Genomic DNA, 54,120 nt, shown 5'->3' with positions numbered 1-54,120 from the left:
ATCAACGTGATCTGCAGCCGCCCGGTCTGGGAGTCCCAGCGCCGCACCGCGCTCGACCGGGCCGGCCTGCTGGTCCACGGCCACATCGAGCGCGACCGCGGCGCCACCAACCTGGTCGCCACCCGGCTCAGCCCGCTGCGGCTGGGGATCTGAGGACGGTTCGGCCGCGGCCCCTGACGGCCGAGGGGGGCCGGCGCGGTGCAGTCGTGGGGGTGCCTGCGCCGCGCCGGGCCTCTCGGGTATTGCATCATTCGCGCCAGAACCCTGCATATCGCCGGAAGGAGTGGTTTGGGCTGCCGGCGTGCAGATATGACGAACAGTCAGTCAATCGGACGAGTGGGTCCGGCCCCTACGGGCGGGGCCGGCGGGGCTCCGCTCCGGTCACTGCCCGCCGCCCGCCTTCCGCCCCCGGCCGGGCGCGCCCGCGAAGGCCTGCGCGATCGGCAGCCAGGCCGTCGCCGTCCCGCCGGTGGCGGTCAGGGCGAGGTCGTCCCGGTGCCGGCGCTGCGTCACCAGCAGGCAGAAGTCCAGCGCCGGGCCGGTCACCCGGTCCGCGGCGTCGGCCGGCCCCCAGGTCCACAACTCGCCGTCCGGGGCGGTCAGTTCCACCCGGATCGGGTCGGTCGGGGCCGGCCGGCCGTGCAGCGAGAAGGCGAACCCCGCCGTCCGCACCCCCAGGTGCGCGACGTGCCGGAGCCGGGCGGTCGGCTCCCTGACCACGCCCAGCGCGTCCGCGACGTCCTGCCCGTGCGCCCAGGTCTCCATCAGCCGCGCGGTGGCCATCGACGGGGCCTTCATCGGCGGCCCGAACCAGGGCAGCCGGGCGTCGCCCGGGGCCGCGGCCAGCGCGGCGGCCAGCCGTTCCCGTCCGGCCCGCCACCGGTCCAGCAGCTTCGCCGGCTCCTCGGCCGCGCCGCGCGCCGCCCCGTCCTCCACCGGGTCGGCGCCCGCGGCCACCAGCTCCCCGAAGACGCGGCCGGACTCCGCGGTGAAGGCCCCGGGGTCGCGGGCGGAGAGCTCCGCCCAGTCGTCGGTCCAGGCCAGGTGGGCGATCTGGTGCGCGATCGTCCACCCGTGGGCGGGGGTGTCCGCGGCCCATCCGGCCGGTTCCAGCCCCGCCACCAGGCCGTCCAGCACCGCGCTCTCGGCCCGCAGGTCGTCGAGCAGGCCGGCCAGCACGTCCCGGGCACCCGGGCCCTTCGGGTCCGTCGTCATCGGCATCCCCTTCACGTCTGTCGTCCGTGTCTGTCGTGGTCCGTCTCCGCGGCGGTCCGTGCCGGTGGTGGCCGGTGCGGTCGTGGAGCCCGCCGCGGGGCGATGTGACTCGCGGGTAACCCAAGCCCGCACCCTACGCCCCACCCGGCGCACCCGCCCGGAACTCGGCGGAAGACACCCGTCACGACCCTCGCCACCGGCCGCACCGCGTGTGAGAATCGCGCGATGACCAGGGCTGCGGACACCCCCACCCGTGCGGCCGGCGCCCGCGCAGCCGGTGGCCGTGCCGCCGGCAGCAGTGCGGCCGACGGCCTCGACATCGACGACCTCGCCCGCCGGGCCGCCGATCTGGTCCGGGACGCGGTGCTGGGCGACCTCGCCCGCCGGGTGGTCGCCGACTGCGGCGCCGACGTCGGCCTGGTCGGCGTGCCAGAGCCGGACCGCCGCGCCCGGGCCCCCGAGGGCATGGTGCTGCGGCACTGGGCCGGCACCCGGGCCGACCTGCTGCACGACCTCGCCGTCCCCGCCGGGACCGGTCTGGGCGGCCGCGCGCTGGCCGAGCACGCCCCCACCTGGGTGCCCGACTACCGGGCCGCCACCACGATCTCGCACCACTACGACGCTGCCGTCACCGCCGAGGACCTCTACGCGATGCTCACCGTTCCGCTGCTGCACGGCGGCACGGTGCACGGCGTGGTGTACGCCTCGCTGCGCGCGGTCGTCCCGTTCGGAGACGTGCGGATCGCCGCCGTCACCCGACTCGCCGCGGCCGCCACCCGGGCACTGGCCGGGGCGGCGGCCTGGAGCGGTGCGCCGGACGGCGGCCCGCCGAAGGCCGCCGCCCCGGTCCCGCCGGCCGGGCCTCCGTCGTCGGACCGGCTCCCGCCGGCCCGGCCGGCACCGCTCACCAGACGCGAGCACGAGGTGCTGCGCTGGGCGGCGACCGGCCGGACCAACCCGGAGATCGCCGCCCAACTGGGCCTCACCTGCAACACGGTGACCGGCTACCTGAAGAACGCCATGCACAAGCTCGGCGTCCGCAACCGCACCGAACTCGCCCTGGTGGCCCGTGAGTCCGGGCTGCTGTCGCCGGGCGCCGAGGTCAGTTGACCTTGCGCTCCCGCCCCGCCCAGTAGGGCTCGCGGAGCCGGAACTTCTGCAGCTTGCCGGTGGTGGTCCGCGGCAGCGCGTCCCGGAACTCCACCGAGGTGGGCGACTTGTAGCCGGCCAGCCGCTGCTTGCAGTGCGCGATGAGGTCCGCCTCGGAGACGCCGGCGGCCTCCGGGCCCGGCTTGAGCACCACCAGGGCCTTGACGGTCTCGCCCCACTTCTCGTCCGGGACGCCGATCACCGCGGCCTCGGCGACCGCCGGGTGGTCGTACAGGCAGTCCTCCACCTCGATCGAGGAGACGTTCTCCCCGCCACTGATGATGACGTCCTTCTTCCGGTCCGAGATGGTCAGGTAGCCGTCGACCAGGGTGCCGCCGTCGCCGGTGTGGAACCAGCCGTCCCGGATCGCCTCCGCGGTCTCCTGCGGCTGGTTCCAGTAGCCGGACAGCACGACGTTGGAGCGGACCAGCACCTCGCCCTGGCCGTCCACCGCCACCTTGTTGCCGATCGCCGGTGAGCCGGCCTGCACCAGCTTCTCGGCCCGCTCGGCGGGCTCCAGGACGTCCCACTCGGAGCGGCCGCGGTTGACCGTCACCACCGGCGAGGTCTCGGTCAGGCCGTAGATCTGCATGAACTCCCAGCCGAGTTCGGCCTCGACGCGCTGCACCACCGAGGTCGGCGGCGGGGCGCCGGCCACGATCATCCGCACCCGGTCCCGGCCGGGGACGGGCCCGTCCCAGTCGGCGGCCGCGTCCAGCACCATCTGGACCACCGCGGGGGCGCCGCACAGGAAGGTCACCCCGTGCCGCTCGACCCGGCGCAGGATCTCGGCGCCGTCCACCTTGCGCAGCACGATGTGCTGCGCGCCCAGCCCGGTGAGCACGAACGGCAGGCCCCAGCCGTTGGCGTGGAACATCGGCAGGGTGTGCAGGTAGACGTCCCGGTCGGTGGCGCCGAAGTGCAGGCCCATCAGCACGGCGTTCAACCAGATGTTCCGGTGGGTAAGCTGAACGCCCTTGGGACGCGCGGTGGTTCCGCTGGTGTAGTTGATCGTCGCGGTGTCGTCCTCGCCGAACTCGTACCGGCGCGGCGCGTGGTCGAAGTCGTACAGCAGTGCGTCGCTCTCGGCGCCGAGCACGAACTTGTGCTTCGCCGTCACGCCGTCCAGCGCGTCGGCGACCTCGGGGTCGACCAGCAGCACGGACGCGCCGCTCTGCTCGACGATGTACGACACCTCCTCGGCCCTGAGCCGGAAGTTCACCGGCACCAGCACCCGGCCGTGCCCGCTCACGCCGTACAGCGAGGTCATCAGCCGGGCCGAGTTGTGGGAGACGATCGCGACCCGTTCGCCCGGCCCGACGCCCAGCCGGTCCAGCCCGGCGGCCTGGGCCCGGGCCAGCCCGGCGACCCGGCGGTAGGTCAGTTCGCCCCAGGAGCGGGCAGGCTGGACCGGTTCGTCGACGATGCCGACCCGGTCGCCGTAGACGAGCTCGGCCCGGTCGAGGAAGTCCATCACGGAGAGGGGAATCTGCATGCGCCCACTGTCCTCCGCCCGCGCCGCGCTGCACACCCCCGATCGGGGGTGTCACCCGTTCGGGCCGCCCGCGTCAACTCCCGGCGGCGGCCGGGGCCGCGCCGGCGGTGGGCGCGGCAGTCCCGGCGGCGGACGAGCCCGTCCCGGCGGCGGCCCGGGCCGTCTCCGCCGCCGCCAGGGCGGCGACCAGCCGGTCCCGGGCCGCGGTCTGCGCCTCGATCCGGCGCTCCAGGACGGCCAGCCGCTCCCGGGCGATCCGCAGCGCGGCGGCGGACGGCGGGGCGGACAGGACGTCGTGGTCCAGGCAGCCCAGGAACGGCCGGACGTCCTCCAGGGTGAACCCGGCGGCCAGCAGCGCACGGATGTTGCGCACCCGCACCGCCGCCGACCCGTCGTACTCCCGGTAGCCGTTGGCCGCGCGCGAGGAGCCGATCAGCCCGGCCTGCTCGTAGTGGCGCAGCGCCCGGGCCGTCGTCCCCGTCGCCCGCGCCAGCTCGCCGATCAGCACCCCGCCCCGTCCTTCCACCCCGTCACCCCACGACGGCGCCGCCGTCGACGGGCAACACTACTCCGGTGACGAACGAGGCCGACGGCGCGGCGAGCAGGGTGACGGCCCAGGCGACCTCGGCGGGCCGGCCGATCCGGCCGAGCGGGGTGTGGGCGATCTGCCACCGCCGGACGGCCGCCCGCTGCTCCGCGCCGAGGCCGGAGTGCTCGCCGATCGGCGTGTCGATCGCCCCGGGCGCCACCGCCACCACCCGGACGCCGCGCGGTGCGAGCTCCACCGCCCAGCTGCGGGTGGCCGACTCCAGCGCCGCCTTGCTCGCCGCGTAGACCGAGTTCCCCGGCCAACCGCGCTGTCCGACCGAGGTGGTGACGTTGACGATGACGCCCCGGCTCGCTTCCAGCGGCGCCAGCGCGGCCTGCCCGAGCAGCAGGGCGGCGGTCAGGTTGGTGGCGAGCTGGGCGTCGATCCCCGCCCGGTCCAGGCCGCCGACGGCACCGCTGCGGACGATCCCGGCGTTGTTGACCAGGACGTCCAGCCGGCCGTACCGCTCCACCGCCGCCCGCACCACCGCCTCGGGGGCGCCGGGCGCGGTGATGTCCGCGGCCAGCGGGTGGATCCGGCCGGGGTGGGCGCCCGCCGCCTCCGCCAGCGGCCCGGCGCGCCGGCCGACGGCCACCACCCGGACCTCCGGGCCCTGCGCGGCGAAGGCGTGCGCGGTGGCGCGGCCGATCCCGGTGCCCGCCCCGGTGACCAGGACGACCCGGGAGACTGTCTCGTGCTCCGTGCTCTCGTTCATGCCTGCAGCCTCCAACCCTGCCGCCAGGGTCAAGGTCAAGCGGCCAACGGGAGCCGGCGGCCGGGCACGGCCGGGCGGCGCGGTCGGGCCGCACCAGGAACGCGCGGCTCCACTTGCTGAGCCCGCGGCGAACAGTGGCCTGCAGGGGGACTCGGCGCACCCGCCGGGCTGTTAGGAAGGTGTCGGACAGAAGGTGCCCACGCACCCACCCACGGGGAGAGAACACGCATGAGCGACGAACGGTCCGGAAGCCTGTACGACGCCATCGGCGGAATCGACGCGCTGCGTCGGCTGAGCAACACCTTCTACGAGGGCGTGCTGGCCGACCCGGTGCTGGCGCCCGTCTTCGCGAACTTCACCACCACCCACATCGAGCACGTCGCCGTCTGGCTGGGCGAGATCTTCGGCGGCCCGGCCCGGTTCACCGGCGAGCTCGGCGGCCACCAGTCGCTGCTCCGCTCGCACCTGGGTCTCGCGATCACCGAGGAGCAGCGCAGCCGCTGGATGGAGCTGATGGGCGAGGCGGTCCGGAAGGAGCTGCCCGACGACGAGCTGCTGCGCCGGCGGGTGCTGGAGTACTTCGACTGGGGCACGAAGATCGCCAAGGACGTCTCGGCGGCACCGGCCGGTGCCGACCTCGGTGACCCGGGCCCGACCCCGCGCTGGGGTTGGGAAGGCCTGAAGTGACGTCCACCGCGGACCTGCTCGCCGCGGAGCCGACCCCGGCCGGGAGCTCCCCGGCCGGGGCGGCCGCCGCCGGGGCGGCCGTCGCCGCCGACCTCGCCCTGTCCGGGGGCGGCCTGGTGCTGCGGCCGTTCCGGGACGAGGACGCGCCCGCGCTGATCGGGATCTACCGCGACGAGACGTTGCGCCGCTTCACCCGGACCCCGGTCACGGACCAGGCCGAGGCCGCCCGCTGGCTCGAACTGCAGCGCCGCGGCTGGGCGGAGGGCCACCGGTACAGCTTCGCCGTCCTGGAGCCCCGCGCAGACCGAGCCGGCGGCCGGACCGGCGGCCGGGACGACGCCTCTGCCGACGACCGGGACGACGCCCCGGCCGAGCTGGTCGCCAATGTGGTGCTCAAGCGTGCCGAGCCCGGCGGCCCGGTGGCCGAGGTGGGCTACTGGACGGCCGCCGCCGCCCGCGGCCGGGGCGTGGCCCCGCGCGCGCTGGAGGTGCTCACCGGCTGGGCGTTCGCCGCCTTCGCCGCCGACGGGCTGGTCCGGCTCGAGCTGCTGCACCAGGTGGACAACACGGCGTCCTGCCGGGTCGCGGAGAAGGCCGGGTACGGCTTCCGGTCCGTGCTGCCGGCCCTGCCGCCGGAGTTCCCGCTGGACGGGCACCTCCACAGCCGCTCCGCGCTCTGCTCGTCGACATAACCGCTGGACCGGGAGGGAGGAGCCGGGCCAGAGTGGCCGGTATGGCTTCTCTCGTACGACACATGACGATCGACTGCGCCGACGCCTACCGCCTGGCGCAGTTCTGGGCCGAGGTGCTGGACGCCAAGGTGAGCGACGACGACAACCCGGGTGACCCGGAGGCGCTGGTGCAGACGGCCGGCGCCGGGCTGCTCTTCATCCAGGTGCCCGAAGGCAAGTCGGTGAAGAACCGCGTCCACCTGGACGTCCAGCCGCAGGACCGCACCCGGGACGAGGAGGTCGAACGCCTGCTGGCGCTCGGCGCCACCCTCCACGGCGACCACCGCACCCCGGACGGCAAGGGCTGGGTGACCCTGCTCGACATCGAGGGCAACGAGTTCTGCGTCGAGCGGAGCGCCGCCGAGCGGGCCGCCACCGCCTGAGCCGGCGCCGCCGTCGGCAGTCAGCTGTCGGCAACGGCCGTCCGCCAGGTCCACGAGGACTTGCGCGGGCGGCCGTTCAGCTCTCCGCGCCCGGTGTGCCAGAGCAGGACGTCACCCGGACCGCCGGGCGGGGCGTCCGTGGTCAGCCGGTCCAGCACCGCGGCGCTGAGCCTGGCCGGCGGCCGCCAGGGAAGGCCGAGGCCGAGGGCGATGTCGTGGGTGTGGAGCAGCAGTTCGGACACTCCCATGGCAGCGAAGCCGGGCGGGTCGAACGGCCCGAAGTGCCAGGCCCGCAGGTCGGCCGGCGCGGCGTCCAGGGCGGTGGCCAGCAGCCGGGCGCAGGCGGTCACGACCGTGAGCACCTCCGCGGGCCCCGCCTCCGGCGGCACGGTGAGGTCGAGCGGCAGGTAGCGGTCGTCGGGGCGGGCCGCGAGCTGGCCGGCGTAGGCGAGCAGGTCGTGCGCGATGTGGACGGCCGTCTCCCGGCAGCTCCACTCCAGCGGTCCGGCCGGCACCGACCAGTCGCGGTCGGCGGTGTGCGGCCCGAGGGCGCGCAGCACCTCGTCGAGCGCGGCCCGGACGTGGTTGCCGCCCATCGGACCGCCGACCCCAGTGGCGGTCGTGGCGGCGGGTTCCGGCTGCGGGGTCTCTTCCCGGGTGTCGGCGTTCATGGCGCCAGCCTGCCACCCGGCGGCACGGGGGAGTCCGACAGCGTGTCAGTTCCGGCCCCCGGCGCGGGGGGTGCTAGACGTGGGACACACCCCAGCAGCGCACCCGGAAGGCAGGTACCCCATGGCCGGCATCGCCGTGATCGGAGCCAACGGCAGGATCGGCGCCGCCGTCGTCGCGGAGGCCGTGGAGCGCGGGCACCGGGTGACGGCCGTGGTCCGCGACCCCGCCCGCCACCGGGGTGCAACGGCCGCGGTCCTCCCCGGCGACGTCCTGCGGCCGGGGGACGTGGCGCGTGTCGCGGCCGGCCAGGACGTGCTGGTGAGCGCCGTCGGAGGCGGCGACGCCACCGGCCACCGGGCGCTGATCGAGCCGGCCGCCCGCTCGCTGATCGAAGGCCTGCGGTCGCTCGGCGGCGACGCGCCCCGGCTGATCGTGGTCGGCGGCGCGGGCAGCCTGGAGACGGCACCGGGCGTCCGGGGCTGGGACACGCCCGGCCTGCCCGAGCGGGTGCTGGAGATGATGCACGCGCACGGCGCCGCCCTCGCCTACCTGCGCACCGTCGTGGACGTCCGCTGGACGGTGCTCTCCCCGCCGGCCGAACTGGTGCCGGGGGAGCGGACCGGCCGCTACCGCACCGGGCTGGACCAGCTGCTCGGCGACGCCGCCGGCCGCAGCTGGATCCCGGTGCCGGACTACGCGGTGGCACTGGTCGACGAGATCGAGCAGCCCGAGCACATCGGCGAGCGCTTCACCTGCTGCGCCGTCTGAGCCGGTGGGCGCCCCCTGCGTTTGTCGGTCCGGCGCTCAGCCGAGTTGGATCGAGCGCTTGGCCAGGCCCATCCAGAAGCCGTCGATCACGCTGCGCTGGCTGCCCAGGTCGGCCTCGCCGGCGCCGAGGGTGACGAACAGCGGGGCGAAGTGCTCGGTGCGCGGGTGTGCGAGCCGTCCGGCCGGAGCCTTGTGCTCGAAGTCGAGCAGCGCGTCGAGGTCCTCGGCCTCCAGGGCGCGCCGGCCCCAGTCGTCGAACTCGGCCATCACCGAGCTGACCCGGCCGTCGGAGCTGAGCGCCCGCAGGTTGTGGGTGAAGAAGCCGCTGCCGACGATCAGCACGCCCTCGTCGCGCAGCGGCGCGAGCCGGCGGCCGATCTCCAGCAGCCGCTGCGGGTCGAGCGTGGGCATGGAGACCTGGAGGACCGGGACGTCCGCCTCCGGGAACATCTCCACCAGCGGGACGTAGGCGCCGTGGTCCAGGCCGCGGTCCGGGACGTCCTGCACCGGGGTGCCGGGAGCGCGCAGCAGCTTCCGCACCCGCTCGGCGAGTTCGGGCGCGCCGGGGGCGGCGTACTGCACCCGGTAGTAGTGCTCGGGGAAGCCCCAGAAGTCGTAGACCAGCGGCACGGGATCGACCGCGCCGAGGGCGAGCGGTGCCTCCTCCCAGTGCGCGGAGACCACCAGGATCGCCCTGGGCCGGGGCAGGCCGGCCGACCAGGCGGCCAGCTGGCCCGGCCAGACCGGGTCGTCGGCGAGCGGCGGCGCGCCGTGCGAGAGGTAGAGGGCGGGCATGCGCTCGGGGGCGGCGGTGCTCATGGCGGCTTCCTCGGCTTCCTTCCGCGGGCGTCCCGACCCCGGCCGGACCGGCCGCTCCGGGTCAGGTAGTTCAACTTTGAACCTCGACACGTCGACCGTACACCTTCGTTCGAATTTGAACAACAGGAGTAGGCTTCCCCCATGCCCTCCACGCCCCCCGGAAGCGAACCGCGCTGGCTCGACCACGACGAGATGGCCGCCTGGCGGGGCTTCGTCACCGCGAGCAACCTGCTGAACCGCCGGCTGGAGCGCCAGCTCAAGGAGGACTCCGGCCTCTCGCACACCCAGTACGAGATCCTGGTCCACCTCTCCGCCGCACCGGCCGGCTCGCTCCGGATGACCGAACTGGCGGAGAAGCTGGTCACCTCCAAGAGCGGTCTCACCTACCAGGTCACCCAGCTGGAGCGGATGGGCCTGGTCGGCCGCCGCTCCTGCCCGAGCGACGTGCGCGGCGTCTTCGCCGAGCTCACCGACGAGGGGCGCGAGGCCCTGCGGCAGGCCGCCCCGGGGCACGTCGCCCTGGTGCGCGAGCTGCTGATCGACGTGCTCACCCGGGAGCAGCTGGCCGTGCTGGCGGCCGGGCTCGGCGAGGTGAGCGCCCGTCTGCGGCTGGACGACGGGGCGTAGCCGGGCCCGGGGCGCCGGTCAGGCCGCGCCGCCCGCGTGGTCGGCGCCGTCCGGGTCGTCCGTGTGGCCCCGGTCGTCCGTGTGGCCCCGGCCGTCTGTGTCGCACCGGTCGTCTGTGCCGCCTTCGCCGTCGGACAGGCGCCGGGGCGCAGGGGCGCCCGTCCCCGCCGCCCGGAGCAGCAGCAGCTCCCGCTCCCGGACGTTGCGGGTCAGCGCCGCTGCCCGTTCGAACTCCGCCCGCGCCTCGTCCGCCCGTCCGAGCCGGGCCAGCAGGTCGCCGCGGACGCTGGGCAGCAGGTGGTACTCCTTCAGGGCCGGCTCCGCGGCCAGGGCGTCCACCAACTCCAGTGCGGCCGCCGGGCCCCGGGCCATCGAGACGGCCACCGCCCGGTTCAGCTCCACCACCGGGGACGGCGTCAGCGCCATCAGCCGCCCGTACAGCGCGGCGATCGTCGCCCAGTCGGTGTCCTCGTAGCGGACCGCCCGGGCGTGGCAGGCGGCGATCGTGGCCTGCACCGAGTACGGCCCGGTGCCCGCGCGCTGCAGCGCGGCGAACCCGCGCCGGATCAGCAGCCGGTCCCAGCGGGCGCGGTTCTGGTCGGCCAGCAGCACCGGATGCCCGTCCGGGCCGGTCCGGGTGGCCGTCCGGGAGGCCTGGAACTCCAGCAGGGCCGCCAGCCCGTGCGCCTCGGGCTCCTGCGGCACCAGCCCGGCGAGCACCCGGGCCAGCCGGAGCGCGTCCTCGCAGAGCGCGGGCCGGAGCAGGTCGTCGCCGGCGGTGGCCGAGTAGCCCTCGTTGAAGATCAGGTAGATGACCTCCAGCACGGAGGAGAGCCGGGCCTCCCGGTCCTCCCCGTACGGGACCTCGAACGGGACGTTCGCCTTGGCGAGCGCCCGCTTCGCCCGGACGATCCGCTGGGCGACGGTCGGCTCGGCGGCTAGGAAGGCGCGGGCGATCTCCTGGGTGGTCAGCCCGCCCAGCAGCCGCAGGGTCAGGGCGATCCGGGCGTCGGCCGCCAGCACCGGGTGGCAGGCGGTGAAGATCAGCCGCAGCAGGTCGTCGTCGATGTCGTCGGGCTCGGCCGGCTCCGGCGGCGGCACGTCCTCCAGCGACCGCCCGACCTCGGCCAGCTTGCGCGCGTACGTCTCGCGGCGGCGGACCAGGTCGATCGCGCGGTGCTTGGCCGTCGTCATCAGCCAGGCGCCCGGCCGGTCCGGGACGCCCTGCTCCGGCCACTGCTCCAGGGCGGCGACCAGGGCGTCCTGGGCCAGCTCCTCGGCGATGCCCACGTCCCGCACGATGCGGGTGACACCGGCGATGATCCGGGCGGACTCGATCCGGAACACCGCCTCGACCGCTACGGCCGCATTGGTCTCGCTCACGGCCACTCATCAGAGCAGCTGTCCGGAGGCGAGGCAAGCGCGGACGCGGCGGTCGGGGCGGGGGCGACGGCGATCAGGCGGGATCAGGCGGGATCAGGCGGCTTCAGAGGGTTTCGGACGGCTTCGGACAGCTTCGGACGGTTCCCGACGGGTCGGGACGGGTTCGGCCCGTGCGGGCGCGTTCCGCGCGGCCGGGCCGCTCAGGCCTCCGGCGGGGTGGCCGCCTCATCGATCTGGCGCAGCTCGGCGCCGACCTTCCAGCTCTCCGGGTGGGTCTGCAGGAACCGCTTGGTCCACTCCACCGCCTCGGCCATGTCCTTGCACTGCATGATGGCGTAGCCGCCGACGACCTCCTTGGTCTCGGTGAACGGGCCGTCGGTGAAGCTCAGCTTCCCGCCCTCCCAGGTGATCCGGGTGCCCTCGGAGGTGGGCAGCAGGCCGGCGGTGTCCAGCATGACCCCCGCCTTGGTGATCTCCTCGAACAGAGCGCCCATCCGCTGCTCGAACCCCGGGTCCGCCGCCCGGATGTCGGGGGCGTTCTGCTCGTCGATGCGGATCAGCGACATGAAGCGCGGCATGGTGACTCCTCGGTCCGGAGGCGGGGCCTCTCCCCGCCTCTCACCCCTGCGTCGAACGGGTGGCGGCCGGTTCGACAGCCGCGCCGAAATTCTTCCGGGGGATTTCCGGGCGGGCCACCGGAGCGGCCCGGCCCGCCCGATCCCGCCCGGCCCCGGGCGGCGGCGCCCGTCAGCCCGCCGGGGTGCAGAGCAGGGCGGTGCGCAGGTCGAGGCGGTCGTGCAGGCGGGCGAGGTTGCGGCCGGTGAGCTCCTCGATGCGGCGGACCCGGTAGTGGACGGTGTTGACGTGGATGTGCAGGGCCTCGGCGGTGCGGGCCCAGGAGCCGTCGTGGTCGAGGAAGGCCGCGAGGGTGCCCAGCAGGGAGACGCCGTTCTCGCGGTCGTGCGCGGCGAGCGGCGCCAGCAGCCGGGCGTGGTAGGCGGCGGTGACCTCCGGCGGGATGCCGCGCAGCAGGCCGGCCAGTGAGTCCAGCTCGGCGGCGCTGCCGACCGGGCCGCCCGGGCCGTCCAGCACGTACCGGGCCTGGACCAGCGCCGCCCGCAGCGCCGCGGCGGTGGGCGGCGCGGCCGGGCCGACGCCGAACCGCAGGGTGCGCCGCCCGGTGAGGCGGGCCTGGAGCGCCGGCCGGGCCCGGCGCAGCCGTTCGGCGACCCGCTCGGCGGGCGCGGCGACCAGTGCGACGGCCCGCCCGGCCGGGTCGGTACCGACGGCGCAGCGGGCGCCCAGCGGCTCCAGCGCCTCGGCGAGCGCGTGCGCCGCCCAGGCGGACGGGGCGTCGGCGGGGAGCGGGGCGTCCGGGCGGCCGCCGTCGATCCGCGCGGCGACCGCGACCAGCGGGGCACCCTCCGGGCCGCCGGCCAGGCCGCAGGCGGCGAGCGGTTCGGCGAGGTCGGTGAGGTCGGCGGCCCCCTCGGCGGCCAGCGCGGCGAGCAGGGGTCCGGCGGCCCGGCGGCGGGCGGCCGCCTCGGCGTGGGCCCGGGCGGCGAGCGGGGTGAGCAGGTCGGCGAGCCCCTGGAGGACGGGCTCGGTTGCCGCGTGCCGGACGTGCGGGCGCAGCCGCCAGCCGTCGAAGGGGGAGCCGTCCTGCGGCCCGACCGGCAGGTCGTCGTCCCGGTGGCCGTCCCGCCTGGCGTCCCGGCCGCCGTCCGCGGTGCGCCGGCCCGCACCCCGCCCGTCCGCGGCCTCGCCGGCCCCCGCGGTGCGGGCACCCCCGACGCGTGCGGCGCCCCCGCGTCCGGCGCCCGCCCCCTCGCCGCTCGCGCTGTCGGCGACCAGCCGCCCGGCGGCCGTGACCAGTGCGCAGTCCGGCACCCCGAGCCGTCCGACCGCGTGCGCCAGCACCTCGCCGGGCCCGGTGCCCGCGTGCAGCAGCTCGGCCAGCTCGCGCCGGACGGCTTCCGGGATCGCGGCCGCCTCCTGGGCACCCGCCCGCAGGTCGCCCCAGAGCCGCAGGTAGACGCGGTCGGTGACGGCACGGAAGCTGACCCCGGAGGGGACGGCGAGCAGCGGGATGCCGTGCGTGCGGCAGGCGTCGACCAGGCCGTCCGGGACGCTGCCGTGGGTGGCCTCGCCGGCCAGCAGCGCGGCGACGCCGGCACTGCGCAGGGCGGTAGCAAAGCGCAGCGCGCCGCTGTCGTCGGCGGGCCGCCACCAGACCAGTCCGGTCAGCACCAGCTCGCCGGGCAGGAGGTAGCGGGCCGGGTCCTGGAGGTCGGTCGAGCTGATGCCGGCGACCTCGCGGGTGAGCAGCTCCGGCGTCCCCCAGGCCAGGCGGATGGGAAGGTCGTCCAGGTCCAGCAGGTCGCCGACGATCATCACTCGCTCCTTGTGCTCCGCGCCGGGCAGTGCGTCGCAACTGCAAGTCGGATCGGCGCAGAAGCATCGTAAATGCAAGTGTTGACCTCGGGAATCCTCTTGGTGGATCGTCCAGGGCGGACCGCCGCGGATCGTGTCGGGAACCAGTCGTCCGCCCCATTGCCCGATTGCTTCAATCGGTGCGGGGCGCGCCGACCGTCTCCTCCGGCGCGCCCCGCGTCCCCCGTGTGCACATGCTGGCCGATGGGTACCCCATCCATCGCAGTTGCGGCTGAATTCTTCCTTTCACGACTGCAGATGCGAATGGCCAGATGGGTGCCCGGGTAGCACTCCTCCCGGACCGCACCGGCGCGGCCCGGGAGGAGTGTGGGGCATGGGAGCATCCGTGACGGTCCGGCTGCACGGTGACCTCGACCGGCCGGGCGAGCTGACCGTCGAGCAGCTGCGCGCCCTCCCTGCCCACCGGGTCGCCGTCAGCTTCGACTGCCTCGCCGAGGGGGAGCAGCGCCACGGCTTCGAGGGGCCGGCCCTGCTGGACGTGCTGCGGGTGGCCGGCCCGCGGATCGACTTCACCGGCCGCAAGCAGCGGCTGCGCTTCCTGTTGGCGGTCAGCGGAGCCGACGGCCACCGCGCCGTCGTCTCCTGGGCCGAGATCGACCCGGACTTCGGCGGGCAGCGGATCCTGCTCGCCACCAGCATGGACGACGCGCCGCTGGACGACGCCGGACCGCAGCTGGTCGTCCCCGACGACCGCTGCGGGGCACGCTACGTCAGCGGGGTGACGGCGGTCTGGCTCGGGCAGGTGAACGAGCCGGCCTGAGGGGTGGATCGGGCTCTACCGCCGCCGGATGCTGCCGACCGTCGCCGTCACCGGCGGCGTCCTCGTCCTCCAGGTGATCGGCGGCCTGCTCTCCGGCAGCCTCGCGCTGCTCGCCGACTCCGGGCACAGGCCGACCGACCTCTCCGGTGTCACGCTCGCCCTGCTCGCCGTACAGGTCGCGCAGCGCCCGCCCACCCTGCGCCGCACCTTCGGCCACTACCGTCGCTCGCCCGCCTCCGCGGCTGCGTCGCCGACCACTTCGGCATCGCCCACGCGACACTCCAGCTGGAGCCGGCCGCCCCCGCGCCGCGCACGGCCTGACGGGCCCTATCGCGCGAGCCGACCGGCCAGCGCGATCGCCCCCGCCCGGATCCGCGCCTCACCCAGCTCCGGCAGCAGGGCCGCCACGTGCTCGGCCGCGAGCGCCGCCAGCAGTGCGTGCGCGTCGTGCTCGGGGTCCGCCGTGCCGGCCGCGGCGAGCAGGATCGCCGCGTGCCGGTGCCAGAACCGGTACGCGCCCACCCGGTAGCGCGCGCCCCGGCTGGCCGTCTCGGACATCCGCACCAGGTCCAGGTGCTCCAGCAGGTAGTCCAGGTAGGCGTCCACGAACGCGGCCAGCCGCTCGGCCGGCCGGGCGGGCGGCGCGCTCCGGTCCGCCGCCCCGCCCGCGGCCCCGCCGGCGGCCCCGCCCGGTCCGAGGGGGGCGGGCCCGCGCAGGATCGCCTCCTGGAGCGTGCGTTCGCGGGCGTCGAGCAGTGCCACGCCCAGACCCGCCTTGTCGCCGAAGCGGCGGAACAGCGTGCCCTTGCCGACCCCGGCCGCGGCCGCCACCTGGTCCATCGAGACCGCCTCCACCCCGTGCTCGGCGAACAGCCGGGCGGCGGCCTCCAGCACGGCCGCCCGGTTGCGCGCGGCATCGGCCCGTTCGCCGGGCGGCGGGGTGCGCAGCAGTTCCAGCGGCACCGGCTCGCCGCCCGCCGGGGGGATTGCAGAAGCGGACTGCGGTCCGTTATCGTTGTGAGCCATAACCGGACTATAGTCCGAATCGACTCCTCAGGAGGCAGCGTCATGACCGCGCTCATCACCCGGGACGAACTGGCGGCGGCGATCGAGGCGGGTTCCGTGACCGTCGTCGACGCGCTCGGGGGCGAGTACTACGCCCAGCAGCACCTGCCCGGCGCCGTCGCGCTGGTGCGGGCCGACGTCGACCGGCTGGCGCCCGGCCTGCTCCCGGACCGCGACGCCGCGATCGTCACCTACTGCTCCAACCCGGCCTGCCCCAACAGCGGCCAGGTCGCCGAGCGGCTGGTCGCGCTCGGCTACACCGATGTCCGCAAGTACCGCGAGGGCATCGAGGACTGGACCGGCGCGGGCCTGCCCGTCGAGACGGCCTGACCCGCTCCCGGCCCGACCCGCTCCGCCCGACCCGCTCCCGGCCGGGCGGGCGGGGGCGGCGGCACGGGGGTCCGCCGCTCCCCGCCCGGCCGGGGCTCGCGCGCCGGTGCGCCGGCCCGTTCGGGGGACCGTTCGGGTCGGCCGTCCGTGGGGGGCGTTCCGGCGCCGGCCTCCGGCCGCTCGGGGCGCGGAAAAGGGCTCGCCGGGCGTACGCCGCCGTGCCAACATGCCCCATATGGGGACGATTCTGTACGGCGCCCGCGTCACACTCCGGCCGGCCACCGAGGACGACATCCCGTCGCTCGTGGCGATCCGCTCGACGCCCGAGGTCTACGCCCGCTGGCGGGGCGGCGACGACCTCGCGGACGCCGTCGCCACCGAGCTCAAGGAGCCGGACACCGAGACCCTGGTGATCGTGGTGGCCGGCCGGATCGCCGGTGCGATCCAGTGGTACGCCAACAACGACGACGAGTACCGGCACGCGGGCATCGACGTCTACCTCGATCCGGCCGACCACGGGCAGGGCCTAGGCACCGACGCCGTCCGCACCCTCGCCCGCCACCTCGTCGCGGACCACCACTACCACCGCCTGATCATCGACCCGGCGGCCGACAACGCGGCGGCGATCCGCTGCTACGAGAAGGTCGGATTCCGGCCTGTCGGCACCATGCGCCAGTACGAGCGCGGCTCCGACGGCACCTGGCACGACAACCTCCTGATGGACCTCCTCGCCGACGAACTCCGCTGACCGGGCGGTCGGCCGGTGCGGCGGTCACGGGGCCGGCTTCCGGCCTCACGTCGGCTTGAGGTCAAGTCGCCCGCCCCGACCGGCTCGTGCCGGTCCGGGCGGGCGGGCGGTGCCGCGGTGCGGCGTCAGCCGCAGCCGCAGGAGCGGCGGACCACCAGGTGGGCGGGGAAGGTGCGGGCGCCCGCCGGTACGGGGCCCTCCTCGTCACGGGCCTTGAGGACCAGGTCGACGGCGGCCCGGGCCATCTCGACCTGCGCAGTCGCGACCGTGGTCAGCGGCGGCCCGGCGATGACGGCCTCCGCGATGTCGTCGAACGCGGCCACCGCGAGGTCCTCCGGGACGCGGATCCCGAGGTCGTCGGCGGCCCGGAGCAGGCCGATCGCCTGGTCGTCCGTGGCGCAGAACACGGCCGACGGCCGGTCGGGGCGGGCCAGCAGCCTGAGCGCCTCGGCGTGGGCGCGGACGCGGTCGAAGGGCGCCCGCGTCAGCCGGCCCTCGGTGGGGATGCCGGCGTCGGCCAGGGCGGCGGCCCACCCCGCCGTGCGTCCGGTGACCGGGTCGTTGGGGCTGAGCGCGGCGGTGCCGCCGAAGCAGTGCACCTCGGCGTGCCCGTGCTCCAGGAGGTGCCGCACGGCCTCGCGCGCCCCGCCCTCGTCGTCCGCGACGACGGCCACCCCGGACTCGGTCTCCGCCCGGTGGTGCAGCAGGACGACCGGCGTGCCGTCCGCGGCCTCGACGCCGGCCACCCCGGGGACGGACGGGTCCTGGGTGACCAGGATCAGGCCGTCCACCTGCATGCCGAGGAACGCCCTGATGTAGTGCGCCTCCCGCTCGTCGGCGTAGTCGGAGTTGCCGATCAGCAGCAGTCGCCCGCGCTCGGCGGCGGCCTGCTCGACCATGTGCGCCAGGCCGGCGAAGAACGGCTGGCGCGCGTCCGGCACGACCATGCCGATCAGGTTGGTGCGGCGGCGCGCCATCGCCTGGGCCACCCGGTTCGGGCGGTAGCCGAGCTCCTCGACCGCCGCCAGGACGCGCGCCCGCGTGGCGGCCGCGACCGGGCGCGGCCCGTTGTTGATCACATAGCTCACCACTGCGGTCGACGTCCCCGCCGCCCGTGCCACGTCGTCCCGCGTCACCCTCACCATGTCAGCGAGCCTACACACCGGCTCTGACCAGCCGGTCCGCTTTCCGGGAAGGGGCCACCGCACGGGGCCCGGAGCGCCGGCGCCGGGCGACCGTTCCCGGGCCCGCGCGCCCCCGGACCCCGTGCGGCGACCGGCGTCAGTACGCGTGGTCCGCCGTCACGTCGGCCGAGAGGTCGAGGGCCCGCTCCGCCTCCTCGCCCCGGTTCGCCAGCAGGGTGGCCGTCAGGGCGTCGACCGCGGTCAGGTGGGCGATCCGGCTGGCGGTGGTCTCCAGGCCGAAGACGAGGTCCTGCCCACCGGCGACGAGGGTGTGGGTGGCGGTCTCGGTGAGCGGGGAGCGCGCGCGCCCCTCTTCGGTCACGACGCCGGGTCACCGAGGAGCGCGCAGGCGGCCGGAGGGCGGGAGAGTCCGCGGGCGTCAGGGGACGACGACCGTCAACGACGACCGCGTCACCCGGAACCCCAGCTCCTCGTAGAGCCGGCGAGCCGGGTTCCCCTCGGTCACCGCCAGGCCGACCCGGGCGGCGCCGGTGTCGGCCGTGTCGGCCAGGGCGCGGCGCAGCAGGTCGCGGCCGAGGCCCGGGTAGCCGAGGTCCGGGTGGCGGAAGACGTCCGAGAGCCAGGGGGTGCCGTCGTAGTCGGTCAGCACGGCGCCGGCCACCACCCGGTCGTCGCCGTCCACCGCCAGGGTGCTGGACGGCAGGACCGGCCCGACCGCCAGCTGTCCGGTCAGCAGGAGGTGCAGCCGCTCGTGGGCTTCGTCCTCGCCACCGGGGTGGTGGTCCGGGTGGCCGGGGGCGTAGGCGGCGCGGCAGGACGCCAGCAGCTCGCCGGCCGGGCGGTCGCAGGGCACGGCCCGCAGCCCGTTCCGCAGCGCCGTACCGGCCCAGGCCGCCCAGCCGGCGGACGGAGGATCACCGGCGAGGTCCCGGTACATGGTGTGGCCGTGGCGGAGCGCCGTCGCGCCGCGGTGGAGCAGCCGCTCGCCGAACCCGACCGGGCCCGAGACCACCCAGCCGGAGAGTTCCGACAGCACGAACTCGACCGGGTCGGCGCTGTTCACCCGGTGGCCGGCGCCTTCCGCACCGACCGCACCGACTGCACCGACTGCGTCGACCGCGCCCGCCGCCGTCGGCCCGTCGGGGGCCAGGACCTCCAGGAGGTCGGCCCAGGGCCGCCCGTCCCGCTCGCTGCGCACGTACCGCACCACGGGGCGGCCGTCGAGGTCGCGCCCGATCTCCCACTTGGCATCCGCGTCAGCCACGCCGTCCGTCCGATCTCCGAGGGCAGTCGTCCGCACGCCATCCTCGGCGAGCACCCCTCCCGCGATCAACAGGATTGCCCGCGCCGCCCGTTGGCCCGCCGCCCGTTGGCCCGCCGCCTGTTGGCCCGGCGGCCCGCCGGCGCGTCGGACCGTCAGGCGATCACCGCGGCCCGGACGCAGAGCACGTCCGGCAGGTGGGAGGTCAGCAGCGACCAGCTCTCGCCCTCGTCGGTGCTGCCGTAGACCTCGCCGTTGCGGTTGCCGAAGTAGATGCCGGCCGGGGCGGCGTCGTCGGTGCGCAGGGCGTCGCGCAGCACCACGCCGTAGTGGTCCTCGCCGGGGAGCCCCTTGGCGAGCGGGGTCCAGCTCCCGCCGCCGTCCTCGGTGCGGTAGACCCGGCAGCGGCGGTCCGGCGGGATCCGGTCGTCGGCGCCGCCGAGCGGGAAGAGGTAGGCGGTGTCGGCCTGTCGGGGGTGGGCGGCGACGGCGAAGCCGAAGTCGGCGGGCAGGCCGTCGGTGACGAACTGCCAGCTCGCACCGGCGTCGTCGCTGCGGTAGACGCCGCCGTGGTTCTGCAGGTAGAGCCGGTCGCGGTTGACGGCGTCCCGGGCGATCTTGTGCACGCACTGGCCGAACTCGGGGTACTGGCTCTCCTCGGGGAGGAACTCCGCACGCAGCCCCCGGTTGGACGGCTCCCAGCTGGCCCCGCCGTCCTTGCTGCGGTAGACGCCGCCGCTGGAGACCGCGACCAGCAGCCGCTCGGGGTCGCGGACGTCGGTGAGGATGGTGTGCAGGCCCTGGCCGCCGTAGCCGGCGCCCCACTCCGGTCGCTGCGGGTGGTTCCAGAGCGATTCGACCAGCTCGAAGGTCTCGCCGCCGTCCGTCGAGCGGAAGAGTGCGGCCGGCTCGGTGCCGGCATAGACCACACCGGGCGCCTCGGGCCCGGCGGGCTGGAGCTGCCAGACCCGGGTGAGCGAGGCGCCGGTGTGCTCGGGGAAGCGGATGGCGGGCTTGGGCGGCTCGAACCAGCTCGCCCCGAGGTCGTCGGAGCGCCAGACCGACGGCCCCCAGTGGCTGCTGTCGGCGCCGACCAGCAGGCGGACCCCGCCCTCCCGGCGGTCGATCGAGACGGAGTAGATCGCGTTCATCGGGAAGTGCGGCCCGCTGAACTCCCAGCTCAGCCGGTCGCGACTGCGGCCGAGAAAGAGGCCCTTCTCGGTTCCGACGGCCAACAGCACCTCGGTCATGCGACACACCACCTGGTCGGTGAAGACGGCCCCCCGGGACACCCCCTCCAGGGGCCAGTCTCCCGCCGTCCCCCGGAGGGCACATCTCGCCGCGCCGGTGTCCGCGGGACCGGCCCGCCGGGCCGTGGGGTCGTCGGGCCGGGCCGAGGGCTGGGGGCGGACCGCCCCTCCCGGCCCCTTTGCCCGGCCCCGCCCGCTCAGCCCCGGCAGCCCTCCAGCAGCCGCAGCCAGACCTCGCTGATCGTCGGGTAGGCCGGTACCGCGTGCCAGAGCCGGTCGATCGGCACCTCGCCGACCACCGCGACGGTGGCCGAGTGCAGCAGTTCGGCGACCCCGGGGCCGACGAACGAGGCACCGACCAGCACCTGCCGGTCCAGGTCGAAGACCACCCGGGCCTTCCCCCGGTAGTCGTCGCCGTAGAGCGAGGCGCCGGCGACGGCGCCCAGGTCGTGGTCGACCGTCCGGACCCGCAGCCCGGCCCGCTCGGCGGCCTCCAGCGTGAGGCCGACGGCCGCCACCTCCGGCTCGGTGAAGACCACCTGCGGCGCCCCGGCGCTGTCGGCGGACGCGGCGTGCGCGCCCCAGCGAGCGGTGTCCAGCGGGCGCCGCTGGGCGCGCGCCACGATCGCGGCGCCGGTGATCCGGGCCTGGTACTTCCCCTGGTGGGTGAGCAGCGCCCGGTGGTTGACGTCCCCGGCGGCGTACAGCCACTCGCCGTCGACGCCGAGCACGGTGCAGCTGTCGTCCACGTCCAGCCAGCCGCCGGGCTTCAGCCCGACCTGCTCCAGCCCGACGTCCGCGGTGCGCGGGGCCCGGCCGGTGGCGTAGAGCACCTCGTCGGCGGCCAGCCGCTCGCCGTCCGCCAGCACCAGGGTGACCTCGCCGGCGCCGCCCACCCGTTCGACCGCGGTGACCGAGACGCCGAACCGCACGTCCACCCCGGCCGTGCGCAGCCCCTCGGTCACCAGCTCGCCCGCGAACGGCTCCATCCGGGGGAGCAGGCCCTCGTCGCGGACCAGCAGCACGACCTCGCTGCCGAGCGCCCGCCAGGCGGTGGCCATCTCGACCCCGACCACCCCGCCGCCGACGACGGCCAGCCGGCCGGGGACGGTGTGCGAGCCGGTCGCCTCCCGGTTGGTCCACGGGCGGGCCTCGGCCAGGCCGGGCACGTCCGGCGGCAGCACCGGGCGGCTGCCGGTGCAGACCGCGACCGCGTACCGGGCGGTGAGCAGCCGCTCGCCGCCGTCCTCGCCCTCGACCGTGACCTTCCGTTCGCCCGCCAGCCGGCCGTGTCCGCGGACCAGTTCGATGCCGGTGTCGCGCAGCCACTTCACCTGGCCGTCGTCCCGCCAGTGCGAGGTGAAGGAGTCGCGCCGGGCCAGCACGGCGGCCGGGTCGAGGGCGCCGCCGACGGCCTCGCGGGAGCCGGCCACCCCGCGGGCACCGGCCAGGGCGGCCACCGGGCGGAGCAGCGCCTTGCTCGGCATGCAGGCCCAGTACGAGCACTCGCCGCCGACCAGTTCGCTCTCGACGATCACCGTCCGCAGCCCGGCGGCGGCGGTCCGGTCGGCCACGTTCTCCCCGGTGGGCCCGGCGCCCACCACGATGACGTCGTACTCCTCGGGGGCGGTCGTCATGCGCGGTCCTCCGTCGTGTCGATGGCCACCCCGGCGCGCAGTGCGAGGGTGACGGGCGTGCGTTCGCAGATGTCGAGCAGTCGGGCGCGCCGGTCGTCGTCGAGTGCACCGGTGAGGGCGACCCGGCGGCCGATCCGGCCGTTGCGTCCGTCCGTCTCGTAGCCGAGCCTGACCCGGACGGACTCCAACGGCCACCCCTTGCGCTCCGCGTACATCCGCAGGGTGATCGCCGTGCAGGAGCCGAGCGAGGCGAGCAGCAGCGCGAACGGCTCCGGCCCGCTGTCCGAACCGCCGCGCCGCACCGGCTCGTCGGCGGTCAGCGGGTGGGTGCCCGCCTTCACCTCCACGTGGTACGGGGCGTCGGCGGAACTGCCGGTCACGACAGCGGTGGTGACCCGCCGGAACGCCGGCGCGGCCGCGGCTCCGGTGGGCGCCTCGTCGGCGTCCGGGCCGGTCGGGGTCTGGCTCATGGCGGGCTCGCCCTCGCTGTCGGTCGGGATCGGCAGGGGTCCGGCGCGCCGCCGGGGAGGCCGGCCCGCGTCGTGGCCATCCTGCGCCGTCCGTGCCCGTCCGCACAGCCGAACACGCGGGCGAGTGCACGGACGGTCAACATCCGGCGCACGGAGGGAACGGCCTCACTGCTGCGGCAGCTCCCCGATCTCCGCCAGCACCGCCGCCGTGTCGGCCGGGCGGGAGAACATCGGCCAGTGCCCGGTGGCCAGCTCGCGCAGCTCCCACTCCGGGCCGCCCAGCGCGGCGAAGTACGGGTGCCCGGCGGCGATCATGGCCCGCACCTGCTCCAGCGGGAAGGAGCACGAGACCAGGGCCTTCGGCAGCGTCCGCCCGGCACCGGTCAGCCGCAGCGGCTCGGTCACGGCCGCGAACGGGTGCGCGGTCGCCCGCTCGCGGAACCGGGCCAGCGCGGCCTCGTCCATCCCGTCGATGCTGGTGCCGGCCGCCACGAAGTCCTCGAACGAGGGCAGCGGCAGCTCGTGGCCGTCCACCACCGAGGCCTCCATCTGTGCCCGGTACCCGGGCTCCCAGAGGTCGGCCAGCGCGACGCCGTCGGCGACCGGGCCGCTGTCGACGTAGACGACGCGCCGGATCCGCTCGGGCATCCGGTCGGCGGCACCGGTCACCGGGACGGCCCCGCCGCTGTGTGCGACCAGGACGACGTCCCAGAGGTCCTCGCGGGTCATCAGGTCGGTCAGGTCGGCGACGTGCCGCTCCACGCCGACCTCGGGCCCGGCCTCGCCGGACCGCTCCGCGACGCCGGTGAGGCTCACGGCGTGGACGGTGTGCCCGGCGGCGCGCAGCGGCCCGGCGACCTCGTCCCACGCCCAGGCGCCGAGCCAGAGTCCGGGGACCAGTACGAACGTGCTCATGGGGGATCACTCCTTCTCCGGGCAGCCCTCACCCCGGGCCGCCCACCGGGGGTGGTGGCGCTGACGTCTCCGACCCTAGGATTGGATCCGGACAGATGTCGCCCGGATTAACTGGGGAAGCCTTGGACCACCCGGTCAGCCGTGTCCTCGCCCTGCTGGAACTGCTCCAGGCCCGGCCCGGCCTCACCGGCACCGAGCTGGCCGACCGGCTCGGGGTCGACGAGCGGACCGTCCGTCGCTACGTCGCCCGGCTGGTGGACCTCGGCATCCCGGTCCGGGCCGACCGCGGCCGCTACGGCGGGTACCGGCTGCTGCCCGGGTTCCGGCTGCCGCCGCTGATGCTCACCGGGGACGAGGCCGCGTCGGTCGTGCTCGGGCTGCTGGCCGGGCGGCGCTCCGGCCTGGCGGTGGGGGAGCAGGCCGCGGAGTCGGCGCTCGCCAAGATCCAGCGGGTGCTGCCCCCGCAGCTGCGCGAGCGGGTCGAGGCGGTGGAACAGACCCTCGGGCTGACCTCGGCGCCGGCGGCCGGTCCGAACCCGGCGGCGGCCGCGCTGTTCACGCTCGCCGAGGCGGCCCGCCGCCGGCGCCGCGTCCGCCTCGCCTACCGCGACCGGCACGGCGTCCCGACCGAGCGCGAGTTCGACCCGTACGGGCTGGTCTTCCACTCGGGCCGCTGGTACACCACCGGGCTGGACCACCGCAGCGGCGAGCAGCGCACGTTCCGGCTGGACCGGATCGGGTCGGCCGAGCTGCGCGAGGCGGCCTTCGAGCCGCCGGAGGACTTCGACCCGGTCCAGCGGGTGATGGAGTCGCTGGCCTCGGTGCCGTGGACGCACGAGGTGGAGGTCGTGCTCACCACGACACTCGCCGAGGCTCGCCACCGCATCCCGCCGGTCGCGGGGACGCTCACCGCGACCGGCGACGGCCGCGTGCTGCTGCGGGCCCGGGCGCAGAACCTTGACGGGGTGGCGATGATGCTGGCCGGCCTCGGCCATCCCTTCACCGTGCTCCGGCCGGACGCCCTGCGCGACGAGGTGCGCGCCCTCGCCGCCCGGCTCACCGCGTGGAGCGCGGAGGGCTGATCGGGGCGCGGCTGCTGCCTGCTCCGACGACCCCGCCGCGCCCCGCTCGCGTCAGTGCACCGCGGGCGCCGGCTCGTCCGCTCCCGCCGGCCGCTCGCCGGGAGCGTCGTCGCGCATCAGCCGCTGCGGCCGCCGGACCAGCAGGTAGCCGAGGCCCGCCAGGGTGACCAGCCCGGTGCCGAGCAGCGCGGCCCACACCTGGTACCAGGGCGCGCCGGGCGGCGCGAGGACGGTGCGCGGCCAGCAGATGTTGACCACCTCCAGCCCGGTCCACACCACCGCCAGGGCGTTGACCACCGTCCCGACCCGCCCGTAGGAGACCGGGCCGGAGGGGCGCCAGCCGGTGCGCAGCCGGGCGAGCAGCGCGGCCAGGCAGAGCAGGAAGAACGGCAGGAAGGTGGCGGCCGTGCCGAAGGTGATCAGGCTGCCCATCGCGGTGGACTCCAGGCCGAGGGGCAGCGCCGCCGCGCTGACCAGGGTGGCGGCGACCAGCCCGCCGATCGGCGCCCGGTGCCGGTTGACCTTGCGGACCCGGGCGGCGAACGGGAAGACGCCGTCGCGGGCGAGCGAGTAGAGGCCGCGGGCGGCGCCGCCCTGCGAGGCCATCAGGCAGGCGGTGAACGAGATCAGGACGACCACCACGAACGGCTTGGCGGCCCAGTCGCCGAAGCCGGCGGTGACGGCGGTGGTGACCGGGTCGAGGTCCTCCCCGCGGACCACGGCGGCCGGGTCCGGGTGGGCCAGCTCGACGGAGACCGCGTTCAGCACGACCACCGCGCCCACGCTGAGCAGCGCCCACCACATCGCGCGCGGCACCTGGCGGCCGGCGTCCTTGGTCTCCTCGGCGGTGGAGACGCAGGCGTCGAAGCCGATGAAGGCCCAGCCGCCGACGGCGACCACGGCCAGGAAGGCGCCGCCGGTCGAGACCCCGGCGGTGGCGGGCGCGTCCAGCAGGTCGGTGAGCAGGCCGAAGCCGTGCGCCCGGAAGAAGAGCAGCAGTGCGAAGCCGACCAGGACGGAGGCCACCGCCTCGGCGGCGATGCCCAGCGAGACGAACCACCGCAGCAGGTTGATCCCGTAGGCGTTGACCAGCGCACAGAACAGCATGAAGGCCGCCGAGACCAGCACCAGTTGCACCGGTGTGGGCGTCAGGCCGAACAGGGCGAAGAACCAGGGCGAGGCCAGGTAGGCCACGGTGGTGTTGGCGAACATCACCGCGAACTGCCACATCCAGCCGGTCAGCCAGGCGAAGGTCGGCCCGGCCAGGCGCCGGCTCCACTGGTAGGCGCCGCCGGCCAGCGGCCACTGGGAGGCGAGCTCGGAGTAGACGGCCACCACCAGCAGCTGGCCGAGCAGGCAGACCGGGAGCGCCCAGACCCAGGCGCCGCCCGCCACGCCGAGGCCGACCTGGCTCACGGCGTAGAGGCCGACCACGGGGGAGACGACGGCGAAGCCCATCGAGATGTTGCCGAGGACACCGAGGCTGCGGCGCAGTTCCTGGCGGTAGCCGAGGGCGGCCAGCCGGTCCGCGTCCGCGGCCGGCGCGGCGGCTGCGGAGCCCGCCGGGGGAGCGGCCGGGGAGGCCGGGGGAGCCGGGGAGATCCGGGCTCTGGAGGGGTTCTCGGTCACGGGGCGTCCACCTTGCCGTCGTCCGGGGCGAGCCCGCACCGGGGCCCGACATGAAAAACTAACTTTGTTAGTCCGGGACGGTAACCCGTCGGCCCGGGGCATCGGAAGAGCCGAAACCGGTCTGTAATAACGTGGGGCGACCGCAGCCGGCACGGAGGGGCGAACAGCGTGGGACGACCGAGCAGGCCGCTGCTGAGCAGGGAGAGCATCGCCCGGGCCGCTCTCGACACGGTCGACGAGCAGGGAGCGGACGGCCTGACCATGCGGGCCGTCGCGGACCGGCTGGGGGTGAAGGCGGCCTCGCTCTACAACCACGTCAGCGGCAAGGACGAGCTGATCGACGGGCTGGCCGAGCTCGTCAACGCGGAGATCGACCTGGGCCCGCTCGCGCCCGCGGCCGGTCGGGCCGGCGCGGGTGGCAGCGCCGGCACCGGCACCGGCGTGGGTCGCTCCGGCGGTGCGGCGGACCGGGGGAACGACTGGCGGGCCGGTGTCGCCGCCTACGCCCGCGGCTACCGCGCCGCGTTCCTGCGCCACCCCCACACCATCGCGCTGCTCGCCCGCCGCCGGGTCGGGGCCGAGCGCCAGCTGCTCGGCTACGACACCCTGCTCGCCGCCCTCGGCCGGGCCGGCCTCACCCCCGCCGACGCCGCCGAGGCGGCCGCCGCGCTCGACTACCTGGTGCTCGGCTCGGCGCTGGAGACCTTCACCGCCGGCTTCGCCCGGCCCGCCGCCGAGTACCGCCCCGGCTACCCGGCCCTGGCCGGCGCCCTGGAGGCCTCCGCCGAACGCAGCGCGGGGCCGGGCGGGGGCGCTCCCGGGCTGGACGAACGCGGCTTCGAACTCGCCCTGCGGCTCCTCCTCGACGGCCTGGCGGCGGCCCGTCCGGTCTGAGGCCGGACGGCGCGGCAGCGGTCCGGCGACGGGCCCGGGTACGCCGACGGGCCCGGGCGCGTTGTGCGCCCGGGCCTCCCGCCGTCACCGAGTGGTGTCAGGCCTGCGGGGCACCCTTCTGCTCCGCCTCGACCTTGCGCTTCACCTCGGCCATGTCCAGCTTCCGCGCCTGGCCGATCAGGTCCTCGAACGTGGCCTCCGGCAGGGCGCCGGGCTGCGAGAAGACGAGCACGCCCTCGCGGATGATCGCCAGTGTGGGGATCGACTGGATACCGAACGCCGCGGCCAGCTCCTGCTGCGCCTCGGTGTCCACCTTGGCGAAGACGAGGTCGGGGTGGCGCTCCGCGGCCTTCTCGAACACCGGGGCGAACTGCCGGCACGGGCCGCACCACTCCGCCCAGAAGTCGATGAAGACGAAGTCCTTCCCCTCGGGACCGGGGACGATCTCGTCGAAGTTCTCCTTGGTCAGCTCGACCGTGTTGCTCATCTCGCGATTCCTGCCCTTCCGGAGGCGGCGGTTCAGGCCGTGTGCCCGCGACAACCGCCGCCGCCCGCGGGCTATTCCGAAGCTTTCCGGCGGCCGGTTGAGCACTCCGCCGGTCCCGTCCGTACAGGTGGGTGTCCGTACCCCGCGCGGCCTCCGGAAGGCGCGACCGCCGGGGACCCTGTCCGACGGGGGAGCACACCATGCACAACACCAGCCCCACCAGCCGTACGCATCGCACCGCCCGGATCGGCCGCCCCGGCCGGGTCGCCGTCGTCGCCGCGGCCGGGATCGCCGCCGGCGCCCTGGCCGCCGGCTGCGGGTCGTCAGGCTACTCGTCCCCGTCCGGCTCCGGCTCGGGGGCGGCCGCCACCGCACCCGCCGCGCCGAGCAGCCCCGGCACCTCGGGCACCCAGGGCGGCACCGGCGCCGTCGCCCTGCAGACCGCCACCGACCCCAAGCTCGGCGCCATCGTCACCGACGGCTCGGGCTTCACCGTCTACCGGTTCGACCGGGACACCGCCAACCCGTCGATGTCCGACTGCAACGGCACCTGCGCCGCGACCTGGCCGCCCGTCCCGGCCTCCGGCGGGGCCACGGTCAAGGGCGTCGACAGCAAGCTGGTCGGCACCGTCACCCGGGCCGACGGCAGCAAGCAGCTCACCCTGAACGGCTGGCCGGTCTACCGCTACGCCCCGGACACCAAGCCCGGCGACACCAAGGGCGAGGGCGTCCAGGGCACCTGGTTCGTGCTGACCCCGACCGGCGCCAAGGCGGGCGCGCCCGCGGGCTCCCCGTCGGGCGGCTCGATGTCCGGCACCCCGGGCAGCGGCTACGGCGCCTACTAGGGCCTGATCCACAAGGCAGGCGGCCCCGGCGGTGGTCCGGACCGGACGCGGAAATCTCGACCCGGAGGTACGGGTGCGCGAAGATGGCGTCGTGACCGAGGAGCACCCGCACGGCGGTGCGGCCGCAGGCGGCGGCGGTGCCCCGGACGAGGACCTCATGCGCGCCCTCTACCGGGACCATGCAGGGCCGCTCTTCGGCTTCGTGCTGCACCTGGTCGCGGGGGACCGCCAGCGCGCCGAGGACGTCGTGCAGGAGACGCTGGTCCGCGCCTGGCGCAACATCCACCGGCTCGACCCGGAGGCCCGCTCGATGCGGCCCTGGCTGGTGACGGTGGCCCGGCGGATCGTCATCGACGGCCACCGCAGCCGCCTGGCCCGGCCGGACGAGGTGGACCCGGCGCCGCTGGAGATGCTGCCCGCCGAGGACGAACTCGACCGCGCGCTGAGGCTGATGACGATCTCCGAGGCGCTCGGCGACCTCTCGGAGGCGCACCGGCAGGTGATCGTCGAGACCTATCTGATGGGCCGCACGGCCAACGAGGCGGCGGCCGAACTCGGCATCCCGGCCGGTACCGTCCGGTCGCGGGTGTTCTACGCGTTGCGCTCGCTCAGGCTGGCGCTGGAGGAACGGGGAGTGACATCGTGACAGCGTCCGAGCCCGGTCCCGCCGGCCCCGAGCGGAAGCCCGCCGGCCCCGAGCGGGCCGAGGGCTCCGAGCCCCCCGTGCCGCCGCAGGGGCAGCCCGCCGGCCGCGGCGTCGACCACGTGGACGTCGGCGCCTACGTCCTCGGTCTGCTCGAACCGGAGGAGCGGGCCGCCTTCGCCGCGCACCTGGAGAGCTGCCCGGAGTGCACCGCCCAGGTCGCCGAACTCGGCCCCGTCGAGCCGCTGTTGGCCGAGTACGCGGCGTCCGCCGCGGCCGCCGGGCTCGACCTCGCCGACCCCGCGCCGCAGCCGGACCCGCTGCTGCTGGACCGGCTGGTCGCCGAGGTCACGGTCGTCCGCCGGCGCGGCCGGGTCCGCCGGCTGGTGCTGGTCGCGGCGGCGGCGGTCATGCTGGTGGCCGGACCGGCCGTCACCGCCGTCGTGGTCGGCGCGGACTCCACGCCCGGCGTGGTCGCCGTCGCCGAGCAGAAGTTCAGCGCCACCGACCCGGCCACCGGCGCCAGCGCCACGGTCGGGCTCGCCGATGCGGCGTGGGGGAGCCGGGTCAGTCTCGAACTCTCCCACGTGCCCGGCCCGTTGACCTGCGAACTGGTGGCCGTCTCGGACGCCGGTGCGCGCCAGACCGTCACCACCTGGAGCGTCCCGGCCGCCGGCTACGGCACCGCGGGCGCCCCGGGCACCGTGCTGCACACCACCGGCGGCACCGGTCTGCAGCCGGGCGAGATCGACCGCTTCGAGGTCCGCACCCTGGACGGTGCCACCGTGCTGGTCACCGTCCCCGCGCACCAGACCTGACCGGGCGGCGCGACGCTGTGGCCCTCTGCCGGCCTCACCCGATCGGCGGCACCCACCGGCCCGTCCGCCTGCGCGGGCCGGCAAGGCCCGCGGCGGCGCCGCCCGACCCGCCCGGATCACCCGGATCGGGCCGGGCCCACGGCCGCCGGCTCACCGTGCCGACGGCCGGACGACCATCCGGGCCGCCGGCCCCGGAGGCTCTGCTCTGGTGTTCCCGCGGGGTGCGGCGCACCCTGGAGGAGTAACCGCTGGAACCGCTGGAGGTGATCCGCCATGCAGACTCTTGTCGGTTGGCACATCGAGATGGAGTTCCGGGAGGAGGGGCCGCGGACAGCCGCCGCCGCTCTGCTCCGGCTGGGCGACGGGACGGAGCTGCGCGCCCACGGGTACACCAGCCGTCACCCGTCCGACCCGGAACAGCTGCGGGTCGGCGAGGAGATCGCGGCGGCCCGGGCGCTCAACGACCTCGCCTCGCAGTTGCTCACCAAGGCCCACGGCGAGATCCAGGAGGTCAGCCCGATCCCGACCCACCCGCTGACGTGACGGCGGCGGAACGCGGCAGCGCCACCCGCGCCGCACCCGGCGGACCGCCCGACCCGCAGCCCCGGAAGTCGCGGGCGCCGCTGCTCTGCCCGCGGTGCGGCCACGAGCAGCGGGTGGTGCCGGGCGGCCCGGAGCGCGCGGTGCGGGTGGTGCACGTCGGCACCGGCCGGGAGGCGTGCGAGCCGGGCGACCTCGCCAGGGCACCGGAGGACGGAACCTGACGCGGCGCGGGGCGCACCGGTCACCGGTCCGCCCCGCACCCACGCCCGTCCGCAGCGCCGACGGCCCGCGCAGGGTTCTGTTCGGTCGGCGCTCGCTTCGGTCGGCGCTCGGTTCCGCCAGGGCTCAGTTCGGGCAGTACGTCGTCGGCAGCGGCCACTCCGGCCCGATCAGCCGCGGTTCCAGCGCGTTGACCGTGATCCGGATGCCGACGGTCCCCGCCAGCCCGAGCCGCAGCCGGCTGCGGGCCAGCGCGATCAGCGCCGACATGCCGTACTTGTTGAGCAGTGAGATGCGGTAGCGCGCGGTCGCGTCCGCGTCGCAGACCGCCGCGCGGGCCGGGAACTGGCGGCCGGTCGGGCGTCCGTGGGAGTCGCAGGGGCCGACCAGGACCCGGGGGTGGCGCCGGATGCGCTCGGCCTCGTCGGAGTGGGCCGTGGTCCAGATGCCGAGGGCGGTGCCGTCGGCGACCACCCAGCTCTGCGACTCCACCCGGCTGCCGTCGTCGCCGAAGGTGGTGAGCAGGAGGTATCTGCTGTCGGCGAGATCGTCGGTGCGGTGGTGCACGATGTCCTCCCGTTCCACGTCGGGGGCGGTCGGCGGTCGCGGTGCTGCCGCCGGCTGCCGCCGCCGTGCAGCGCACGGAACCGACTCGCCCGGGTGCGGGTGAGCGCACCGGCCGGGTGGGTCACTCCATTCTCGTCCACCGGGGCCGCCGGTTCGAGGGGGATGCGGCTGCTCGTGGGCGGTGGGGCCGGTCCCGTGCCCGGAAACGGCGAGCGGCCCGCCCGGTGTCGGAACACCGGACGGGCCGCTTCGCACCCGAGTGGACCCCCGGCCGTCAGTGCACCAGCACCGGGATGTCGTTGCTCTCCGTCGCGCCGTCGCCGGAGGCGGCCACGGTGCTGCCCGGGCGACCGGCGTTGACCAGGACGAAGGCGATCGCCGCAGCCGTCAGCAGGATGCCGAACGACCACCAGATCGCGGTCGAGAAGCCGTGCACCATGCCCTGGAACTGCACCGCCTTGGCGGCGGCCGGGCTGGTCGCGGCACCCGCGTGGGCGGCCAGCCAGGTGGCGGTGGCGCTGGCGGCGATGGTGTTCAGCAGCGCGGTGCCGATGGCGCCGCCGACCTGCTGGGAGGTGTTGACCATGGCGGACGCCACGCCGGCGTCGCGCGGCTGGACGCCGTGCGTGGCCAGGCTCATCGCCGGCATGAACGCGGTGCCCATGCCGAGGCCCATCAGGATCAGGCCGGGCAGGATCAGCGCCGGGTACGAGGTGTCCAGGCCGATCTGGGTGAGCAGCAGCATGCCGATCGAGGCGACCAGGAACCCGGGGGCCATCAGGAACCGCGCGGGAACGCGGGTCATCAGCCGGGCGCCGATCTGGGTGGAGCCGGTGATCATGCCCGCCACCATGGGCAGGAAGGCGACGCCGGTCAGCACCGGGCTGTAGCCGAGCACGATCTGCAGGTAGTAGGTCAGGAACAGGAAGAGGCCGAACATGCCGATCACGGCCAGGCCCAGCGACAGGTAGACCCCGCCGCGGTTGCGGTCCAGGACGACGCGCAGCGGCAGCAGCGGCGCCTTGACCTTCCGCTCGACCAGGACGAACGCGGCCAGCAGGACGGCGGCGGCGACGAACAGGCCGATCGTGATGCCGGAGGACCAGCCGTCGGACTCGGCGCGGGTGAAGCCGTAGACCAGGGCGACCAGGCCGGTGGTGACCAGCAGCACGCCGGGGACGTCCAGACGGTTGCGGTTGCGGCCCTCGGCGGGCTCGCGGATCACCAGCACGGCACCGACCGCGGCGACGATGGCGAACGGGATGTTGACGAAGAAGGTCCAGCGCCAGTTCATGTACTCGGTCAGCAGACCGCCGAGGATCAGGCCGATCGCGCCGCCACCGCCGGCGATGGCGCCGTAGATGCCGAACGCCTTGGCGCGCTCCTTGGCCTCGGTGAACATCACGGCCAGCAGCGAGAGCGCGGCCGGCGCGAGCAGGGCGCCGAAGACACCCTGGAGGGCGCGGGCACCGAGCAGCATGGCGGTGTTGGCGGCGGCGCCGCCCAGGGCGGAGGCCAGCGCGAAGCCGGTCAGGCCGACCACGAAGGTCCGCTTGCGGCCCCAGAGGTCCGCCACCCGGCCGCCGAAGAGCAGCAGGCCGCCGAAGGCCAGCGCGTAGGCGGTGATCACCCACTGGCGGTTGCCGTCGGTGATGCCGAGGTCCTTCTGGGCCGAGGGCAGCGCGATGTTCACGATGGTGGCGTCGAGGACGACCATCAGCTGCGCGAGGCCGATGAATATCAGTGCCTTCCAGCGCCGTGGATCAGGCTGCGTGGCGGACAGGGCGTCGGTTTTTGGCATGGGGGTACTCACTTCACGGTGCGGTGCGTGCGCGGTAAGGGCAGTCGGTGTGCGGAGGACCGGCCGTGCGGTGCGCGTGGCGGTCGGGTCATCGGGGCCGGCCGCCGGAGCGGCCGAAGGTCAGTGGTCGGAGTGGAAGTCCTCGAAGGTCGCGGCCCGGCCGGGCAGGACCGAGGGTGCCGGCGCCCGCAGTCCGTCCAGGAACAGCTGCAGGTGGCGGTGGACGAACTCGTCCAGGAGCTGGCACGAGGTGCCCGGGAGGGGGCGGGTGAGCTGGCTGATCGCGATGAACAGGTCGCCGTGGTCGACGTCCGGACGGAGCTCGCCGGCCGCCTTGGCGCGGTCCATCAGCTCCACCACCGCGGTCGTCATCCGCTCGCGGACGCCGGCCAGGTCGGGATCGTGCACGTCGACCCGGTTGGTGAGGATCGGGCACAGGGCACCGACCTTCTCCTCGACCGTCGCATGCACGAACCGCTGGAGGGCGTCGAACGGGCTGCCGCCCTCGGCCTGCGCCGCCTCGGCACCGGCCAGCACGCGGTTCTTGACGAGCAGCGCCACCTCGCGGATCAGCGCGGTGCGGTCCGGGAAGTTCCGGTACAGCGTCGCGTTGCCGACCCCGGCCCGCTTGGCGATCTCGTCCAGCGGCGCGTCCGCGCCGTGCTCGACGAAAGCGTCCCGCGCCGCCATGATGATCCGCTCGCGGTTGCGGGTCGCGTCCGCGCGCAGCTTGGGCGTGCGGGCGGGCTCCGCGGTGCGGACCGGTGTGGTGGCGGCGATGCTGCTCACTGCGTGCTCCTTCCAGCGTACCGGGGAAATTCTCCCCGCTTACCAGCGTACCGGGGATCGTGTCCCCGCTTAGGCCTTCGAAAGAGCAAACGGGGAATCCGTCCCCGGAAATTTCGACCTCGGATGTGACCTGCGTCACATTCGTGGAGTGGGTGGAATGTGCTCCGCTCCCGGCGCCCCGCCCCGGATGCCGGCGGCGCGGCCGGTCAGACGGCGGCCGGGTGTCGCAGCGGGATCTCGAAGTGGACGGTCGCGACACCCGGCCCGTGCTCGCCGGTCGGGCGGGCGTCGTAGACCTCCTCCGCGAGGCCGCGCCAGAACGCCTCGGCGCCCGGGACGGCGGTGTTGGTGTGCAGGTAGAGCCGGCGGTAGCCGCCCTCGGCGGCGGCGAACTCGCAGGCCCGGCGCACCAGCTCGCGGGCCAGCCCGTTCCGCCGGTGCCCGGCGCGGACGTACACCCGGACCAGCTGTGCGGTGGTGCCGGACGGGTAGCGCTCGGCGAGCTCGCGCGGATGCGGCGGGTGGGCCGGCCCGGTCGAGTGCAGCGCGGTGGTGGCGACCACCTCGCCGCCGTGCGCGGCGACGAACAGGGCGTGGCGGGGGTGGTCGAGGTAGTGGCCCTGGAGGTCGACCACGTCGGCGTGCCAGTCGGGGACGTACCCGTAGCCGAACTCGCGGTAGAACGTGTCCAGGATCAGCCGGCGCGCACCCGGCACGTCGCCGGGCCTCGCATGCCTGATCTCATAAGGGTATTGACGAATCATCAGTTGACTCCCGGCGGCTGGGTGCGGGTGACTGCTCGGAACCCTACATGAAAACGACTTTCATCTGACGCTCCGCCGGGCGGGCGGTCGGGGCGCGTTGAAAATGAAAACGAATGCCGTTACCTTCTCCCTCGGCACGCCGGGCCGGGCTGCCGTAGCCGTCGAGAGGGAGAGCCGTGGCGCATCTGCTGGTGATCGAGAGCTGGGTCGGCTCCATGAGCAGACTGCTGCCGAGGGCGCTGGGGGAGGGCGGCCACCGGTTCACCTTCCTCACCCGCGACCTGCACCACTACCTGCGGTCCGCTCCCGCCGGCGGCCCGCACCCGCTGCTCGCCGCCGAGAACGTCCTGACCGCCGACACCAACGACCCGGACGCCCTGCTCCCGTACGCCGAACGGATGCACGCGGTGCTCGGCTTCGACGGCGTGCTCTCCTCCTGCGACTACTACCTGCCGACCGTCGCCCGGGTGGCCCGCCGGCTCGGCCTGCCCGGGCCGGCGCCGGAGGCGGTCACCGCCGCCTGCCGCAAGGACCTCACCCGGCGGGCCCTCGCCGGGGCCGGCGTCCCCGGCCCCGCGTACGCGCTCTGCACCGACCGTGCGCAGGCGGTCGCCGCCGCGCGGGCGATCGGCTTCCCGCTGGTGGTCAAGCCGGTCGACCTGTGCGCCGGGATGCTGGTCCGCGCCGTCGGCGACGAGCGCGAACTGGCTGCCGCGCTGCAGGCGTTGGAAGAGTTCCCGGTCAACGCCCGGGGCCAGCGGCGGGCGTCCGTGGTGCTGCTGGAGGAACTGCTGACCGGGCCGGAGGTCAGCGTCGAGACGGTCTCCGCCGGCGGTACCGCCCACGTCGTCGGGATCACCGACAAGAGCGTCGGGGGCGCGCCCGCCTTCGTCGAGACCGGCCACATGTTCCCTGCCGTGCTCGATCCGGCCGAGGCGGCGTCGGCGGCCGGCACCGCCGTGGCGGCACTCGCGGCGCTCGGCCTCGACCAGGTCGTCGCGCACACCGAGATCAAGCTGACCCCCGCCGGGCCCCGGGTGGTCGAGGTCAACCCGCGGCCGGCCGGCAACCGGATCACCGAGCTGGTCCGGCGGGTGACCGGGGTCGATCTCGCCGCCGCCGCGGTCGACGTCGCCCTCGGCCGCCGGCCCGACCTCGCCGTCCACGCCACCGGGGTCGCCAGCGCCGCGATCGCCTTCCTCGTCCCGGACGGCGAGGAGACCGGCCCGCTGGCGGGCTTCGACGGCGAGACCGCCGTCCGGCGTGATCCCGCGGTGGTCGAGCTGGCGCTCGCCGAACCGGGCCGCGAGGTGCGGCCCGCCACCAGCAACAACGAGTACCTCGGGCACGTGATGACGGCGGACACCGTCGGGGCCGGCGCGCGCCGGGCGGCCGAGCAGCTGCTGGGCGGGCTGGCGCCGCGCTTCGAGGCTGCCGAGGCGGCTGCCGGGGGCATCGGCGGATCCGGCACGACTCCCGCCGCCGGCCCCGCCGCGGGCGCTCCGGAGCGGGCCGCGGCGGTGCCCGCGTGATCGCGGCCGTTCCGGGCACCTCGGCCCCGTCGGGAGCCGCCGCCGATCCGTGGGCCGTGGGTGCGGCCGGGGCTCGCGGTGCGGTCGGGGCTCGGGATGCGGCCGGGGCTCCGGGTGCCACCGGGACCGTCGGCGCGGCCGGGACCGCGCTGGGCCGGATCGTCGCCCAGGCCCGCGCCGGGGCGTACGGGCCCGATCCGGCCGGGCAGCGGATCGCCCTCGCCTTCGGCACCACCCAGGCCGTCCGGCACCCCGGACGCGCCTGCGGCTACCGCAACGAGGTGCTCAGCCTGCGCCTCGGCGAAGCGGTCGGCTCCTGCGCCGTCGAGCCCGGCGACCTGCCCGCCGACACGCTCGCCGACTGCGTCGGTGCGACCGTGGCCGAGCTGCTCGACCACCCGCTCACCCCCGTCCGGGTCGCCGCCCTGGACGCCTACCTGGCGCACTGCCTGCCGCACGGCTGGGCGCACGGGGCCCGCCGGGTCACCGTCCCGGCCGGCGGCTCGCTGGAGAAGTCCCGCGCCCGGGCCTGCGCCGTGGCCGGCCTGCTCCCGCTCGCCCGGGTCCGCCGGGTGCTGGTGGTCGGCGTGGTGAACTCGCTGCTGGAGCAGCTCCGTTCGCACGGTGTCGGCTACCTGCCCTGTGATCTCAAGGGCGGCACCACGGAATGGGGCGAGCCCGTCCACCCGGACGCCACGGCTCTGCTCGACACCTGCGACGCGATCCTGGCCTCCGGCATGACGCTCGGCAACGGCACGCTCGACCCGCTGCTCGCCCACGCCCGCGCCACCGGCAAGCCGCTGGTGCTGTTCGCCCAGACCGGCAGCGCGGTGCTGCCCCGGCTGCTCGGCCGGGGGGTGAGCGCCGTGAGCGCCGAGCCCTACCCCTTCTTCTGGCTCGACGGCGGCCCCAGCACGATCCACCTGTACGGCGGTGACGGCCACCACCCCGCCCCCACCCGCGCTCCCGACGGCGGCGACGCCGCCCCGGTGGGCGGTGGGAGCCGGTGACCGCGCTGCTCACCCCGGCCGCCGTCGGCAACCCCGACCTGCTGCCGCTGCTCGGCCGCACCCCGCTGGCCCGGATCACCACCCCGCTGCCGCACCCGCACCCCGGCTTCTGGGCCAAGCTGGAGGGCCTCGGTGCCGGCGGCATGAAGGCCCGCTCCGCGGTCGCGATGCTCCGCGGCGCCCGCGCCCGCGGTGAACTGCGGCCCGGCGCCACGGTGGTGGAGTCCACCTCGGGCACGCTGGGCATCGGTCTGGCCTTCGCCGGACAGGCCCTCGGCCACCCGGTGTTGCTGATCGGCGACCAGGAACTGGAGCCGTCCATGCGGCAGTTGCTGCACGCCCACGGTGCCCGGCTGGAGCTGGTCGACCGGCCGGCCCGGCACGGCGGCTGGCAGGCCGCCCGGTTGGCCCGGCTGCGTGAGGTGCTCGACCGGCTCCCGGACGCCTACTGGCCCGACCAGTACAACAACCCCGACAACGCGGCCGGCTACCTGGCGATGGCCCAGGAGATCGGTGCCGAACTCGACCACCTGGACGTGCTGGTGTGCAGCGTCGGCACCGGCGGCCACAGCGCCGGGCTCGCCGAACCGCTGCGGCGCAGGTGGCCGGGGCTGCGGGTGATCGGCGTCGACTCGGTCGGCTCCACCATCTTCGGCCAGCCCGCACGGCCCCGGCTGATGCGCGGGCTGGGCAGCTCGATCCACCCGCGCAACGTCGCCCACCAGGCCTTCGACGAGATCCACTGGGTCGGCCCCGCCGAGGCGGTCGACGCCTGCCGGCGGCTGGCCCGCGGCGCCTTCGTCAGCGGCGGCTGGAGCACCGGCGCGGTCGCCCTGGTCGCGGCCTGGGCGGCCCGGGTCCAACCGGGCGCCGCCGTGGCCACCGTCTTCCCGGACGGCCCGCACCGCTACCTGGGCACCGTGTACGACGACGGGTTCTGCCGGCAGCACGGCCTGGAGCCGGACCGGGCCGCGCTGCGGCCGATCGAGATCCCGCACCCGGCCGCCGTCGAGGTCACCGGCTGGGCCCGCTGCCGCACCGGCCGCACGGGACCGGCGCATCCCGCGAGCTGCAGCGCCCGTCCGGACCGCAGCGAACGCACCGAACGCACCGAGCGCAGCGAACGCAACGAGCGCACCGGCCGTACCGAGCGCACCGGCCGCACCGGCCGGACCACCGACCGGCCCGAGGGGGAGCGATGAGGCTCGACGTGCGCACGGTGCGGCTCCGGCTCGCCGAGCCGCTGCGGATCTCCCGCTCGGTGACCACCGAACGCGACGCCGTCCACTTCGCCGTCCGCCACGGCGGGCTGACCGGCCACGGCGAGGCCGTCGCCAGCGCCTACCTGCGGCTGCCCGCCGGCCTGATCCGGCGCGAGGCCGACGCGCTCCGCCCGGACCTGGAGCGCTACCCGGACCCGGAGACCGCGCTGGTCGAACTCCAGCGTGGCGCCGCGCCGTTCAAGGAGCTGCCGGCCGGTGTGCTGGCCGCCGTGGAGGCCGCCCTGCTCGACCTGGTCGGCAAGCGGGCCGGCGCGCCCGTCCACCAACTCCTCGGCCGGCTCGCCCCGGTGGCCGCCGCCACCGCCCGCACCATCGGCATCGAGCCGCCCGACCAAGCCGCCGTCCTGGCCGCCCGGCTGGCCGGCGCCGGGTTCACCGTGCTCAAGGTCAAGGCCGGCTCGGCCGACCCCGCGGACGACCTCGCCCGGGTGCGGGCCGTCCGGGAACACGCCCCCGGTGCCCGGCTGCTGCTCGACCCGAACGGCGCCTGGACCGCGGACCTGGCCCACCGGCTGATCCCCGCCTTCGCCGCCGCCGGGGTCGAGGCCGTCGAGCAGCCGATCCCGCCCGGCACCCCGGACGCCCTCGCCGCGGTCGCCGAGCGCTCGCCGGTGCCGGTGATCGCCGACGAGGACGCCGTCGACCACGAGGACGCCTGTCGGCTCGCCGGCCGGGTCCACGGCGTCAACCTCAAGCTGGCCAAGTGCGGTGGCGTGCACCAGGTGCTGCGCATCCACGCCGCCCTCCGGGGCAGCGGTACCGAGCTGATGCTCGGCTGCCTGGCCGCCAGCTCGCTGGGCATCGCCCCGGCCGTCCACCTGGCCGACCGGGCCCGCTGGATCGACCTGGACGGGCACCTGCTGCTCGCCCACGACCCGTGGCAGGGCATCGGCGGCGCCGACGGCACCGTCCGCACGCCCGACCGGGCCGGCCTGGGTGTCCTGCCGGTGCCCGATCCGGACGCCGAGCCGGCCGCGGCGGCCCGCGCCCGGGCGGGCGGAGCGGCGCCCGCCCGCCCCACCCCGGGCGGAGCGCCGGCGGCGGCCGGCCGGTGAGGACGCTGCACGCCGTACGGAGCTTCCCGCTGCCCGTGCGGCTGCTGCTGGTCAACCAGCTCGGCGTCAACACCGGCTTCTACCTGCTCGTCCCGTACCTGGCCGGCCACCTCACCCACGACCTCGGGCTCTCCGCCCTCGCCGTGGGCGCCGTGCTCGGTCTGCGCAACCTCAGCCAGCAGGGCCTGTTCATCCTCGGCGGCTCGGCCGCCGACCGGCTCGGCGCCCGCCGGGTCATCATCGCCGGCTGCGCGCTGCGGACCCTCGGCTTCGGGCTGTTCGCGCTCGGCGACTCGCTCACCGTGCTGCTCGCCGCCTCGGCGCTCAGCGGGCTGGCCGGCGCCCTGTTCAACCCGGCCGTCCGCACCTACGTCGCGCACGAGGCCGCCGACCGCAAGGCCGACGCCTTCGCGCTGTTCGCGGTGTTCGCCACCACCGGGGCGCTGGCCGGCCCGCTGCTCGGTGCCCTCCTGCTGCTGGTCGACTTCCGGGCCGCCGCGCTCACCGCCGCCGGCGTCTTCGCCGTGCTGACCGCGGCCCAGGCGCTCGCCCTGCCCGAGCGGGCCGTCCCGCCGCCACCGCGCGGTGTGCTCGCCGACTGGCGCGAGGCGGCCGCCGACCGGCGGTTCCTGGCCTTCGCGTTCGCCATGGTGGGCCAGTTCGGCATGGAGAGCCAGCTCTACCTGCTGCTGCCCGACGCGGCCCGGCGCGCCACCGGCTGGGCGGGCGCGGTCGGCCTGGTCTTCCTCACCAGTACCCTGGCCAACCTCGCGCTCCAACTGCGCATCACCACCCGGCTCCAGCGGCAGGGCCCGCCCGCCCGGTGGATCGCACCCGGCCTCGCCGTGGCCGGGACCGGCTTCCTGCTGCCGCTCGCCACCCCCGGCCTGCCGGGCGTCCTCGGCGGCGTGCTGCTGCTCCAACTCGGCCTGATGACCGCCCAGCCCTTCGTCCTGGCGCTGATCCCCGCCTTCTCCCGCGGCGGCCTCACCGGCACCTACTACGGCCTGTACTACGTGGTCTCCGGTGTCGCCGCGGCCCTCGGGAACACGGCGGTCGGCCGCGCCATGGACGGCACCGCCGCCGCGCCCTGGCTGCTCTGCGCGGCCCTCGGACTCGGCTCCGCCACCGCGGTCGCCCGGTTGCACCGCACCGGGCGGCTCCCCGCCCCTGCCGGCCCACTCCCCAGCGAGGCCCGATGAACGGCCGCAACCTGCTCACCGACACCCCCGAGCTGTACGAACTGCGCTTCCCCGACCCCGGGTTCACCGCCGCCCGGTGGGCCGAGTCGGTGCTCCGCGACCACCGTGCCGGGCCCGCCGTGCTCGACCTCGGCTGCGGCACCGGCCGGGACGCCGCCTGGCTGCACCGCGCCGCCGGGCGGACCGTCACCGGCCTGGACAGCTCCACGGCGATGATCGCGTACGCCCGCGCCCACCACCCCGGGCCGGACTACCACGTCGGCGACATGCGGGACTTCCGCCTCCCCGGCCGCTTCGACGCCGCCCTCTGCCTGGACAGCGCGCTGCTCCACTGCCACACCAACGACGACCTCGACGCCGTGCTCGGCCGGCTCCGCCGCCACCTGCGCCCCGGCGGCCTGCTGGTCGCCGAGATGCGCAACGGCGCCTTCTTCCTGGGCCGCACCGAGCTCCTCGACGCCCCGCGCACCGACACCGTGACCCGCGACGGCACCGTCTTCACCTCGCACACCACCCTCCGGATCGACCACGCCGCCCAACTCCTGCGCCGCATCCGGATCTGGACCACCGACGACGGCGCCCCGCCGGTCGAGCAGCACTCCGCCTGGCGGCTGCTCTTCCCGCAGGAGCTGCGCCACCTGCTCGCCGTCAACGGCTTCACCGTCCTCGCCCTCTACGACCGGCCCGGCCCGCGGACCGAGCCGCCGTGGAGCGACGGCGCCGAGCCCGCCGACACCGCCGAGGACGACCGCCTCCACCTGGTCGCCCGGCTCGGCACCACCGCCGTGCCCACCCGCTCCCGCCGTGCCCCGGTTCGCGTCACCGCGCGGCCCGCCGCCGAGGCCGCGGACGAGGAGGCCTGACCGGGCACCCGTCACCGTCCTCTCGGGCCTCTCCTCCCGGCTGTCCGACGAGACGTCCACCCGGGGGCCGGCACTCCCCGGGCCGCGGCCGGCGCGCCCGACGCCTCCCGGCGCAGGCCACGGCGGCTTCGAACGGGCACCGAACCTCCGACGCCTCCCGGCGCAGGGGTTTCTCCCGGCCGGAGGCCGCGGGAGTGCGTGCCCCGGCGGCGCGGCCCCGGGCCGTTCCCCAGGACAGGGCCTACGCTGAACTCGCCCGGGCGGCCGGTCGGCCGCGGGAGTCGGGAGGGGCCCGGCGGCCGGGTTCGAGGAGGTGCGCGATGGGCAGCGGCGAGGGTGCCACGGTGCGCTGTGTGGCGGCCGTTCCGTGCTGGGTGAGCCTGATGGCGCACGATCTCGACGCCGCGAAGGCGTTCTACGGCCCGCTGCTGGGCTGGGAGTTCGAGCCCGGGCCGGACCGGTTCGGCCCCTACGTGCACGCGGTGACCGGGGGAGAGGCGGTGGCCGGCCTGGGCGTGGCCGGCAGCGGCTGGGCGATGCCGGTCGCGTGGACCAGCTACTTCGGCACCGAGAGCGCCGACGCGGCCGCCGACGCCGTCCGCGAGCGCGGGGCCACCCTCGCGGTGGGCCCGCTCGCCTTCGACGCCGGCCGGGTGGCGTTCGCCGCGGACCCGGCGGGGGCGGTCTTCGGCATCTGGGAGGGCCCGCTGGGCCGGGCCCGGCGCCTCGACCTGCCGGGCGCACCGGTCTGGATCGAGCTGCGCACGCCGGACCCGTTCGCGGCGGCGCTCTTCTACGGCGAGGTGTTCCGCTGGGACGGCCGGGACCCGGAACGGTTCGAGGTGCGCTGGGAGCACGACCGGGTGGTGCTGCGCACCGAGGGCCACAGCGTGGCCGCCCTCGCCCGGGAGCAGTCTGCCGGTCCGGCCGGCATGCCCCCGCACTGGGAGGTGTCGTTCGCGGTGTCGGACACCGACGCGGCCCTGGCCCGGGCGGAGGCGCTCGGCGGATCGGCACTCGGACCGGCCTTCGACTCCCCGTACGGCCGGGTGGCGCGCCTCCAGGACCCGGAGGGCGGGCGCTTCGCGGTGATCAGTCCCAAGGGCTGAGCGGACCGGGCCCGGGGTGGTGCGGGCGCCGCGCCCGCGAGCGCGCCGGCGGCGCGGCCCGGCCCCGGCGTCGCGCCCCGGCCCGCCTCAGCCGCCGGCGTCCGTTCCCGCCTCCGTTCCGGCCGGCGGACCGGCCTCCACGACGGCCGCCCGCTCGTTCCGCAGGTGCTCGCCGAGCGCCGCCCGGGAGCCGGCCGGCAGTGCCTTGCGCGCGGCCGGGAACAGCCCGGTCTCCTCCGCCGCCAGGTGCCGCCGGACGGTCTCGGCCAGGCCCTGCAGGAGGGTGCCGGGCGTGGGCTCGTCGGCGCCGAGACTCTGCAGGTCGGAGAGGTACTGGCCGATCGTGAGGTGGTCGTGGATGCACGCGAACACCAGGGCCCCGCCGTCCGGCACGTCGTGCTGGACCACCGGGAAGAGGTGCTCCTCCTCGGCGGCGCAGTGGCTGAACAGCAGGTCGGTCAGCTGATCGAGCAGCTCCTTGCGCTCCTGGCCGTCCGGGGGCACGGCCTCGATCCGGGCGAGCAGCTCCGTCACCGCCCGGTGGTCGGCGGTGAACTCGCCGAGGATGTCCGGCCTGCGGCTCATGGCACGCCCGCCTCTCGTCCGGTGGCCCCCCGACACCTCCAGTATCCGGCGTCGCTGCGGCGAACCGGCGGGCGGCGGGGAATCACCCCTGGTCAGGCCCCATTCCGTGGCGCAGCGCAACAGGCCGGGGCGTAACCGGCCTGCGGCCCGCCCCGCGCCACCCCGGGCCCTGCCCGGTGCCTGCTCAGGGCCGGTCGCGGCGCCCGGTGAGGGCGAGCAGCCGGGTCTGCGGGCTCGCGTCCGCCGCAACCGGGAGCGGCGGGTCGAACAGGCCGCTGCCGGAGAGGTCCCCGTAGCCGGCGTACTCGCCGAGCGCGTACTCCACCAGACCGGCCGGAAGCCGCGTGCGGCGGCGGATCCCCTCGGCGAGGTCCCAGGTGTGCACGACGGCGTCGGCGGTGAGCTGGTCCAGGTAGTACTGGCCGGAGACGTCGGCGAACGAGAGGTGGACGGTCAGCTCGGCCGCGCCGGGCACCTCGAACGCCGTTCGGGAGGCCTCGGCGGCGGCCGTCCAGGCGCCGACCGGGTCGGATCCGAGCACGTCGCCGTCGAAGCGGCTGCCGACCTCGGAGATCGTCGAGCCCATGAGCAGTTCCGGCACCCACAGCTGTTCGGACGTGAGGTGGTTGACCAGGTCGCGGACCGACCAGTCGGCGCACGGTGTGGGCGCGTCCCACTGGTCGGGGGCGACCAGCCGGACGCGTTCGCCGAACTCGTGCAGCGCCTCGGCGTACGGCGTCCCGGGCTGTGCGGACCGTCGGTGTTCCCTGCGGTGAGCCATACCTCCACCCTGCCCCCGACTCCCCGCCCGCCGCGACCGCGGCCCCGGCCGAGGGCCCGGCCGGTGGCCCCACCGCCACCGGAGGCGTCGCCCCGCGCGAAGTTGTTCAAATTCGAACCGACAGGTACGGTCGAGCTGCGGCCGTTCGAATTTGAACAACCTTCCCGGGTGGCTCGCCGCGCCACCCTCATCCCCTCGACTGACCTCGACCGATGGAGACGCGCATGCCGAGCACCAGCCCGAGCACGACCGCCCCCACCACCACCGCCGCCGCCACCGTCCTCCCGGGCCGGGCGGCCCCCGAGCCCGCCGCGGCCTCGCCGCACGCCTACGACGCCGGCCTCCTCCTGCTGCGCCTCGTCCTCGGCCTCACCATGGCCGCGCACGGCAGCCAGAAGCTGTTCGGCTGGTTCGGCGGCGGCGGCATCGACGGCACCGGTCGGTTCTTCACCATGAGCGGCTACCCGGCCGGCGACGCGATGGCCGTGGTGGCCGGCCTCACCGAGACGTTCGGCGGGCTCGCCCTCGCCGCCGGCCTGCTGACCCCGCTGGCCGCCGCCGCCATCCTCGGCACCATGGTCAACGCCCTCGCCGTCACCTGGGGCGGCGGGTTCTTCGCGCCCAAGGGCAGCGAGTACGAGTGGCTGCTGACCGCCGGTGCCGCCGCGCTCGCGCTGACCGGGCCCGGTCGCTACGCGGTGGACCGCTACCTGCCCGTGCTGCGTGCGCACCGGCTCGTGTACGGCGCGGCCGCCGTCGCGGTCGGTCTGGTGACCGCGGGCGTCGTCCTGCTGCTGCGCAAGTAGCGGGCGGGCGCCGCGCCCGACCGCTCTTCCTGCAAAGGAGGTTGGGCGGGCCCCTCGGCACGTCGGACGTGTGCCGCGTGCGGGCTGCGACAGGGGGTGCGCCCCTGTCGCAGCCCGCACGCGGCTGCCGTCGTGAAGACAACGGCCTTTCACCGCAGGCCTGAAGAGATCTCAGGCCTGCTGACGGCAACTCACGTCCGAGGGCTTCCCGGCGCCGTGTGATGTGTGTAATGGTACATGTCACACTCCCCACCGTGTGCTCGACGGGGCCGCCCCACGGCCTCGGCGCAACGGTCCTCACTCCCCGCACGGCCGCGCCCCCAACGCGGCCGCCAAGGTTCGGAGGCCCCCACGTGAGAACCGCACGACCCTTTCCGCAACTGGCCGGAATGGCCAGGTTGCTGACGATCGCCATGGCGCTGCTGCTGGCGGTCGGCCTGTTCGCACCCCGCAGCCAGGCCGCCCCGGCCTCGCCGCAGCCGGGTGGCGCGGCGTCCGCCGTCCCCGCCGGCCCCGCTCCGCAGCCCGCCATCGGCGCCGCACCCGAGGACGGCCGCAGGAACCGGCCGGTGCCGGCCAGCGACCGCGCGCCGCTCTCGGCCACCGCGCCGACCGACGAGGCCGGCCGCACCGCCGTCAAGTCCCAAGGCAGCAGCGCCTCCCCGGCGATCGGGGCGGCCGCCGCGACCTGCAACGTCGGTGACTTCACCAGCCGCACCGGTGCCGCCCTGGTCCAGGTGATCAAGTCCGCCGAGGTGGGCTGTGTGAACGGGCTCTTCTCGCTCACCGGCACCGACGCGAACAAGGCGTTCCGCGAGGCGCAGATGGTCACCGTGGCCGACGCCCTGCGCGACACGGCCGCGAGCTACCCGGGCAACAACACCACCTCCGCCGAGCAGTTGGTGCTCTACCTGCGCGCCGGCTACTTCGTGCAGTGGTACCACTCGGCCGACGTGGGCCAGTACGGCACCGCGCTGCAGACCTCGATCCGCGCCGCGCTGGACGCCTTCTTCGCCAACTCGCACTCCCGCGATGTCAGTTCGGAGAACGCCGGGACCCTGGGCGAGGCCGTCACCCTGATCGACAGCGCGCAGGAGAACGCCCGCTACCTCTACGTCGTGAAGCGGATGCTGGCCGACTACAACGCCGCCACCCACAACCCGGTCGGCATGGGCAACGCACTGAACGGCGTCTTCACCGTGCTGTGGCGCGGGCACCAGCTGCCCGCGTTCGTCAGCGCCGTCCAGGCCGACCCGAGCGTGCTCGACTCGCTGTACAACTTCGCGGCCGCCAACAACGCCCAACTCGGCGGCGACTACACCTTCCTGGTCTACAACGGCGCCCGCGAGCTGGGTCGCTTCCTGCAGTACGCCCCGCTGCAGGCCAAGGCCCGCCCGCTGGTCAAGGGCCTGGCCGACCAGTCCTCGGTGGGCGGCCGTACCGCCTACCAGTGGGCCGCCGCCGCCGAGATGGCGAACGAGTACGACGGCGGCAACTGCTCCTACTTCGGCACCTGTGACGCCGCCAACCGGCTCAAGGCGGCCAACCTGACCGTCAGCCACACCTGCAGCCCGAGCATCCGGATCCTCGCCCAGGCCCTGGACGCCACCCAGCTGAACACCGCCTGCACCAGCCTGAACGGCCAGGACGCGTACTTCCACACGGTGGCCCGGGACAACGGCCCGGTCGCCGACGACCGCAACACCACCATCGAGGTGGTGGTCTTCCACGGCCGCTTCGACTACGGCGTGTTCGCCGCGATGATCTACGGCATCGACACCAACAACGGCGGCATGTACCTGGAGGGCAACCCGGCCGCGGCCGGCAACCAGCCGCGGTTCCTCGCCTACGAGGCCGAGTGGGTGCGCCCGGACTTCCAGGTCTGGAACCTCAACCACGAGTACACCCACTACCTCGACGGCCGCTTCGACATGTACGGCGACTTCAACGCCGGCACGGCGACGCCGACCGTCTGGTGGGTCGAGGGCTTCGCCGAGTACGTCTCCTACTCGTACCGCAAGGTGCCGTACGACGCCGCGATGACCGCGGCCGGCCGCCACACCTACACCCTCCGGACCCTCTTCGACACCACCTACGACAACGCCGACTCCGAGCGGATCTACCGCTGGGGCTACCTCGCCGTGCGCTTCATGCTGGAGAAGCACCGCGCGGACATGGACGCGGTGCTCGCCAAGTACCGCGCGGGGGACTGGAACGGCGCCCGCAGCTACCTCACCCAGACCGTCGGCACCCGGTACGACGCCGAGTTCGATGCCTGGCTGACCACGTGCGCCGCCGGCACCTGCTCCGGCACCACCCCGCCCGGCAACCAGGCGCCCACGGCGGCCTTCACCACCGCGGTCGGCGAGCTGGCCGTCACCTTCGTGGACCGGTCCACCGACCCGGACGGCAGGATCGCCTCCCGCGCCTGGGACTTCGGTGACGGCACCACGTCCACCGCCGCCAACCCGACCAAGTGGTACACCGCGGCCGGCACCTACACCGTCACCCTCACCGTGACCGACGACAAGGGCGCCACCGCCCGCACCAGCCAGTCCGTCACGGTCGCCCGCCTGCCCGAGTGCTCCGGCGCCGACACCCGGCAGCTGGACCGCAACTGCCGGCGCAGCAACGCGGCGGCGACCACCGGCAACTACGCCCACTTCTACCTGTACGTCCCGGCCGGGACGAAGCAGCTCAAGGTCAGCAGCACCGGCGGCACCGGCAACGCCGACCTCTACTACAACTCCGGCGGCTGGGCGTACACCAACGCCTACACCGCCAAGTCCACCAACCTGGCCAACAACACCGAGACCCTCACCGTCACCAACCCGCCCGCCGGCTACGTGTACTTCAGCCTCTACGCCCAGCAGGGCTTCAGCGGGGTGAACATCAAGGCCGAGTACTGATCACCCGACCGTCCGCACACACCCGCGGGCCCCGGCGGAGCGCACCCGCGCCCGCCGGGGCCCCGGCGCGCCGGGCGGGCCCCGCGAACTCCCGCCCGTCAGGCGCCGATCCGCACCAGCGCCAGCGAGATGTTGTCCGGTCCGCCCGCCTCGATCGCCGCCTTCCAGAGCTCGAACGCCGCCCGCCCGTCGCCCCGTTCGACGTCCGCGCGGTGGCGGGCCAGCAGCTCGGCCAGCTCCTCCTCCGGCACCGGGTCGGTGAGGCCGTCGCTGCAGACCAGGTAGCGGTCGCCGGCCGCCAGCGGGGCGCTGCGCACGTGCGGTTCGACGAAGGTCAGGCCGAACGACCCGCCCAGGGTCTGGGTGACCATCGCGGTGGTACGGCGCCCGGGCGGCGGGGGCGGGCTGTCGTCCACGCTGACCCGGCGCAGCCCGTCGTCGGCGACCCGGTAGACGCGGCTGTCGCCGACGTTGAAGGCCACCGCCTGCTCGGCGAGCAGCACCAGGCCGGCCACCGTCGTCCCCATCGCGGCCAGGCCCGGATCGCCGGCCGCCACCGCGTACACGGCCCGGTTGCAGGCCTGCAGGGTCTCCCGGACGGCCTCCTCGCCGTCCAGGGCCGGTCCGGCCGCGGCCAGCTCCCGTGCCACCAGCGCGCTCGCCACCTCACCGCCCGGGTGCCCGCCGAGGCCGTCCGCCACGGCGACCACGCACGGCGGGCCGAGCGGGAACAGCAGGGTCTGCGGATTGGTGGTCACGGTCGCGCAGAGTGTCCACGGCCCGACCGTGAGGCTGTCCTCGTTGCGCTTCCGCACCAGGCCCTCGTGGCTCAGCGCGCTCACCGCGATGTAGGCCGCCATCGGCTCGCCGCCCTTCCGGAGGTCCGGGCCGGCCGTCCTTGCCCTCCCATTGTCGCGCGCCGCAGCTCCGGCGGCCCGCCGTCCGGCCGCCGGCCGCCCTCCGCCGGAAGGCCGGACCGGGGCCCCGACCGGGGCGCCCGCCGGCCGTCGCGGGCACCGCCGCTGCGGCCGGCGATCGGCTCTTCTCCCGTGCGGTGCGCGGACCTTGATGGCGGGTCGGCCCGACCCGTACGCTGGCCGCCGTTCCCGGGGGAGCCGCCGACCGCCCACGCGGGCCGCAGGCGGCGGGCGGCACGCTTGTGCGCGGAGCCGTGAGCGACGCCCGCCCGTTCCCGCCCCGTCCGGAAGCCGCGCCCCCGATGCTCGAAGCCAGCCTGTCCGCCGTGCCGGACCTGCTCCCGTTCTTCCTCGTGTTCGCCCTGCTGCTCGTGCCGCTCGCCCGGTGGCAGGGTGGCCGCCGGGAGCTCCCGCCCGTCGCCACGGTGCTCTGGGCCCTGGGCGGGGCGGGCGTGCTGGCCGTCACCCTGACCCCGATCGCCGGCGCCCACCCGGCGCCGAGCTGCGCGTACGGCCCGGGCGCCTGGCAGAACGCGCTCGGCCCGCAGGGGCTGATGAACGCCGCGCTGTTCGGGGTTCCCGCCCTCTTCGCCGTCCTGGCCCTGCGCCGCCCGTTCGCGGTGGCCGCGGGCGCGGTGGTGGCCTCCGCCGCGCTGGAGACCGCGCAGGCCCTGCTGCGCACCGGCCGGGCCTGCGACGCGGCCGACCTGCTGGCCAACGTGGCCGGGGCGCTGCTGGGCGTCGTGCTGGCGGCCGGCTGGCTGGCGCTGCGCCGGACCGGGCTGCGGGCCCCGCTGCTGCGGGACGCGCTCGGCGGGCTGGGCCTCGGGGCGGCCGGGCTGGCGGCGGTCGCGGCGGTGCTGCAGATCGCCGTCCCGGTCCACCGGGACCTCGGCGTCCGGACCCCCGCCGCCGGTGCGCGGCCGGCGCCGGACGGGGACGGCGGTCTCGCGCTGGCGACCGCGCTGACCGCCCGGCTGTACGGCCCGCAGGCCCGGGTGCTGACCACGTCCGTGCTCCCGGCGCCGCGCTTCGCGGTCACCACCGACGCGGGCAGCTTCCGGACGGACTGGCCGGCGGGGCGCCTGCTCTCCTTCACCGCCGTGCCGGGCCCCGCGGACGGCGCCCCGGGCCCGGTCGGGGCGGTGCCGGTCGGGGCCGAGGAGCAGGTGGCGGCGGGCGCCCGGTTCGCGGCGGAGTGGTTCGCCGACCTGACCGCCTCGGTGGCGCCGACGGTCACCCCGGGCGGGCCCGACGGGGCCTCGCGCACGCTCGGCTACCACCGCACCGGCCCGGACGGCGCGCCGCAGGCCGCCGGGGTGGAGATCACCGTCGACCCGGCCGGCCGGGTCACCGCCGCCGCCGCCGTGCGCTGAGCACCGTCCCACCTGCGCAGCCGTGCACCCGGACGCCCGCGCAGCGGCGGGCCGCGACCGGCCGTGCACCCACGGAACAGCGGCTGTGCACGCTCCCGGAATAACCCCGGACCGCCCGGTGCTAATGTGGTTGAAACTTTGACGATCGGATCCTGAAGCCGGGATTCACCAGGAGTGTGGTGAGCAGCATGCAGTTCGGAATCTTCACCGTCGGCGACGTGACCCCCGACCCCACCACCGGCCGCACCCCGACCGAGCACGAGCGGATCAAGGCGATGGTGGCCATCGCGCGCAAGGCCGAGGAGGTCGGCCTGGACGTCTTCGCGACCGGTGAGCACCACAACCCGCCGTTCGTGCCGTCCTCGCCCACGACCATGCTCGGCTACATCGCCGCGCAGACCGAGCGCATCATCCTCTCCACCTCGACCACGCTGATCACGACCAACGACCCGGTGAAGATCGCCGAGGACTTCGCGATGCTCCAGCACCTCGCCGAGGGCCGGGTGGACGTCATGATGGGCCGCGGCAACACCGGCCCGGTCTACCCGTGGTTCGGCAAGGACATCCGCCAGGGCATCCCGCTCGCCGTCGAGAACTACGCGCTGCTGCACCAGCTGTGGCGCGAGGAGGTCGTCGACTGGTCGGGCCGCTTCCGGACCCCGCTGCAGTCCTTCACCTCCACCCCGCGTCCGCTGGACGGCGTCCCGCCGTTCGTCTGGCACGGCTCGATCCGCAGCCCGGAGATCGCCGAGCAGGCCGCCTACTACGGTGACGGCTTTTTCGCGAACAACATCTTCTGGCCCAAGGAGCACTTCCAGAAGCTGATCGAGCTCTACCGCACGCGCTACGCCCACTACGGCCACGGCACGGCCGAGCAGGCGTACGTCGGCCTCGGCGGGCAGGTGTTCATGCGGAAGAACTCGCAGGACGCGGTGCGCGAGTTCCGGCCCTACTTCGACAACGCGCCGGTGTACGGGCACGGGCCGTCGCTGGAGGAGTTCACCGAGCAGACGCCGCTCACCGTCGGCAGCCCGCAGGAGGTCGTCGAGAAGACACTGACCTTCCGCGAGACCTTCGGCGACTACCAGCGCCAGCTGTTCCTGATGGACCACGCCGGCCTGCCGCTGAAGACCGTGCTGGAGCAGCTGGACCTGCTCGGCGAGGAGGTCGTGCCGGTGCTGCGCGAGGAGTTCGCCAAGGGGCGGCCGGCCGGCGTCCCGGACGGGCCGACGCACGCGGCCCGGGTCGCTGCGGCCGAGGGCCGGGAGCTCGTGGAGGTGTCCGAATGAGCACGTTCAAGCTGGTCGTGGTCAGTGCCGGGCTCAGCAAGCCGTCGTCGACCCGCCTGCTGGCGGACCGGCTCGCCGACGCGACGGTGCGCCGGCTCGGCGGCGCCGCCGAGGTGACGGTGATCGAGCTGCGCGACCTCGCCACCGACATCGCGCACAACTTCGTGACCGGCTTCCCGGGAGCGGCGCTGCGCGAGGCGATCGAGGCGGTGACGCACGCGGACGGCGTGATCGCCGTGACGCCGATCTTCACCGCCTCGTACAGCGGCCTGTTCAAGTCCTTCTTCGACGTGATCGACCACGACGCGCTCGCGGGCAAACCGGTGCTGATCGCCGCGACCGGCGGCACCCCCCGGCACTCGCTCGCCCTGGAGCACGCCGTCCGGCCGCTCTTCGCCTACCTGCGGTCGGTCGTCGTCCCCACCGCGGTGTACGCGGCCACCGACGACTTCGGCGCGACGGGGGACCGGCACACCGGCGGTCTGGCGGGCCGGATCGACCGGGCGGCGGAGGAGCTGGCGGCGCTGCTGACCGGGCGCGGCCCGGCCGCCGCGGAGCGGCCGGAGGCCGTGGTGCCGTTCGCCGAGCAGCTGGCGGCCCTGCGGGCCTGAGGGGCTGCGGCCCTGAGGCCCACCACCCGGATGCCCCGGACGGACCCCGCTCCGTCCGGGGCATCCGGGCCGTCCGGGCGGCCGACGCGCGGCCGCCCGGCGCGCCCGAATGTCCGCTCTGCGGTGTAATCGTACGGATGATCAGATCTCCGCTGCTTCGCTGCGCCCTGCCCTCCCGGGAGTCCTGAGGTGGAGTCCGAGTCCGTCCCGCCGTCCGCGTCCCCCCTGCCGCCCGAGCCCGCCCCACCGCCCGCCGCGACCTCCGGGCCGGCCCCTGCACCGCCCCCGCGGCCGCAGGACGTCCTCACCCCGCTCACCGGCGCCGCCGTCTTCCTGGTGCTGACCATCGACCCCGGCGGCGAACAGGCCGTCCGCGACCTGCTCCCCGACCTGGCCGGCCTGCGCCGCTCGGTCGGCTTCCGGGCCCCGGACGGCGGACTGGCCTGCGTCGCCGGGATCGGTTCGGACGCCTGGGACCGGCTCTTCGCCGGCCCCCGGCCCGCCGGGCTGCACCCCTTCCGCGAGCTGGCCGGCCCCCGCCACCGGGCCCCCGCCACCCCCGGCGACCTGCTGCTCCACCTCCGGGCCGCCCGGATGGACCTCTGCTTCGAACTGGCCGGCCTGCTCACCGGGCGGCTGGCCGGCGCCGCCACCGTGGTGGACTCGGCCGAGGGCTTCCGCTACTTCGACAACCGCGACCTGCTCGGTTTCGTCGACGGCACCGAGAACCCCGAGGGCGGGGCGGCCGCGGCGGCCGTGACCGTGGGCGCGGAGGATCCGGCCTTCGCCGGCGGCAGCTACGTCATCGTGCAGAAGTACCTGCACGACCTGGACGCCTGGAACGCCCTCACGGTGGAGCAGCAGGAGCTGGCCGTCGGCCGCACCAAGCTGACCGACGTGGAGCTGTCCGACGCGGTGAAGCCGCCGGACTCGCACGTCGCACTCACCGGGGTGACCGGCCCGGACGGCGAGGAGCTGCAGATCATGCGCTTCAACATGCCGTTCGGCTCCTTCGCCGGGGGCGGCGAGTTCGGGACGTACTTCATCGGCTACGCCGCCACCCCCGCGGTGACCGAGGAGATGCTGCGCAACATGTTCCTCGGCCGTCCGCCCGGCCGGCACGACCGGCTGCTCGACTTCTCCACGGCCGTCACCGGCTCGCTGTTCCACGTGCCGACCGCCGACTTCCTGGCCGACCCGCCGCCCGCACCGCCCGCGCCGTCCGCGACCGGGGCCGAGGCCGTGCCCGCCCCCGGCCCCACCGAGATCCCCGCCGCCGCCTCCGATGGCTCGCTCGCCATCGGCAGTCTGAAGAGGACCCCCGCACGATGAGCAACCTCCACCGCGACCTGGCCCCCGTGTCCGCCGCCGCCTGGGCGGAGATCGAGGAGGAGGCCCGCCAGACCTTCACCCTCCACGTCGCGGGCCGCCGGGTGGTCGACCTGAGCGGCCCCGAGGGCGCCACCCTCGCCGCCGTCGGCACCGGCCACCTGACCCGGATCGACCCGCCCGCCGAGGGCGTCCTCGCGCACGCCCGCGACGCCCGGCCGGTGGTCGAGCTGCGGGTGCCGTTCACGGTGAGCCGCGAGGCCGTCGACGACGTGGAGCGCGGCTCCCGCGACTCCGACTGGCAGCCGGTGAAGGACGCCGCCCGCACCCTCGCCCTCGCCGAGGACCGCGCGATCTTCGAGGGCTACCCGGCCGCCGCCGTCGAGGGCATCCGCGCCGGTGCGAGCAACCCGCCGATCCCGCTGCCCGACGACGTCCGCAGCTACCCGACCACGGTCAGCCAGGCCCTCACCGCGCTGCGCCTGGCCGGCGTCGGCGGCCCGTACTCCCTGCTGCTCGGCGCCGACACCTTCACCGCGGTCAGCGAGACCAGCGACCACGGCTACCCCGTCGCCGCCCACATCGCCCGCCTCCTCGACGGCGAGATCATCTGGGCCCCGGCGATCGAGGGCGCCTACCTGCTCTCCACCCGGGGCGGCGACTTCGAGCTCTTCCTCGGCCAGGACGTCTCGGTCGGCTACCTCTCGCACGACGCCGGGTCGGTCTCGCTCTACCTCCAGGAGTCGCTGACCTTCCGCCTCTACACCGCCGAGGCCGCCGTCGTGCTCGGTGATCGGTGAGCGAACGGCCGAAGGGTACTGAGTTCCTTTACGCGGGGTACTGAGTACCGTATTGTCTTCGGTAAGCCTCTGACGCCAGTCGAAGAGAGCCGACACGGCATGCCGGTCCAGGTGGCGCCCCGGGCGCGCGGGCAGCGGCCGGACCGGGTTTGGCACTCAGTACCCTCGGCATGACCCGAGGCCCATGGACCAGCGCACCCGTATCAGGAGAACCGCTCATGAGCTTGAGGATCGTTGTCTGTGTGAAGTACGTGCCGGACGCGACGGGTGACCGTCGGTTCGCGGACGACCACACCACCGACCGGGAGGGCGTG

Annotated in this window: 57 protein-coding genes and 2 pseudogenes (1 of these 59 only partly in view); 33 read left to right on the top strand and 26 right to left on the bottom strand. The window is 75.5% G+C overall.

The genetic code is table 11. The features are described from left to right. Positions 1-153 carry the 3' portion of an error-prone DNA polymerase gene (locus ACIPSC_RS27350; protein ID WP_400828784.1) on the top strand. The gene continues 3,114 nt to the left of window position 1, outside the view, so the window shows 153 of its 3,267 coding nt (coding positions 3,115-3,267); its start codon lies off the left edge, out of view; the stop codon is at positions 151-153. A 228-nt stretch (positions 154-381) separates the two neighbouring features. Here the strand turns inward: ACIPSC_RS27350 and ACIPSC_RS27345 are convergent, their stop codons facing one another. Continuing rightward, the gene (locus tag ACIPSC_RS27345) at positions 382-1,215 is read right to left on the bottom strand and encodes a TIGR03084 family metal-binding protein (RefSeq protein WP_400828782.1); all 834 of its coding nucleotides are present in this window, start codon (positions 1,213-1,215) and stop codon (positions 382-384) included. 225 nt (positions 1,216-1,440) lie between these two features. Here ACIPSC_RS27345 and ACIPSC_RS27340 point away from each other — a divergent pair, with 225 nt between their 5' ends. Next, complete coding sequence (locus tag ACIPSC_RS27340; protein ID WP_400828780.1) at positions 1,441-2,325, top strand: LuxR C-terminal-related transcriptional regulator; 885 nt, start codon at positions 1,441-1,443, stop codon at positions 2,323-2,325. Here ACIPSC_RS27340 and ACIPSC_RS27335 read toward each other — a convergent pair. The 3 genes from ACIPSC_RS27335 to ACIPSC_RS27325 all read right to left on the bottom strand — a co-directional run bounded on the left by ACIPSC_RS27335 (position 2,318) and on the right by ACIPSC_RS27325 (position 5,163). After that, complete coding sequence (locus ACIPSC_RS27335) at positions 2,318-3,859, bottom strand: AMP-binding protein (RefSeq protein WP_400828778.1); 1,542 nt, start codon at positions 3,857-3,859, stop codon at positions 2,318-2,320. The genes ACIPSC_RS27340 and ACIPSC_RS27335 overlap by 8 nt on opposite strands. Positions 3,860-3,932: 73 nt before the next feature. After that, on the bottom strand, positions 3,933-4,367 hold the full coding sequence (locus ACIPSC_RS27330) for a MerR family transcriptional regulator (RefSeq protein ID WP_400829050.1): 435 nt from the start codon (positions 4,365-4,367) through the stop codon (positions 3,933-3,935). Between the two features lie 22 nt (positions 4,368-4,389). Then, complete coding sequence (locus ACIPSC_RS27325) at positions 4,390-5,163, bottom strand: SDR family NAD(P)-dependent oxidoreductase (protein WP_400828776.1); 774 nt, start codon at positions 5,161-5,163, stop codon at positions 4,390-4,392. A 228-nt stretch (positions 5,164-5,391) separates the two neighbouring features. Between ACIPSC_RS27325 and ACIPSC_RS27320 the strand changes: the two genes are divergently transcribed. The 3 genes from ACIPSC_RS27320 (at position 5,392) to ACIPSC_RS27310 (ending at position 6,964) form a co-directional block, all read left to right on the top strand. Further along, the gene (locus ACIPSC_RS27320; protein ID WP_400828774.1) at positions 5,392-5,850 is read left to right on the top strand and encodes a group II truncated hemoglobin; all 459 of its coding nucleotides are present in this window, start codon (positions 5,392-5,394) and stop codon (positions 5,848-5,850) included. 119 nt (positions 5,851-5,969) lie between these two features. Then, the gene (locus tag ACIPSC_RS27315) at positions 5,970-6,542 is read left to right on the top strand and encodes a GNAT family N-acetyltransferase (protein WP_400829048.1); all 573 of its coding nucleotides are present in this window, start codon (positions 5,970-5,972) and stop codon (positions 6,540-6,542) included. Between the two features lie 41 nt (positions 6,543-6,583). Continuing rightward, positions 6,584-6,964 (top strand): VOC family protein, encoded by a 381-nt coding sequence (locus tag ACIPSC_RS27310; protein WP_400828772.1) that lies wholly within the window; start codon positions 6,584-6,586, stop codon positions 6,962-6,964. 20 nt (positions 6,965-6,984) lie between these two features. On the opposite strand, the gene ACIPSC_RS27305 is transcribed toward ACIPSC_RS27310, so the two are convergent. Then, positions 6,985-7,635 carry a maleylpyruvate isomerase N-terminal domain-containing protein gene (locus ACIPSC_RS27305; RefSeq protein ID WP_400828770.1) on the bottom strand — a complete coding sequence of 217 codons (651 nt, stop codon included), beginning with the start codon at positions 7,633-7,635 and terminating at the stop codon, positions 6,985-6,987. 121 nt (positions 7,636-7,756) lie between these two features. Here ACIPSC_RS27305 and ACIPSC_RS27300 point away from each other — a divergent pair, with 121 nt between their 5' ends. After that, the gene (locus tag ACIPSC_RS27300; RefSeq protein ID WP_400828768.1) at positions 7,757-8,404 is read left to right on the top strand and encodes an NAD(P)-dependent oxidoreductase; all 648 of its coding nucleotides are present in this window, start codon (positions 7,757-7,759) and stop codon (positions 8,402-8,404) included. Positions 8,405-8,440: 36 nt separating this feature from the next. On the opposite strand, the gene ACIPSC_RS27295 is transcribed toward ACIPSC_RS27300, so the two are convergent. Continuing rightward, positions 8,441-9,223, bottom strand: a complete 783-nt coding sequence (locus tag ACIPSC_RS27295; protein WP_400828766.1) for a dioxygenase — start codon at positions 9,221-9,223, stop codon at positions 8,441-8,443. A 141-nt stretch (positions 9,224-9,364) separates the two neighbouring features. Here ACIPSC_RS27295 and ACIPSC_RS27290 point away from each other — a divergent pair, with 141 nt between their 5' ends. Beyond that, a complete protein-coding gene (locus ACIPSC_RS27290) occupies positions 9,365-9,850 on the top strand; it encodes a MarR family transcriptional regulator (RefSeq protein ID WP_313763108.1) in 486 nt (161 codons plus the stop codon). An 18-nt stretch (positions 9,851-9,868) separates the two neighbouring features. Here ACIPSC_RS27290 and ACIPSC_RS27285 read toward each other — a convergent pair whose 3' ends face one another. The 3 genes from ACIPSC_RS27285 to ACIPSC_RS27275 all read right to left on the bottom strand — a co-directional run bounded on the left by ACIPSC_RS27285 (position 9,869) and on the right by ACIPSC_RS27275 (position 13,627). Then, positions 9,869-11,233 carry an RNA polymerase sigma factor gene (locus ACIPSC_RS27285; protein WP_400828763.1) on the bottom strand — a complete coding sequence of 455 codons (1,365 nt, stop codon included), beginning with the start codon at positions 11,231-11,233 and terminating at the stop codon, positions 9,869-9,871. 200 nt (positions 11,234-11,433) lie between these two features. Continuing rightward, entirely contained in the window at positions 11,434-11,811 is a 378-nt protein-coding gene (locus ACIPSC_RS27280; RefSeq protein WP_400828761.1) for a YciI family protein, read from the bottom strand. Between the two features lie 169 nt (positions 11,812-11,980). Next, a complete protein-coding gene (locus tag ACIPSC_RS27275) occupies positions 11,981-13,627 on the bottom strand; it encodes a PucR family transcriptional regulator (protein WP_400828759.1) in 1,647 nt (548 codons plus the stop codon). Positions 13,628-14,000: 373 nt separating this feature from the next. On the opposite strand from ACIPSC_RS27275, the gene ACIPSC_RS27270 reads away from it, so the two are divergent. Further along, the gene (locus ACIPSC_RS27270; RefSeq protein ID WP_400828757.1) at positions 14,001-14,447 is read left to right on the top strand and encodes a molybdopterin-dependent oxidoreductase; all 447 of its coding nucleotides are present in this window, start codon (positions 14,001-14,003) and stop codon (positions 14,445-14,447) included. A 28-nt stretch (positions 14,448-14,475) separates the two neighbouring features. Next, positions 14,476-14,667 (top strand): annotated as a pseudogene (locus ACIPSC_RS27265) (cation transporter); the annotation flags it as partial. A 107-nt stretch (positions 14,668-14,774) separates the two neighbouring features. Here ACIPSC_RS27265 and ACIPSC_RS27260 read toward each other — a convergent pair. Next, a complete protein-coding gene (locus tag ACIPSC_RS27260; RefSeq protein WP_400828755.1) occupies positions 14,775-15,473 on the bottom strand; it encodes a TetR/AcrR family transcriptional regulator in 699 nt (232 codons plus the stop codon). A 42-nt stretch (positions 15,474-15,515) separates the two neighbouring features. On the opposite strand from ACIPSC_RS27260, the gene ACIPSC_RS27255 reads away from it, so the two are divergent. After that, complete coding sequence (locus ACIPSC_RS27255) at positions 15,516-15,842, top strand: rhodanese-like domain-containing protein (protein WP_400828753.1); 327 nt, start codon at positions 15,516-15,518, stop codon at positions 15,840-15,842. Between the two features lie 235 nt (positions 15,843-16,077). Continuing rightward, positions 16,078-16,590: a GNAT family N-acetyltransferase gene (locus ACIPSC_RS27250; RefSeq protein ID WP_400828751.1), complete on the top strand. Its 513-nt coding sequence runs from the start codon at positions 16,078-16,080 to the stop codon at positions 16,588-16,590. A 125-nt stretch (positions 16,591-16,715) separates the two neighbouring features. On the opposite strand, the gene ACIPSC_RS27245 is transcribed toward ACIPSC_RS27250, so the two are convergent. From ACIPSC_RS27245 to ACIPSC_RS27215, 7 genes are all read right to left on the bottom strand, one after another. Beyond that, on the bottom strand, positions 16,716-17,735 hold the full coding sequence (locus ACIPSC_RS27245) for a LacI family DNA-binding transcriptional regulator (protein ID WP_400828749.1): 1,020 nt from the start codon (positions 17,733-17,735) through the stop codon (positions 16,716-16,718). Positions 17,736-17,871: 136 nt separating this feature from the next. Further along, positions 17,872-18,096: a hypothetical protein gene (locus tag ACIPSC_RS27240; protein ID WP_400828747.1), complete on the bottom strand. Its 225-nt coding sequence runs from the start codon at positions 18,094-18,096 to the stop codon at positions 17,872-17,874. Positions 18,097-18,153: 57 nt separating this feature from the next. Continuing rightward, positions 18,154-18,999: a GNAT family N-acetyltransferase gene (locus ACIPSC_RS27235; protein ID WP_400828745.1), complete on the bottom strand. Its 846-nt coding sequence runs from the start codon at positions 18,997-18,999 to the stop codon at positions 18,154-18,156. A gap of 152 nt (positions 19,000-19,151) precedes the next feature. Next, entirely contained in the window at positions 19,152-20,246 is a 1,095-nt protein-coding gene (locus tag ACIPSC_RS27230) for a WD40/YVTN/BNR-like repeat-containing protein (protein WP_400828743.1), read from the bottom strand. Positions 20,247-20,443: 197 nt separating this feature from the next. Then, a complete protein-coding gene (locus ACIPSC_RS27225) occupies positions 20,444-21,883 on the bottom strand; it encodes a dihydrolipoyl dehydrogenase family protein (RefSeq protein WP_400828741.1) in 1,440 nt (479 codons plus the stop codon). Next, positions 21,880-22,353 carry an OsmC family protein gene (locus ACIPSC_RS27220; protein WP_400828739.1) on the bottom strand — a complete coding sequence of 158 codons (474 nt, stop codon included), beginning with the start codon at positions 22,351-22,353 and terminating at the stop codon, positions 21,880-21,882. Before ACIPSC_RS27220 ends, ACIPSC_RS27225 begins: the two co-directional genes overlap by 4 nt. Positions 22,354-22,518: 165 nt before the next feature. Then, a complete protein-coding gene (locus ACIPSC_RS27215) occupies positions 22,519-23,268 on the bottom strand; it encodes an alpha/beta fold hydrolase (RefSeq protein ID WP_400828737.1) in 750 nt (249 codons plus the stop codon). A gap of 122 nt (positions 23,269-23,390) precedes the next feature. Here ACIPSC_RS27215 and ACIPSC_RS27210 point away from each other — a divergent pair, with 122 nt between their 5' ends. Then, on the top strand, positions 23,391-24,350 hold the full coding sequence (locus ACIPSC_RS27210) for a helix-turn-helix transcriptional regulator (protein WP_400828735.1): 960 nt from the start codon (positions 23,391-23,393) through the stop codon (positions 24,348-24,350). A 51-nt stretch (positions 24,351-24,401) separates the two neighbouring features. On the opposite strand, the gene ACIPSC_RS27205 is transcribed toward ACIPSC_RS27210, so the two are convergent. Then, positions 24,402-25,979: an APC family permease gene (locus ACIPSC_RS27205; RefSeq protein WP_400828733.1), complete on the bottom strand. Its 1,578-nt coding sequence runs from the start codon at positions 25,977-25,979 to the stop codon at positions 24,402-24,404. A 168-nt stretch (positions 25,980-26,147) separates the two neighbouring features. On the opposite strand from ACIPSC_RS27205, the gene ACIPSC_RS27200 reads away from it, so the two are divergent. Continuing rightward, positions 26,148-26,873, top strand: coding sequence for a TetR/AcrR family transcriptional regulator C-terminal domain-containing protein (locus ACIPSC_RS27200; protein WP_400828731.1), 726 nt, complete (start codon positions 26,148-26,150; stop codon positions 26,871-26,873). A 97-nt stretch (positions 26,874-26,970) separates the two neighbouring features. On the opposite strand, the gene trxA is transcribed toward ACIPSC_RS27200, so the two are convergent. Further along, positions 26,971-27,396: a thioredoxin gene (gene trxA / locus ACIPSC_RS27195; protein ID WP_400829046.1), complete on the bottom strand. Its 426-nt coding sequence runs from the start codon at positions 27,394-27,396 to the stop codon at positions 26,971-26,973. 164 nt (positions 27,397-27,560) lie between these two features. On the opposite strand from trxA, the gene ACIPSC_RS27190 reads away from it, so the two are divergent. The 5 genes from ACIPSC_RS27190 (at position 27,561) to ACIPSC_RS27170 (ending at position 30,430) form a co-directional block, all read left to right on the top strand. Then, on the top strand, positions 27,561-28,205 hold the full coding sequence (locus ACIPSC_RS27190) for a hypothetical protein (RefSeq protein WP_400828729.1): 645 nt from the start codon (positions 27,561-27,563) through the stop codon (positions 28,203-28,205). A 91-nt stretch (positions 28,206-28,296) separates the two neighbouring features. Then, the gene (locus ACIPSC_RS27185) at positions 28,297-28,851 is read left to right on the top strand and encodes a sigma-70 family RNA polymerase sigma factor (RefSeq protein WP_400828727.1); all 555 of its coding nucleotides are present in this window, start codon (positions 28,297-28,299) and stop codon (positions 28,849-28,851) included. After that, a complete protein-coding gene (locus ACIPSC_RS27180; RefSeq protein WP_400828725.1) occupies positions 28,848-29,666 on the top strand; it encodes an anti-sigma factor family protein in 819 nt (272 codons plus the stop codon). The genes ACIPSC_RS27185 and ACIPSC_RS27180 overlap by 4 nt, the downstream gene beginning before the upstream one ends. Before the next feature lie 273 nt (positions 29,667-29,939). Next, positions 29,940-30,209 carry a DUF1876 domain-containing protein gene (locus ACIPSC_RS27175; RefSeq protein WP_400828723.1) on the top strand — a complete coding sequence of 90 codons (270 nt, stop codon included), beginning with the start codon at positions 29,940-29,942 and terminating at the stop codon, positions 30,207-30,209. Further along, positions 30,206-30,430, top strand: a complete 225-nt coding sequence (locus ACIPSC_RS27170; protein WP_400828721.1) for a hypothetical protein — start codon at positions 30,206-30,208, stop codon at positions 30,428-30,430. The genes ACIPSC_RS27175 and ACIPSC_RS27170 overlap by 4 nt, the downstream gene beginning before the upstream one ends. A gap of 124 nt (positions 30,431-30,554) precedes the next feature. On the opposite strand, the gene ACIPSC_RS27165 is transcribed toward ACIPSC_RS27170, so the two are convergent. The 4 genes from ACIPSC_RS27165 to ACIPSC_RS27150 form a co-directional block, all read right to left on the bottom strand. Next, positions 30,555-31,013 (bottom strand): PPOX class F420-dependent oxidoreductase, encoded by a 459-nt coding sequence (locus ACIPSC_RS27165; protein WP_400828719.1) that lies wholly within the window; start codon positions 31,011-31,013, stop codon positions 30,555-30,557. Between the two features lie 256 nt (positions 31,014-31,269). Beyond that, the gene (locus tag ACIPSC_RS27160; RefSeq protein ID WP_400828717.1) at positions 31,270-32,796 is read right to left on the bottom strand and encodes an MFS transporter; all 1,527 of its coding nucleotides are present in this window, start codon (positions 32,794-32,796) and stop codon (positions 31,270-31,272) included. Between the two features lie 120 nt (positions 32,797-32,916). Continuing rightward, complete coding sequence (locus ACIPSC_RS27155) at positions 32,917-33,585, bottom strand: TetR/AcrR family transcriptional regulator (protein ID WP_400828714.1); 669 nt, start codon at positions 33,583-33,585, stop codon at positions 32,917-32,919. A 206-nt stretch (positions 33,586-33,791) separates the two neighbouring features. Beyond that, positions 33,792-34,349: a GNAT family N-acetyltransferase gene (locus ACIPSC_RS27150; protein ID WP_400828712.1), complete on the bottom strand. Its 558-nt coding sequence runs from the start codon at positions 34,347-34,349 to the stop codon at positions 33,792-33,794. Positions 34,350-34,525: 176 nt separating this feature from the next. Here ACIPSC_RS27150 and ACIPSC_RS27145 point away from each other — a divergent pair, with 176 nt between their 5' ends. The 7 genes from ACIPSC_RS27145 to ACIPSC_RS27115 all read left to right on the top strand — a co-directional run bounded on the left by ACIPSC_RS27145 (position 34,526) and on the right by ACIPSC_RS27115 (position 42,403). Further along, the gene (locus ACIPSC_RS27145) at positions 34,526-35,881 is read left to right on the top strand and encodes an ATP-grasp domain-containing protein (protein WP_400828710.1); all 1,356 of its coding nucleotides are present in this window, start codon (positions 34,526-34,528) and stop codon (positions 35,879-35,881) included. A gap of 149 nt (positions 35,882-36,030) precedes the next feature. Next, positions 36,031-36,891, top strand: coding sequence for a Rossmann-like domain-containing protein (locus tag ACIPSC_RS27140; protein WP_400829044.1), 861 nt, complete (start codon positions 36,031-36,033; stop codon positions 36,889-36,891). Then, complete coding sequence (locus ACIPSC_RS27135) at positions 36,888-38,093, top strand: PLP-dependent cysteine synthase family protein (RefSeq protein ID WP_400828708.1); 1,206 nt, start codon at positions 36,888-36,890, stop codon at positions 38,091-38,093. The genes ACIPSC_RS27140 and ACIPSC_RS27135 overlap by 4 nt, the downstream gene beginning before the upstream one ends. After that, a complete protein-coding gene (locus ACIPSC_RS27130) occupies positions 38,090-39,229 on the top strand; it encodes a dipeptide epimerase (RefSeq protein WP_400828706.1) in 1,140 nt (379 codons plus the stop codon). Before ACIPSC_RS27135 ends, ACIPSC_RS27130 begins: the two co-directional genes overlap by 4 nt. Then, positions 39,226-40,431, top strand: a complete 1,206-nt coding sequence (locus ACIPSC_RS27125; RefSeq protein ID WP_400828704.1) for an MFS transporter — start codon at positions 39,226-39,228, stop codon at positions 40,429-40,431. Before ACIPSC_RS27130 ends, ACIPSC_RS27125 begins: the two co-directional genes overlap by 4 nt. Further along, a complete protein-coding gene (locus tag ACIPSC_RS27120; protein WP_400828702.1) occupies positions 40,428-41,294 on the top strand; it encodes a class I SAM-dependent methyltransferase in 867 nt (288 codons plus the stop codon). The genes ACIPSC_RS27125 and ACIPSC_RS27120 overlap by 4 nt, the downstream gene beginning before the upstream one ends. 320 nt (positions 41,295-41,614) lie before the next feature. Next, positions 41,615-42,403 (top strand): VOC family protein, encoded by a 789-nt coding sequence (locus ACIPSC_RS27115; protein ID WP_313763075.1) that lies wholly within the window; start codon positions 41,615-41,617, stop codon positions 42,401-42,403. A gap of 87 nt (positions 42,404-42,490) precedes the next feature. Here the strand turns inward: ACIPSC_RS27115 and ACIPSC_RS27110 are convergent, their stop codons facing one another. Both ACIPSC_RS27110 and ACIPSC_RS27105 read right to left on the bottom strand, forming a co-directional pair. Beyond that, positions 42,491-42,988 carry a hemerythrin domain-containing protein gene (locus ACIPSC_RS27110; RefSeq protein ID WP_400828699.1) on the bottom strand — a complete coding sequence of 166 codons (498 nt, stop codon included), beginning with the start codon at positions 42,986-42,988 and terminating at the stop codon, positions 42,491-42,493. Between the two features lie 184 nt (positions 42,989-43,172). After that, the gene (locus tag ACIPSC_RS27105) at positions 43,173-43,769 is read right to left on the bottom strand and encodes a TIGR03086 family metal-binding protein (RefSeq protein WP_400828697.1); all 597 of its coding nucleotides are present in this window, start codon (positions 43,767-43,769) and stop codon (positions 43,173-43,175) included. A gap of 224 nt (positions 43,770-43,993) precedes the next feature. Between ACIPSC_RS27105 and ACIPSC_RS27100 the strand changes: the two genes are divergently transcribed. Then, complete coding sequence (locus ACIPSC_RS27100; RefSeq protein WP_400828695.1) at positions 43,994-44,575, top strand: DoxX family membrane protein; 582 nt, start codon at positions 43,994-43,996, stop codon at positions 44,573-44,575. A gap of 389 nt (positions 44,576-44,964) precedes the next feature. Continuing rightward, the gene (locus tag ACIPSC_RS27095) at positions 44,965-47,484 is read left to right on the top strand and encodes a collagenase (protein WP_400828693.1); all 2,520 of its coding nucleotides are present in this window, start codon (positions 44,965-44,967) and stop codon (positions 47,482-47,484) included. A 98-nt stretch (positions 47,485-47,582) separates the two neighbouring features. On the opposite strand, the gene ACIPSC_RS27090 is transcribed toward ACIPSC_RS27095, so the two are convergent. Then, a complete protein-coding gene (locus tag ACIPSC_RS27090; protein ID WP_400828690.1) occupies positions 47,583-48,344 on the bottom strand; it encodes a PP2C family protein-serine/threonine phosphatase in 762 nt (253 codons plus the stop codon). Positions 48,345-48,655: 311 nt separating this feature from the next. On the opposite strand from ACIPSC_RS27090, the gene ACIPSC_RS27085 reads away from it, so the two are divergent. From ACIPSC_RS27085 to ACIPSC_RS27060, 6 genes and pseudogenes are all read left to right on the top strand, one after another. Continuing rightward, complete coding sequence (locus ACIPSC_RS27085; protein WP_400828688.1) at positions 48,656-49,777, top strand: VanZ family protein; 1,122 nt, start codon at positions 48,656-48,658, stop codon at positions 49,775-49,777. Between the two features lie 188 nt (positions 49,778-49,965). Continuing rightward, complete coding sequence (locus ACIPSC_RS27080) at positions 49,966-51,066, top strand: LLM class flavin-dependent oxidoreductase (RefSeq protein WP_400829042.1); 1,101 nt, start codon at positions 49,966-49,968, stop codon at positions 51,064-51,066. Continuing rightward, positions 51,063-51,677, top strand: coding sequence for an FMN reductase (locus ACIPSC_RS27075; protein WP_400828685.1), 615 nt, complete (start codon positions 51,063-51,065; stop codon positions 51,675-51,677). Before ACIPSC_RS27080 ends, ACIPSC_RS27075 begins: the two co-directional genes overlap by 4 nt. Before the next feature lie 225 nt (positions 51,678-51,902). Continuing rightward, positions 51,903-53,009, top strand: a complete 1,107-nt coding sequence (locus ACIPSC_RS27070; protein ID WP_400829040.1) for a Dyp-type peroxidase — start codon at positions 51,903-51,905, stop codon at positions 53,007-53,009. Beyond that, entirely contained in the window at positions 53,006-53,806 is an 801-nt protein-coding gene (locus ACIPSC_RS27065; protein ID WP_400828682.1) for a family 1 encapsulin nanocompartment shell protein, read from the top strand. Before ACIPSC_RS27070 ends, ACIPSC_RS27065 begins: the two co-directional genes overlap by 4 nt. Positions 53,807-54,024: 218 nt before the next feature. Further along, a pseudogene (locus ACIPSC_RS27060) lies at positions 54,025-54,120 on the top strand (electron transfer flavoprotein subunit beta); the annotation flags it as partial.

It is taken from the genome of Kitasatospora sp. NPDC090091 (assembly GCF_044747365.1).
Lineage (GTDB): Bacteria > Actinomycetota > Actinomycetes > Streptomycetales > Streptomycetaceae > Kitasatospora.
Note: the sequence above shows the minus strand (reverse complement) of the source record. Positions and strands in the feature narration are given on the sequence as shown.

What these genes read in the sequence shown, in the direction of transcription:
- ACIPSC_RS27345 (WP_400828782.1), bottom strand. Translation starts at nt 1,215, where the DNA reads ATGACGACGGACCCGAAGGGCCCGGGTGCCCGGGACGTGCTGGCCGGC.
- ACIPSC_RS27340 (WP_400828780.1), top strand. Translation starts at nt 1,441, where the DNA reads ATGACCAGGGCTGCGGACACCCCCACCCGTGCGGCCGGCGCCCGCGCA.
- ACIPSC_RS27335 (WP_400828778.1), bottom strand. Translation starts at nt 3,859, where the DNA reads ATGCAGATTCCCCTCTCCGTGATGGACTTCCTCGACCGGGCCGAGCTC.
- ACIPSC_RS27325 (WP_400828776.1), bottom strand. Translation starts at nt 5,163, where the DNA reads ATGAACGAGAGCACGGAGCACGAGACAGTCTCCCGGGTCGTCCTGGTC.
- ACIPSC_RS27320 (WP_400828774.1), top strand. Translation starts at nt 5,392, where the DNA reads ATGAGCGACGAACGGTCCGGAAGCCTGTACGACGCCATCGGCGGAATC.
- ACIPSC_RS27310 (WP_400828772.1), top strand. Translation starts at nt 6,584, where the DNA reads ATGGCTTCTCTCGTACGACACATGACGATCGACTGCGCCGACGCCTAC.
- ACIPSC_RS27305 (WP_400828770.1), bottom strand. Translation starts at nt 7,635, where the DNA reads ATGAACGCCGACACCCGGGAAGAGACCCCGCAGCCGGAACCCGCCGCC.
- ACIPSC_RS27300 (WP_400828768.1), top strand. Translation starts at nt 7,757, where the DNA reads ATGGCCGGCATCGCCGTGATCGGAGCCAACGGCAGGATCGGCGCCGCC.
- ACIPSC_RS27295 (WP_400828766.1), bottom strand. Translation starts at nt 9,223, where the DNA reads ATGAGCACCGCCGCCCCCGAGCGCATGCCCGCCCTCTACCTCTCGCAC.
- ACIPSC_RS27290 (WP_313763108.1), top strand. Translation starts at nt 9,365, where the DNA reads ATGCCCTCCACGCCCCCCGGAAGCGAACCGCGCTGGCTCGACCACGAC.
- ACIPSC_RS27280 (WP_400828761.1), bottom strand. Translation starts at nt 11,811, where the DNA reads ATGCCGCGCTTCATGTCGCTGATCCGCATCGACGAGCAGAACGCCCCC.
- ACIPSC_RS27275 (WP_400828759.1), bottom strand. Translation starts at nt 13,627, where the DNA reads ATGATCGTCGGCGACCTGCTGGACCTGGACGACCTTCCCATCCGCCTG.
- ACIPSC_RS27270 (WP_400828757.1), top strand. Translation starts at nt 14,001, where the DNA reads ATGGGAGCATCCGTGACGGTCCGGCTGCACGGTGACCTCGACCGGCCG.
- ACIPSC_RS27260 (WP_400828755.1), bottom strand. Translation starts at nt 15,473, where the DNA reads ATGGCTCACAACGATAACGGACCGCAGTCCGCTTCTGCAATCCCCCCG.
- ACIPSC_RS27255 (WP_400828753.1), top strand. Translation starts at nt 15,516, where the DNA reads ATGACCGCGCTCATCACCCGGGACGAACTGGCGGCGGCGATCGAGGCG.
- ACIPSC_RS27250 (WP_400828751.1), top strand. Translation starts at nt 16,078, where the DNA reads ATGGGGACGATTCTGTACGGCGCCCGCGTCACACTCCGGCCGGCCACC.
- ACIPSC_RS27245 (WP_400828749.1), bottom strand. Translation starts at nt 17,735, where the DNA reads ATGGTGAGGGTGACGCGGGACGACGTGGCACGGGCGGCGGGGACGTCG.
- ACIPSC_RS27230 (WP_400828743.1), bottom strand. Translation starts at nt 20,246, where the DNA reads ATGACCGAGGTGCTGTTGGCCGTCGGAACCGAGAAGGGCCTCTTTCTC.
- ACIPSC_RS27225 (WP_400828741.1), bottom strand. Translation starts at nt 21,883, where the DNA reads ATGACGACCGCCCCCGAGGAGTACGACGTCATCGTGGTGGGCGCCGGG.
- ACIPSC_RS27220 (WP_400828739.1), bottom strand. Translation starts at nt 22,353, where the DNA reads ATGAGCCAGACCCCGACCGGCCCGGACGCCGACGAGGCGCCCACCGGA.
- ACIPSC_RS27215 (WP_400828737.1), bottom strand. Translation starts at nt 23,268, where the DNA reads ATGAGCACGTTCGTACTGGTCCCCGGACTCTGGCTCGGCGCCTGGGCG.
- ACIPSC_RS27190 (WP_400828729.1), top strand. Translation starts at nt 27,561, where the DNA reads ATGCACAACACCAGCCCCACCAGCCGTACGCATCGCACCGCCCGGATC.
- ACIPSC_RS27175 (WP_400828723.1), top strand. Translation starts at nt 29,940, where the DNA reads ATGCAGACTCTTGTCGGTTGGCACATCGAGATGGAGTTCCGGGAGGAG.
- ACIPSC_RS27160 (WP_400828717.1), bottom strand. Translation starts at nt 32,796, where the DNA reads ATGCCAAAAACCGACGCCCTGTCCGCCACGCAGCCTGATCCACGGCGC.
- ACIPSC_RS27150 (WP_400828712.1), bottom strand. Translation starts at nt 34,349, where the DNA reads ATGATTCGTCAATACCCTTATGAGATCAGGCATGCGAGGCCCGGCGAC.
- ACIPSC_RS27130 (WP_400828706.1), top strand. Translation starts at nt 38,090, where the DNA reads ATGAGGCTCGACGTGCGCACGGTGCGGCTCCGGCTCGCCGAGCCGCTG.
- ACIPSC_RS27120 (WP_400828702.1), top strand. Translation starts at nt 40,428, where the DNA reads ATGAACGGCCGCAACCTGCTCACCGACACCCCCGAGCTGTACGAACTG.
- ACIPSC_RS27115 (WP_313763075.1), top strand. Translation starts at nt 41,615, where the DNA reads ATGGGCAGCGGCGAGGGTGCCACGGTGCGCTGTGTGGCGGCCGTTCCG.
- ACIPSC_RS27110 (WP_400828699.1), bottom strand. Translation starts at nt 42,988, where the DNA reads ATGAGCCGCAGGCCGGACATCCTCGGCGAGTTCACCGCCGACCACCGG.
- ACIPSC_RS27105 (WP_400828697.1), bottom strand. Translation starts at nt 43,769, where the DNA reads ATGGCTCACCGCAGGGAACACCGACGGTCCGCACAGCCCGGGACGCCG.
- ACIPSC_RS27100 (WP_400828695.1), top strand. Translation starts at nt 43,994, where the DNA reads ATGCCGAGCACCAGCCCGAGCACGACCGCCCCCACCACCACCGCCGCC.
- ACIPSC_RS27095 (WP_400828693.1), top strand. Translation starts at nt 44,965, where the DNA reads ATGGCCAGGTTGCTGACGATCGCCATGGCGCTGCTGCTGGCGGTCGGC.
- ACIPSC_RS27090 (WP_400828690.1), bottom strand. Translation starts at nt 48,344, where the DNA reads ATGGCGGCCTACATCGCGGTGAGCGCGCTGAGCCACGAGGGCCTGGTG.
- ACIPSC_RS27080 (WP_400829042.1), top strand. Translation starts at nt 49,966, where the DNA reads ATGCAGTTCGGAATCTTCACCGTCGGCGACGTGACCCCCGACCCCACC.
- ACIPSC_RS27075 (WP_400828685.1), top strand. Translation starts at nt 51,063, where the DNA reads ATGAGCACGTTCAAGCTGGTCGTGGTCAGTGCCGGGCTCAGCAAGCCG.
- ACIPSC_RS27065 (WP_400828682.1), top strand. Translation starts at nt 53,006, where the DNA reads ATGAGCAACCTCCACCGCGACCTGGCCCCCGTGTCCGCCGCCGCCTGG.